The organism is Mangrovibacter phragmitis (genome assembly GCF_001655675.1).
In the GTDB taxonomy this organism is placed as follows: domain Bacteria; phylum Pseudomonadota; class Gammaproteobacteria; order Enterobacterales; family Enterobacteriaceae; genus Mangrovibacter; species Mangrovibacter phragmitis.
Map to the genome: position 1 here is coordinate 1 of NZ_LYRP01000008.1, position 57,522 is coordinate 57,522.

Genomic DNA, 57,522 nt, shown 5'->3' on the forward strand with positions numbered 1-57,522 from the left:
TACGAGAGGACCGGAGTGGACGCATCACTGGTGTTCGGGTTGTCATGCCAATGGCACTGCCCGGTAGCTACATGCGGAAGAGATAAGTGCTGAAAGCATCTAAGCACGAAACTTGCCCCGAGATGAGTTCTCCCTGACTCTTTAAGGGTCCTGAAGGAACGTTGAAGACGACGACGTTGATAGGCCGGGTGTGTAAGCGCAGCGATGCGTTGAGCTAACCGGTACTAATGAACCGTGAGGCTTAACCTTACAACGCCAAAGATGTTTTGGTGTGAGAGAGACGAAATTTTCAGCCTGTTRACGGATTAAGATTCATGGCCGTGAGGCGGTGAATGAAACAGAATCTGCCTGGCGGCAAGAGCGCGGTGGTCCCACCTGACCCCATGCCGAACTCAGAAGTGAAACGCCGTAGCGCCGATGGTAGTGTGGGGTCTCCCCATGCGAGAGTAGGGAACTGCCAGGCTTCAATTTAAGCATCTGCATCATGCGGGTGTGGAAAGAAAAAGTAATAAGCCATTGTAATGGCTGTTGCAGAAAAATTCGGTGGAGCGGTAGTTCAGTTGGTTAGAATACCTGCCTGTCACGCAGGGGGTCGCGGGTTCGAGTCCCGTCCGTTCCGCCACCCTATTTAGGGGCGTAGTTCAATTGGTAGAGCACCGGTCTCCAAAACCGGGTGTTGGGGGTTCGAGTCCCTCCGCCCCTGCCAGAAAACATCCTTAGCTCAGGCTAAGGATTTTTTTTGTCCAAAATTTGCCATCCCAGTCCTGTTTACTCGCCCATTTTGCTCAGACATACGATAATCGTCATCTGAGCAATTTCTGTAAGCAAATGACTCACATCTCTCATCCCTCCGGTCATTCATGGCCAGGAAAGGGATTTCTCAACAGATCATGTATTTGCTGCTGTTTATCGCTATTTTGCAACCAGATAGCATATAAAGGCCGTTGGATGGGCTTACTGTGAGCAACCACACTCAGATCTGGCATGGTTTGAGCCCATCGGACCGGTAGCCAGGTATAGCCATCCAGTGTTTTCAACAAAGAGCGGGTGATGTTAGCCGAAGTGGTGGTTAGCACTGGTGTACCTTCTACAGAAGCTTTTTCTGCATTGTGATGCTGGAAATCGGGCCCCCACTCCAGCCGTAAATAGTTCAGTTCACTGTGGTGTTTCGACGGCGTGGCGCAGAACAGGTTAAGATCAAAAGTCAGCAACTGCTGGCTGACAAACTCGTCCATTTTAGGCGGTTCTGTCGTTACCAGCAGATCGAGCTGCCGCTCATGTACTTGCTTAACCAGTGACTGACGCTGAGCGATTCTTGCTTCCAGTTGTATTCCGGGGTGTAAAGCATAAATACTGGCAAGCCAGGGGCCCAGCATACATTCCCAGAGTGCAGCGCTTGCGCCAATTGATATTTCATTATGATTAGAAGTATGGGCAACATCTTTTTTAGCCGCGAGCCAAGTGTTCATCAGATTCTCAGCATAGGGTAATAAACGCTCACCTGCACTGGTCAGACGAATATTATTGCGGTGCCGGGTAAACAGGTTTACGCCTAACTGATTTTCAAGTTGCCTGATGCGAAAACTCACAGCTGATTGAGTTAAATAGAGTGCTTCAGCCGCTCTGCCAAAATGTCTTGTTTTGCTCACTTCCAGAAATGTTTTCAGCAATTCTGTATCCACACTCACCTCGTAAAAAAATTTTTGTCGTTATGATTTAAATGTTTTGTTTTACACTCTGTCAAGCGTAACTAATACTCCGCGCCATAAATAGCCTGACAAAAGAATTAGGAGCGTGCAGGATGGCGGAAAGCTTTACGACGACTAATCGGTTTTTCGACAACAAATACTACCCACGTGGTTTTTCACGCCATGGTGATTTCACCATCAAGGAAGCGCAGATACTGGAACGTTTTGGTTATGCGTTTAATGAGCTGGATATCGGCAAGCGTGAGCCCGTTACGGAAGAAGAGAAACAGTTTGTTGCTGTGTGCCGTGGCGAACGTGCGCCAGCCACTGAAGCTGAACGTGTATGGGCTAAGTATGTCACACGGATTAAGCGTCCAAAGCGCTTCCACACTTTGTCCGGCGGCAAACCGCAGATGGATAGTGTGGAAGACTATTCAGACAGTGATGATTAATAAAAAGGAGCTTCGGCTCCTTTTTTGTACCCGTAGTGTTTGTACCCGTAGTGGGTTGGCCACCATTGTAAAGACGGTGTCTTTGCCCGGCCCAGTTGTTCTACTTCGCTGCTTGTATTGTTTAGCCTACCTGTCTTTGCAAACGTAACAGCAGTCTGTCCATTGCCCGATAACTCAATGCCTCCAACAGATGCGTGCGGCCAATATCCGTAGCCTGCTCAAGATCAGCAATTGTTCTCGCAACTTTAATCAGTCGTTGCCATGCACGAATGGATAACCCCAGTTTATGCAGTGTCTCCTCAAGCCAGACAGCATCCTGAGGTTGTAACGGACAATATTGGCGGATCTCCTGATTAGATAAATGCGCATTAATTTTTTGCTGGCGTGAATGCTGGCGTTGTCTGGCATGCAGGACCCTTTCTCGCACCTGGTCTGTTGTTTCTGTGCCTCTTTCTGGTTTACTCAATGAACCGGGGGGAAGCAGCGGGATCTCCAGCGTTAAATCAAAGCGGTCGATAAATGGGCCAGATAACCGGCTGAGATATTTAAGTACCTGATCCGGAGTGCTGCGGTTATGCCTGCCTTCATAGTGGCCTGTCGGGCTTGGGTTCATAGCGGCAATAAGTTGAAAACGTGCCGGGTAGGTTAATTTTGCTCGTGTGCGCGATATGTGAATTTCCCCTGATTCAATAGGTTCCCGTAGCGCATCCAGTACCCGCCTTTCAAACTCGGGCAATTCATCCAGAAACAAGACACCATTGTGCGCAAGGGAGACCTCTCCGGGCAGGGGAATACTGCCTCCTCCCACCATTGATGTGAGAGATGCGCTGTGATGAGGCGCCCTGAATGGCCTTTGACGCCATTTCCTTTGTAGCATGAGAGGAGAAACCAGGCTGGTAATTGCAGCACTTTCAAGTGCCTCTGAATCGCTTAATGGCGGTAACAGGCCATTAAGCCGTGATGCCAGCATAGTTTTTCCGGTGCCGGGAGGGCCAAGTAATAATAAATTGTGTCCGCCAGCAGCCGTTATCTCAAGTGCTCTTTTGCCTTGCTGCTGACCAATAATATCGGCCAAATCGCATGTAATCTCAGGAGGGATTTCGGTGAGAATGGGGGGTGAGTCCAGCGTTTGTTGTTTTTCCAGAAATGCGCAAACCTGCTGCAAATGATCGGCGATCAGGCTACTTTCAGGATCAATCAATCCGACTTCTTCTGCATTATCTCGGGCCACAATGAGTTGCCTGCCACACTGCTGTGCTTCTCGTGCGCAGGAAATTGCACCAGGTACACCTCTCAGGTTCCCGGTAAGAGCCAGTTCACCAACAAATTCGAATTCTGGCAGACGACTGGCTGAAAGTTGGCCTGATGCGGCCAGCAAAGCAACAGCAATAGGCAGGTCATATCGCCCACCTTCTTTGGGTAAATCCGCTGGAGCTAAATTAATTGTCACCTTGCGGGCAGGAAACGTATATCCGCTATTGATTAATGCTGAACGAACCCGGTCGCGGGCTTCTTTAACCGTTGTTTCTGGTAGCCCGACGATAGTTAATCCTGGTAACCCGGCGCTGATATGTACTTCCACTGTTATCAACGGCGCGGTGATACCCAGAGCTGCACGAGTGAAGACAATGGATAGTGACATGATTTTCTCCTTGCCGGGTATTGTGCCTGCCTACTGGTGGGCACACGATAGCAATTAACCATTACTGCGACAGACTCTGAAAACTATTCAGGGGAGGATGCTATCGTTGCAAAAATTTTCAGCGTGGTACGCAGGAATCATTTTTTATTACCATGTGCTGTCTCAGTCATTTTTAGTGAAATAATTTCAGTGATTATTTTTTTCATTGAAAACAAGATGTTTGTTAAGAATTTGCCATCTGCTTCAAAAATTAAATATAAAAAAATCTTGTCACAGATAAGCTATCTATGGTAACTCTTTAGGTATTACTTCGAGCGAGATACAAGATCGAACATAAAATGACAGCCCTTCTACGAGTGATTAGCCTTGTCGTGATTAGCGTGGTGGTGATTATTATTCCACCGTGCGGGGCTGCACATCGGCGAAGAATGGCTTAAAAATCAAGCCTGAATCTCGAAAACCCCCGCACCGAAAGGTCCGGGGGTTTTTTATTAACTGATGCAATGACAAAAAGGAACAGAAAATGCGTAGCAGCATAAAATCCTGTTTCTGTAATAGTGAGACGGGGAACTAACTATGAATGGCGCACATTGGGTAGTACATGCTTTGCGGACACAGGGGGTTAACACCGTTTTCGGTTACCCTGGCGGGGCAATCATGCCGGTATACGATGCATTGTATGACGGCGGCGTGGAACACCTCTTGTGCCGGCATGAGCAAGGTGCTGCGATGGCTGCGATTGGATATGCCCGTGCAACGGGGAAAACCGGAGTCTGTATTGCCACTTCCGGGCCCGGTGCCACTAATCTGATAACTGGCCTGGCTGATGCGTTACTGGACTCCGTTCCAGTCGTAGCAATCACTGGCCAGGTGGCAGCGCCGTTAATTGGTACCGATGCCTTTCAGGAAGTGGATGTCCTGGGTTTATCTCTGGCCTGCACCAAACACAGCTTCCTTGTTGAATCCCTGGAAGAGTTACCTCGTGTAATTGCTGAAGCATTTGAGGTGGCCAATAGCGGCCGGCCGGGCCCTGTGCTTGTGGATATCCCCAAAGATATTCAGTTAGCGGTAGGGGAACCAGAGCCCTGGCTGGCAAGTGTTGAAGAACCTGTGGCCGACTACAGTGAGGCGGATATCGCCCAGGCGCGTGATATGATGCTGTCTTCTCACAAACCAATGTTGTATGTCGGTGGCGGCGTTGGCATGGCGCAGGCAGTGCCAACTTTACGGGAGTTTATGGCAAGCACCGGGATTCCTGCTGTCGTCACGTTAAAAGGTTTGGGCGCAGTGGACCCGGCAGATCCACTTTATCTCGGTATGCTGGGCATGCACGGAACCAAAGCAGCAAATCTTGCTGTGCAGGAGTGTGATTTGTTGATTGCGGTTGGCGCCCGTTTTGATGATCGTGTCACAGGGAAATTAAACACTTTTGCTCCCCATGCCAGTGTGATTCATTTAGATATCGATCCGGCAGAGATGAACAAATTGCGCCAGGCGCATGTTTCTTTGTGTGGCGACCTGAACCAGGTTTTACCTGCTTTACAGCAAGCTCTCGAAATCCATGACTGGCAGCACCAGGTGCGTGTATTGCGTGATACTCATCCATGGCGATATGACCATCCAGGCGAGGCTATTTATGCCCCGTTGTTGCTCAAACAATTATCTGAACGCAAACCGACTAACAGCGTGGTGACAACTGATGTAGGTCAGCACCAGATGTGGGCGGCGCAACACATGGGATTCACCCGGCCTGAAAACTTCATCACATCAAGTGGGCTGGGTACCATGGGGTTTGGTTTACCGGCGGCGGTGGGCGCGCAGGTCGCCCGCCCCGATGATACCGTTATCTGTATCTCAGGTGATGGGTCTTTCATGATGAATGTTCAGGAACTGGGTACAGTAAAACGAAAACAGTTACCTTTGAAAATCGTTTTGCTGGATAACCAGCGATTAGGTATGGTTCGGCAATGGCAGCAATTATTCTTCTCTGAACGTTATAGCGAAACCACTCTCACCGATAACCCCGATTTCCTCACGCTGGCCAGCGCCTTTGGCATTCCAGGCCAGAAAATTACCCGTAAAGACCAGGTCGAAGCAGCCTTAGACGCGCTACTGAACAGTGACGGGCCTTACCTGCTTCACGTTTCCATCGATGAATACGAAAACGTCTGGCCTCTGGTACCACCTGGTGCCAGCAACTCACAAATGCTGGAGAAATTGTCATGATGCAACATCAGTTAGCTGTACAGGCCCGTTTTCGTCCGGAAACGCTGGAGCGTGTCTTACGCGTTGTCCGTCACCGTGGTTTTCAGGTGTGTGCGATGAATATGGCATCATCTGCCAACCCGGATGAAATTAATATCGAATTGACCGTTGCCAGCCCACGGCCAGTCGAATTACTGTTTAGTCAATTAAGCAAGCTGGTTGATGTCGCTTATGTCGCTTACCAGCAGCCAACATCACAACAAATACGCGCATGAGCGTAAAAGGAAGAACAATGACGACGAAAAAAGCTGACTACATTTGGTTCAATGGCGAGATGGTTCCCTGGGGTGAAGCGAAAGTGCATGTGATGTCTCACGCACTCCACTACGGTACTTCTGTATTTGAAGGTATCCGTTGCTACGATTCTCACAAAGGGCCGGTAGTGTTCCGTCATCGTGAACACATGCAACGTTTGCATGATTCAGCAAAAATCTATCGTTTCCCGGTTTCCCAGAGTATTGATGAACTGATGGAAGCCTGCCGCCAGGTGCTGCGTAAAAACAACCTGACCAGCGCCTATATTCGTCCGCTGATTTTTGTCGGTGATGTTGGTATGGGCGTGAATCCGCCAGATGGCTATTCTACCGACGTCATCATTGCAGCGTTTCCATGGGGGGCTTACCTGGGTGCGGAAGCGCTTGATCAGGGTATTGATGCGATGGTTTCCTCATGGAACCGTGCTGCTGCAAATACCATCCCTACAGCGGCTAAAGCTGGTGGTAACTACCTTTCTTCTCTGTTGGTTGGCAGCGAAGCACGCCGTCACGGTTACCAGGAAGGGATTGCACTGGATGTAAATGGTTATCTGTCAGAAGGTGCGGGTGAAAACTTGTTTGAAGTCAAAGAGGGCATTCTGTTCACTCCGCCATTCACTTCGTCTGCACTGCCAGGCATTACGCGTGATGCCATTATTAAACTGGCGAAAGAGCTGGGTATTGAAGTCCGTGAGCAGGTACTTTCCCGCGAATCCCTGTACCTTGCTGACGAAGTCTTTATGTCGGGTACCGCTGCTGAAATTACCCCTGTGCGTAGTGTTGATGGTATCCAGGTTGGTGCAGGCCGTTGCGGCCCGGTCACCAAACGTATTCAGCAGGCATTTTTTGGCCTGTTTACGGGTGAAACCGAAGATAAATGGGGCTGGTTGGATCCCGTTAACCCGTAATTGCACAACACAACAAAAGATGTCCCGGCCAGCCGTTCCCCGGCCGGGAAAATATACAGACTGGAGTGAATAAAGCATGCCTAAGTATCGTTCTGCCACCACAACTCATGGCCGTAATATGGCTGGAGCCCGCGCACTGTGGCGCGCAACCGGAATGACCGACTCAGATTTCGGCAAACCGATTATTGCGGTGGTGAACTCTTTTACTCAATTTGTGCCTGGCCACGTTCATTTGCGCGACCTGGGTAAACTGGTTGCTGAGCAAATCGAAGCGGCTGGTGGTGTGGCAAAAGAATTCAACACCATTGCCGTGGATGACGGTATCGCCATGGGGCACGGGGGCATGCTTTATTCTCTGCCATCGCGCGAACTTATCGCGGATTCTGTCGAATACATGGTGAATGCACACTGTGCCGATGCCATGGTGTGTATCTCTAACTGCGATAAAATCACCCCGGGGATGTTAATGGCATCCTTGCGCCTGAATATTCCTGTTATTTTCGTTTCTGGTGGCCCCATGGAAGCCGGGAAAACCAAACTGTCTGATCAAATCATCAAGCTGGACTTGATTGATGCCATGATCCAGGGCGGTAACCCGAATGTGAGCGATGAACAAAGCGAGCAGGTTGAACGCTCTGCCTGCCCGACCTGTGGCTCCTGTTCTGGCATGTTTACTGCCAACTCAATGAACTGCCTGACCGAAGCGCTGGGGTTATCTCAGCCAGGTAATGGCTCATTGCTGGCTACCCACTCTGATCGTAAAGAGCTGTTTGTTAATGCCGGTAAACGTATTGTTGCGCTGACGAAGCGTTACTACGAACAGGACGACGAAAGCGCGCTGCCGCGTAACATTGCCAGCAAAGCGGCTTTTGAGAACGCAATGACGCTGGATATTGCGATGGGGGGTTCTACTAACACCGTATTGCACTTATTGGCGGCGGCGCAGGAAGCGGAAGTTGATTTCACCATGGAAGATATCGACCGGTTATCCCGCAAAGTACCTCAACTGTGCAAAGTGGCACCCAGTACGCAGAAATATCATATGGAAGATGTACACCGCGCAGGTGGTGTAATGGGTATTTTGGGTGAGCTGGACAGAGCTGGCCTACTGCACACTGGTGTGAATAACATTCTTGGTGGCACACTGAGCGACGCGCTGGCTGCTTATGATGTGATGGCGACACAAGATGATGCTGTAAAATCAATGTATACCGCAGGCCCTGCAGGTATTCGTACCACGCAGGCATTTTCACAGTCCTGCCGCTGGGACAGCCTGGATACCGACCGTGAAAATGGCTGCATTCGCTCCCGCGAACATGCCTATAGCCAGGATGGCGGGTTAGCCGTGCTGTATGGCAATTTCGCTGAAAATGGCTGCATTGTGAAAACGGCGGGTGTGGATGAAGGAAGTCTGGTATTCCGTGGCCCGGCTAAAGTGTACGAAAGCCAGGACGATGCCGTAGAAGCGATTCTTGGCGGTAAAGTTGTGGCGGGTGACGTTGTGGTTATCCGTTATGAAGGGCCTAAAGGTGGCCCGGGGATGCAGGAAATGTTGTATCCCACCAGTTTCCTGAAATCGATGGGGCTGGGTAAAGCCTGTGCGCTGATCACTGATGGGCGTTTTTCTGGCGGCACTTCTGGTCTGTCAATTGGGCACGTTTCTCCGGAAGCTGCGAATGGCGGGAACATTGGGTTGATTGAAGATGGCGATATGATTGCTATCGATATCCCCCAGCGTAGTATCCAACTGGATGTCACTGACCAGGTGCTGGCTACCCGCCGTGAAGCACAGGAAGCGCGTGGCTCACAGGCGTGGACACCGCGATCCCGTGACCGCCAGGTGTCCTTCGCGTTACGAGCATATGCCAGCCTGGCCACCAGTGCCGACAAAGGCGCTGTTCGTGATAAAAGCAAACTGGGGGGCTGATCATGTCTGAATCGCAGCCCCTGTCAGCAAATCCTGGGGGAGCAGAATATCTGCGCGCAGTACTGCGAGCACCTGTGTATGAAGTGGCTCAGGTCACTCCATTACAGAAAATGGATAAAATCTCCGCCCGGCTGGATAACGTGGTTCTGGTTAAGCGTGAAGACCGGCAACCCGTGCACAGCTTTAAGCTGCGTGGCGCTTACACCATGATCGCCAGCCTGACGGAAGAGCAGAAGTCCCATGGTGTGATTACCGCCTCTGCGGGTAATCATGCGCAAGGGGTTGCGTTGTCCTCCACGCGTCTTGGGATCAAATCATTGATTGTGATGCCAGTGACGACGGCTGACATCAAAGTGGATGCAGTGCGCAGTTTTGGCGGCGAGGTGCTGTTGTTTGGTGCTAACTTTGATGAAGCGAAAGCAAAGGCCATTGCGCTTTCTGAACAGCAAGGCTTCACCTATGTGCCTCCGTTTGATCACCCGGCTGTAATTGCCGGGCAAGGTACTCTGGCAATGGAACTGCTGCAGCAGGATGCCCATATCGACCGGATATTTGTTCCGGTTGGCGGGGGCGGTCTGGCTGCTGGTGTTGCCGTGTTGATTAAACAACTGATGCCGCAAATTAAAGTGATTGCCGTTGAGTCCGAAGATTCAGCCTGCCTGAAAGCGGCGCTGGATGCGGGGCACCCGGTGGATTTACCCCGGGTAGGCTTGTTTGCTGAAGGTGTGGCAGTTAAGCGCATTGGCGATGAAACCTTCCGCCTGTGCCAGACTTATCTTGACGATATTGTCACTGTCGACAGCGATGCCATTTGCGCCGCAATGAAAGATTTGTTTGAAGACGTGCGTGCTGTGGCAGAACCCTCTGGTGCACTGGCGCTGGCAGGGATGAAGAAGTACGTGCAACAGCATGGTATCCGGGGGGAGCGCCTGGCACATATCCTTTCGGGGGCTAACGTCAACTTCCATGGGCTGCGTTATGTGTCTGAACGTTGTGAACTGGGTGAACAGCGTGAAGCATTGCTTGCTGTCACTATTCCGGAAGAGAAAGGCAGTTTCCTTAAATTTTGCCAGTTACTGGGAGGGCGTGCGGTAACTGAATTTAATTACCGTTACGCGGATGCCAAAGAAGCCTGTATTTTTGTTGGTGTCAGGCTCAGCCGGGGGCTGGAAGAACGCCAGGAGATAATTAACCTTCTGACACAGGGCGGTTATGGCGTAGTGGATTTGTCAGATGACGAAATGGCGAAACTCCATGTTCGTTATATGGTTGGTGGCCGCCCATCTCAGCCTTTACAGGAGCGCCTGTACAGTTTTGAATTTCCGGAATCACCTGGTGCATTGCTGAAATTCCTGCATACATTAGGCACGCACTGGAATATTTCCCTGTTCCACTACCGCAGCCACGGCACGGATTTTGGGCGTGTGCTGGCGGCGTTTGAACTGGGCAGCCATGAACCGGATTTTGAAAGCCGGTTACATGAACTGGGCTATGATTGCCATAACGAAACCAATAACCCGGCTTTTCGGTTTTTCCTGGCAGGTTAGTTGCCCGGCAGTATTTTCCAGAATGCTTCAACAAGCGGCTCATGCAGCCGCTTTTTTTGTACGCACACACCCAGTTCAAACGGGGTTTTTTCATCACTCCGGTCCAGAATCATCACCCGGTTGCGAACCGGTTCCGGGCTGTTATCCAGTACCACTTCCGGGATAAGAGCAACACCACAACCCAGAGCAACCATGGAGACCATCGCTTCATGCCCGCCAACCGTGGCATAAATAGCCGGGTTACTCACTTTCTGGCGGCGAAACCATAATTCAATACGGCGACGTACCGGTCCCTGGTCGGGCAGAATGAACGGTATTGTGCTCCAGTCAGGTTCTTCGGCACTCACCTGATTACGTACCGGACAAGGCAAAGCGGGTGCTATCAGCGCGACAGGAAGATGTTCCAGAATCGAAAATGCTACCGCCGCCGGGAGATGCTCCGGCTTGCCAGCAATAGCAAGGTCTGCCTCGCCAGATACCACTTTTTCTACTGCATCTGCGGCGTCGCCGGTCGTGAGTTTAATTTCAACGGAAGGGTGCTCAGCCCGAAAGCGGTCAAGTATGGGCGGTAAATGGCTGTATGCGGCAGTGACAGAGCAGAATAAATGCAACTCACCCGATAACGATGGCCCTTTCTGGTCAATGGCATGGCGCAACTGCTGGTATTGCAACAATGTTTGCTGAGCAAACTGACGCAGCTCTTCACCCGCTTCGGTTAATTGTACTGTGCGATTGTCACGGATAAACAGCGGCTGGCCTAAATCTTCTTCCAGGCGTTGGATCTGGCGTGACAATGTCGAGGGGCTGACATGCATCGCCCGGGCGCTACGGCCAAAATGGCGGCTTTCTGCCAGGTGTAAAAACGTTTTCAGATCGCGTAAATCCATACGCTTATCTCCCGGAAAGTTGATATTGCAGATAATGCAACGTGACGTTGTTAATATATCAATTTAAGCAACGCATTTCCTGACATATAGTGAGTGCATCATTCGCCATGCTTATAGCACACGCGAGCAGAATAAAACGCACAACACCACACCGATGGAGCAACACGATGGCTAATTATTTCAATACACTGAACCTGCGCCAGCAACTGGCACAACTGGGTAAATGCCGCTTTATGGGCCGCGATGAATTTGCTGATGAAGCCAGCTTCCTGAAAGGCAAAAAAATTGTGATCATCGGCTGTGGCGCTCAGGGTCTGAACCAGGGCCTGAACATGCGTGACTCCGGTCTGGATGTGTCTTATGCACTGCGTGCAGCAGCCATTGCTGAAAAACGTGCTTCATGGCGTAAAGCGACTGAAAACGGTTTTAAAGTTGGGACCTACGAAGATTTGATCCCGCAGGCTGATCTGGTGATTAACCTGACTCCGGACAAACAGCACTCTTCAGTTGTTCAGGCTGTGCAGCCGTTGATGAAACAAGGTGCTGCGCTCGGCTATTCTCATGGCTTCAACGTGGTGGAAGTGGGTGAGAAAATTCGCCAGGACATCACCGTAGTGATGGTTGCGCCGAAATGCCCGGGTACTGAAGTGCGTGAAGAATACAAACGTGGTTTTGGTGTTCCGACCCTGATAGCCGTTCACCCGGAAAACGACCCGAAAGGTGAAGGTATGGCAATCGCGAAAGCCTGGGCTGCAGGTACTGGCGGCCATCGCGCTGGTGTTCTGGAGTCTTCTTTTGTGGCTGAAGTGAAATCTGACCTGATGGGTGAGCAGACTATTCTGTGCGGTATGCTGCAGGCGGGTTCATTGCTGTGCTTTGACAAACTGGTTGCCGAAGGCACCGACCCGGCGTACGCAGAAAAACTGATTCAGTTCGGTTGGGAAACAGTGACAGAAGCGCTGAAGCAGGGTGGCATCACTCTGATGATGGACCGTTTGTCTAACCCTGCGAAACTGCGTGCGTTCGCACTGTCTGAGCAAATGAAAACCATCATGGCTCCGCTGTTCCAGAAACACATGGATGACATCATTTCTGGCGAGTTCTCTCGTGTGATGATGGCTGACTGGGCTAACGACGATAAAAATCTGCTGACCTGGCGTGAAGAAACCGGCCAAACTGCATTTGAAACTGCACCGCAGTTTGAAGGCAAAATCGCTGAACAAGAGTACTTCGACAATGGCGTGCTGATGATTGCCATGGTGAAAGCCGGGGTTGAACTGGCATTTGAAACCATGGTGTCTTCAGGCATTATCGAAGAGTCTGCTTACTATGAATCACTGCATGAACTGCCGCTGATTGCCAACACCATTGCACGTAAGCGCCTGTATGAAATGAACGTGGTAATTTCCGATACTGCTGAGTATGGTAACTACCTGTTTGCCAATGCTGCTGTTCCGTTGCTGAAAGAGTTTATGACGACTCTGCAACCGGGTGACCTGGGTAAAGCGATTGCGGCTGGTAGCGTTGACAACGCGCAACTGCGTGATGTTAACGAAGCAGTCCGCAACCACCCAATCGAAGTGGTTGGTAAGAAACTGCGTAGCTACATGACGGATATGAAACGTATCGCTGTTGCTGGCTAATTCAGTTGCGCCTGAGTAGCCTGTCACGCCCCGGCACCCGCCGGGGCGTTGTTATATTACCGGCGGTATAACACCTTAATAATATGGTAACCAAAGCGGGTTTTTACCGGGCCATAAGGCTTGAGCAGTGGGCAACTGAAGACTGCTTTATCAAACGGCCCAACCATGGCTCCTTTGGCAAATTCGCCCAGATTCCCGCCGTTGCGGCCAGAAGGGCAGGTTGAAAAACGTTTAGCCAGTTGGTCGAATTTTGCCCCTTTCTCCAGTTTTTCCATGATCTCCCGGGCTTTTGCCTCAGTCCTGACCAGAATGTGTAGTGCTGCCGCCGTGCGGGCCATATTTATTTCCCCGGTGAGTAAGATACTTAGGGCTACTTTACCATTATCCTTCCAGTTCGCGGTAAATCCTGCCGCTGCTTTCTGCTACAATCCTTTTCCCCATTAGCCAGGTGAGCTTCAGACATGCGTTTAAATTCCAGCCAACAACAAGCCGTCGAATTTGTTACAGGCCCCTGCCTGGTGTTGGCCGGTGCTGGTTCTGGTAAGACTCGTGTTATCACGAATAAAATTGCTCATCTGATCCGTGGCTGTGGTTACCAGGCCCGGCATATTGCGGCTGTCACCTTTACTAATAAAGCTGCCCGTGAAATGAAAGAACGTGTGGCACAAACATTGGGGCGTAAAGAAGCACGGGGTTTAATGATTTCAACGTTCCATACGCTTGGCCTTGAAATTATTAAGCGTGAGTATGCTGCGTTGGGCATGAAAGCGAACTTTTCGTTGTTTGACGATACTGACCAGACCGGGCTGTTAAAAGAGCTCACCCAGGGCCTGATTGAAGAAGATAAAACGGTTCTGCAGCAACTGATTGCCACTATCTCCAACTGGAAAAATGACCTGATGAGCCCGGCAGATGCACAGGCCCAGGCCCGGGGAGAGCGTGACCGCATTTTCGCGCACTGTTACAGCCTGTACGATACCCATTTGAAAGCCTGTAATGTACTTGATTTTGATGACCTGATTTTACTGCCAACACTGTTACTTAAACGCAATGAACAAGTGCGGGAACGCTGGCAAAACCGTATTCGTTATTTGCTGGTGGATGAATATCAGGATACCAACACCAGCCAGTATGAACTGGTCAAATTACTGGTGGGTAACCGTGCCCGTTTTACTGTTGTGGGCGATGATGACCAGTCGATTTACTCCTGGCGTGGTGCCCGCCCACAAAATCTGGTTCTGCTCAGCAAAGACTTTCCGGCACTTCAGGTTATTAAGCTGGAGCAAAATTACCGCTCTTCCGGGCGAATTCTGAAGGCAGCGAATATTCTCATTGCCAATAATCCACATGTTTTTGAAAAACGTCTGTTTTCAGAGCTGGGTTACGGCCCGGAGCTGAAGGTTATTACCGCTAATAACGAAGACCATGAGGCAGAACGAGTAGTGGGCGAGCTTATCGCTCACCATTTTATTAATAAGACCGGGTATAAAGACTACTCAATTTTATACCGTGGGAACCATCAGTCGCGGGTATTTGAAAAGCTACTGATGCAAAACCGTATTCCTTACAAAATTTCCGGTGGCACATCGTTTTTCTCACGCCCGGAAATTAAAGACTTGCTGGCATACTTGCGCGTACTAACCAACCCGGATGATGACAGCGCTTTTTTGCGCATTGTGAATACGCCACGGCGTGAAATTGGGCCGGCTACATTACAAAAGCTGGGTGAGTGGGCAACAGTTCGTAACAAGAGTCTTTTTGCGGCCAGTTTCGATCTCGGCCTGGAGCAAACCCTGTCAGGGCGTGGTCGTGAAGCACTGGGGCGTTTTACCCACTGGCTGGATGATGTGATGCGTAAGGTGGAGCGCGAACCGGTCGTGGCGGTACGTGACCTGATCCATGGTATGGATTACGAAAGCTGGCTATATGAAACCTCGCCCAGCCCAAAAGCTGCAGAAATGCGCATGAAAAACGTGAACCAGTTATTTACCTGGATGACGGAAATGCTCGAAGGCTCTGATATCGAAGAGCCAATGACATTGACCCAGGTGGTTACACGCTTCACCCTGCGTGACATGATGGAGCGTGGCGAAAGTGAAGATGAGCAGGATCAGGTTCAGCTTATGACACTACATGCGTCAAAAGGTCTTGAATTTCCTTATGTTTTTCTTGTTGGCATGGAAGAAGGATTATTACCTCACCAGAGCAGTATTGATGAAGATAATATCGATGAAGAACGCCGTCTGGCCTATGTCGGGATTACCCGTGCACAGAAAGAGCTGTTTTTTACGTTGTGCCGGGAGCGCAGGCAATTTGGGGAATTGATTCGTCCTGAGCCGAGCCGTTTTTTACTCGAACTGCCGCAGGATGATTTGCAATGGGAAACGGAGCGTAAGGTTGTCAGTGCTCAGGAGCGTATGCAAAAAGGCCAGGGTCACCTGGCCCACCTGAAAGCACAACTGGCAAAAGCGCGCGAAAAAGGCAATTAATTAAGCGTTAGTTGCCAGTGAACATAGCTTTGCCAGTGTTCTTCTTGCTCGAGTAATTCAGCGCACAGTGGGTGTGCTGCCAGCCACCCGTCTGGCAGGTGGATTGCCAGCGCATCCTGGTTTACGGCAAGCTGAATGCCTGAAAGGGATCCATCCTGCCGCCGCCCGGCGAAAATAATGGCCAGACGTAGCAGGCGGCATAGCCGTTCTGCATCACGCGGGGCGATGGCGTTTTGTTGGCTCAGTGTTGAAAGGTCAACTGGGTTTGTCTGGTTGAGCAGTAGTGTTGCCAGCAACGTTTTCTGTGCTGGCGTAAAGCCAGGCAAATCAAGGTTGCGAACCAGATATGCGCCATGCTGTGGTGCACGTTTGAAATCCACGCTTAAGCCAATTTCATGCAACAGGCAGGCGCTGTGCAATAAATCGCGATCTAAAGGGGTTAATGCCCAGTGCGCTGCGACCTGGTCGAAAAACTGCCCAGAGAGTGCCGCGACACGATCCGCCTGCTCTGAATCAATCATAAAGCGGCGTTGAATGTTGCGCAGTGTACGCTGGCGGATATCCTGATCAACGGTAAGGTGCAACATACCGTATACCAGGCCTTCACGTAGTGCGCCGCCAGCAAGCGTCATACAGTCTACGTCCAGGGCTTTAAATATGGCAATCAGGATGGCAAGGCCACTGGGGAAAACCAGTGCGCGTTCCAGCGTCAGCCCTTCAATCTCCAGTTCTTCAAGGCGGCCACACAAAATGGCGCGTTGCTTTAGCTGCTGGAGTTTGTTTAGCGTAATACGCTCATCCATGCCCTGCGCCATCATGATTTCCTGAAGAGCCTGAACCGTGCCTGAAGCCCCGACACAGGCTTTCCACCCATGACGCCGCAATTCACCAATAACGGGCTGGAGGACTTCGCTGGCTGCCTGCTCTGCAGCATCAAAGTTTTCCCTGGCAAGAACTCTGTCGGTGAAATACCGTTCCAGCCAGGTGACACAGCCCATCGACAAGCTGAATAATGATGTGGCCTGTGCACCGCTGCCAGTAACCAGTTCAGTACTGGCTCCACCAATATCTACAACCAGGCGTTGATCTGCGCCGCCTGTAGTATGTGCCACACCCTGGTAAATCAGCCGGGCTTCTTCTTCACCACTGATAACCTGAACCGGGCAACCCAGGATCTGTTCCGCCTGATGAATAAATTCACCGGCATTGGTTGCCAGCCGCAAGGTTGCGGTGGCTACAGCCCTGATTTGCGTACCTGGAATATCCTGCAGACGTTCAGCGAACAATTTCAGGCACTGCCATCCCCGTTCCATCGCTTCCTGAGAAAGCGCATTATTGCTGTTCAGGCCAGCAGCAAGACGGACTTTACGTTTGATGCGGGATAGCGTTTGAATGCTGCCAGCCACCTCGCGTATGACCAGCATATGGAAACTGTTAGAACCCAGATCAATAGCGGCATAGAGTGAGGTTGGGCTGCGCATAGTTTAACCCTGACGACGGCGGTTACGCGGCGCACCACCACGGCGTTGGCCGTTTGGACGCGGGCGGGTTAAACGTTTTGGTGGCGGCAATTCAGATAACAGTGCATCCGGGTTGTATTTGCTCACCGGAATTGAGTGACCAATGTACGTTTCAATTGCAGGCAGGTTCAGCGCGTACTCTTCACAGGCAAGACTGATGGAGTGCCCACTGGCGCCAGCACGCCCGGTACGGCCAATGCGATGCACATAGTCTTCGCAATCGTCCGGTAAGTCATAATTGAACACATGAGTAACCGCCGGGATGTGCAAACCGCGAGCGGCGACATCGGTGGCAACCAGGATGTCCAGATCACCACGCGTGAACTCGTCCAGAATGCGCAGGCGTTTTTTCTGTGCGACGTCGCCAGTCAGTAAACCGACACGGTGACCATCGGCGGCAAGATGCCCCCAGATTTCTTCGCAACGGTGTTTGGTGTTAGCGAAAATAATTGCGCGTTCCGGCCACTCTTCTTCAATCAGTGTCTGGAGCAGACGCATTTTTTCTTCATTGGACGGGTAGAACAGTTCTTCTTTAATGCGGTGACCGGTTTTCTGTTCCGGTTCCACTTCGACATATTCAGCATTGTTCATTTGCTCAAATGCCAGTTCACGCACCCGGTAAGATAAGGTTGCTGAGAACAACATATTGAGACGTTCCGTGGCAGCCGGCATACGGCGGAACAACCAGCGTATATCTTTGATAAAGCCAAGATCGTACATACGATCCGCTTCATCCAGCACCACCACCTGAATCGCACCCAGATTGATGTGATTCTGTTTGGCGTAGTCGATAAGACGACCGGTTGTGCCAATCAGAATATCAACACCCTGTTCCAGCACTTTGAGCTGTTTATCATAACCATCACCACCATAAGCCAGGCCCATTTTGAGGCCAGTTGCCGCAGCGAGTGGTTCCGCATCAGAGTGAATCTGCACCGCCAGTTCACGCGTTGGCGCCATAATTAATGCGCGCGGCTGGTTAGTCTGGCGACCTTCTGGTGCAGGATGAGAGAGTAAAAAATGAAACGTTGACGTTAAAAACGCCATCGTTTTGCCTGTACCGGTTTGCGCCTGCCCCGCAACATCCCGCCCGGCTAAAGTCAGCGGAAGTGCCAGTGCCTGAATAGGCGTGCAGTTATAGAACCCTTTTTTTTCAAGGGCTTCTACCACCTGAGGGTGCAGGGCGAAGTCGGAAAACTTCTGTTCGGTTAAATGTGTTTTGCTCATAAGGGTGATAGAATATCAGCTAACTATTGCTTTACGAAAGCGTATCCGGTGAAATAAAGTCAACCTTTGTGTTGGTTAATGCTACACCAACCACCCAGGCATAATCTTGTGGAGTAAAACATGAGCGATAAAATTATTCACCTGACCGACGACAGTTTCGACACGGATGTGCTAAAAGCTGATGGGTTAGTTCTGGTTGACTTTTGGGCAGAATGGTGTGGTCCTTGTAAAATGATCGCCCCGATTCTGGATGAAGTTGCAGATGAGTATCAGGGCAAGCTGACTGTTGCCAAACTGAACATCGATCAGAACCCAGGCACGGCTCCGAAATACGGTATCCGTGGTATTCCGACCCTGCTGTTGTTCAAAAACGGTGAAGTCGCTGCGACGAAAGTTGGCGCATTGTCTAAAGGTCAGCTGAAAGAATTTCTGGACGCAAACCTGGCATAATTTTGCCTTGCCGGCGCATCCAGTTTTCCATAAATGTTGTGGACTGCTGGACGCCCGGCATTTGTCGTGCTAAGTTATGGCTAACTTCTTTTGAACATGTCTTTCGTTTGAATCTTGTATTATCCCTAAAGCCTTGCAAATTCTGTATTAAGCGTTTTTTGTAAGCTAAGTAATTTATTCAGGGTTGTCCCCTTATTCCGTCTTATCGAATCAGTTCTGTGTTTTTCCTCAACCAGGCAGCGGTCAGACATAAGCGGCAACTGTTAACAGGCATGGATGAACCCTTCCATACCATTTCATGATACTAAGTTCGAGATTTACCCCGAGTTTAAGAACCCACCACTATGAATCTTACCGAATTAAAGAATACGCCGGTTTCTGAGCTGATTACTCTCGGCGAAAATATGGGGCTGGAAAACCTTGCCCGTATGCGCAAACAGGACATCATCTTCGCTATTCTCAAGCAACATGCGAAAAGTGGGGAAGATATCTTTGGTGACGGTGTACTGGAGATATTGCAGGATGGTTTCGGTTTCCTCCGTTCTGCAGACAGCTCCTACCTCGCCGGTCCTGATGACATCTACGTTTCTCCCAGCCAAATCCGCCGTTTCAACCTCCGTACCGGGGACACTATCTCAGGTAAGATTCGTCCGCCGAAAGAAGGTGAACGCTATTTCGCGCTGCTGAAAGTTAACGAAGTTAACTACGACAAGCCAGAAAACGCACGTAGCAAAATTCTGTTTGAAAACCTTACTCCACTGCACGCCAACTCACGTTTGCGTATGGAGCGCGGTAACGGTTCAACAGAAGACCTCACCGCTCGTGTGCTGGATCTGGCTTCCCCGATTGGCCGTGGCCAGCGTGGTTTGATTGTGGCTCCGCCAAAAGCGGGGAAAACAATGCTGCTGCAGAATATTGCTCAGAGCATTGCTTATAACCACCCTGATTGCGTGCTGATGGTTCTGCTGATTGACGAACGTCCGGAAGAAGTAACCGAAATGCAGCGTCTGGTAAAAGGCGAAGTGGTCGCGTCTACGTTTGACGAACCAGCCTCCCGCCACGTTCAGGTTGCTGAAATGGTGATTGAGAAAGCAAAACGCCTGGTTGAACATAAAAAAGACGTTATCATTCTTCTCGATTCCATTACCCGTCTGGCGCGTGCTTATAACACCGTGGTACCGGCTTCAGGTAAAGTCCTGACTGGTGGTGTGGATGCGAATGCATTGCATCGCCCGAAACGTTTCTTCGGTGCTGCGCGTAACGTTGAAGAAGGCGGCAGCCTGACAATTATCGCAACTGCGCTGATTGATACCGGGTCCAAAATGGACGAGGTTATCTACGAAGAATTTAAAGGCACCGGTAACATGGAACTGCACTTGTCCCGTAAGATTGCGGAAAAACGCGTCTTCCCGGCAATCGACTACAACCGTTCCGGTACCCGTAAAGAAGAGCTGTTGACCACTTCTGAAGAACTGCAGAAAATGTGGATCCTGCGTAAAATTATCCACCCGATGGGGGAAATTGACGCAATGGAGTTCCTGATTAACAAGCTGGCGATGACGAAGACCAATGACGAGTTCTTCGACATGATGAAGCGCTCATAATTTCAGGTTAACTCGGGGAACGCCACGCACTGACGTGGCGTTTTTCTTTATCTGCTATAATTCCATCGCCAGCATTGAGGCTGGTAACATCCGGGCAGTGGAAGCAAAAAGAAGTAAGAGGATTTCGGATACCTTCGACATTTTTTGCGTATTACAATAGTGCCCTTTGCTTGTGCATGTAGCGCAGAGAGTTATTTAACGTGAATCTACTCGGTATGAGTACGGACATCCTGTGTGTCTTTTTCTTCACTTTCGCTTTCCTCTTTTTTGCCAGAAAAATGGCAAAACGGATTGGTCTTGTAGACCGTCCTAACTACCGAAAACGGCACCAGGGGCTCGTCCCTTTAGTCGGTGGTATCTCTGTCTATGTCGGTATTTGTGCGGCGTTTCTTGTCGCCAGCATTAATTCACTTTACTACGTCCCCCATGCAAAGTTGTATCTGACCTGCTCGGGTGTTCTGGTTCTGGTCGGCGCACTTGATGACAGGTTTGATATCAGCGTGAAATTCCGCGCTTTTGTTCAGGCCGCTATTGCCATTGTCATAATGGTTATGGGCAATTTGTATCTGAGCAGCCTGGGTCATGTGTTTGGCGCATGGGAAATGGAGCTTGGCCCCTTCGGTTATTTTCTGACTTTGTTCGCAGTGTGGGCTGCTATCAACGCCTTTAACATGGTTGATGGTATTGATGGCCTGCTGGGCGGGCTTTCCAGTGTTTCTTTTGCCGCGTTGGGTATCATCCTGTGGTTTAACGGCCAGGTGAGCCTGGCAATGTGGTGCTTTGCCATGATTGCCGCCATTATGCCTTACATTCTGCTCAACCTGGGTGTACTGGGGCGTCGCTATAAAGTTTTCATGGGCGATGCGGGCAGTACCCTGATTGGTTTTACCATTATCTGGATATTACTGGAAACCACACAGGGGGAGAACCCACCGATTAATCCGGTCACCGCGTTGTGGGTAATTGCCATTCCGCTGATGGATATGGTTGCCATTATGTACCGTCGGCTCCGGAAAGGCATGAGCCCCTTTTCACCTGATCGGCAGCATATTCATCACCTGATAATGCGGGCCGGTTTTTCATCCCGTCAGGCATTTGTCCTGATTACCCTGGCGGCAGCCTTGTTAGCCACTTTTGGCGTGCTGTGCGAGTATTTCCAACTGATGCCAGAATGGGGCATGTTGATGTGCTTTTTGCCTGCCTTTCTGCTGTACGGCTACTGTATAAAACGAGCATGGAAAGTTGTGCGTTTCATCAAACGTGTCAAACGGCGTATTCGTCGTAGCTCTCACCGTAATCCAACGTTAACCAAATAATTTTCGGGAAAACAATGAGACAAGAGTCAACTGATGAGCAATATGGGGTGGATAACCAGCTGGATATCCGTGAACTGTTTCGCACACTGTGGGCAGGAAAAGCATGGATTGCCGGTGTTGCCGTGCTGTTTGGGTTGCTGGCGCTTGTCTATAGCTTTCTTGCCAAACAAGAGTGGAGTGCTACCGCAATTACGGACCAGCCAACAGTCAATATGCTGAACAGCTTCTACTCTCAGCAGCAGTTTTTGCAAAACCTGGATATCAAATCATCACTGATTTCGCCCGACCAGCCTTCGCCAATGGCTGAGGCCTATAAAGAATTCGTGATGCAGTTGTCTTCCTGGGATACCCGGCGGGCATTTTGGTTGCAGACAGATTATTACAAACAGCGCCAGACCAGTAACAGTCATAATAATGCGGTATTGCTGGATGAGCTGATTAATAATATCCAGTTTATCCCTGCAGACCCGGCACATAACACTAACGACAGTACCCGCCTCGAGGCAGAAAATGCGCCATCAGCGAATAACCTGTTACGGCAGTACATCGCTTTCGCCAGCCAGCGTGCTGCTCATCATCTTAATGGTGAGCTGAGAGGTGCATGGGCGGCGCGTACCGTACAGATGCAGGCACAAATTAAACGCCAGGATGCAGTGGCGAAAGCGGTGTATCAGCGCAAGCTGCATAACATTCAGGCTGCGCTGGCGATAGCGGAGCAGCAAAATATTACTCATAACCAGCTTACCTCACCGGCTGAGGAACTGCCGCCTTCTGAATTGTTTATGTTGGGGCGCCCCCTGTTGAAAGCGCAACTGGAAAACCTGGAAGCAACCGGGCCTGATTACAATATGGATTACGAGCAAAATCGCGCCATGCTGGCTACGCTGGCGGTGGGGCCAGTACTTGATAATAACTTTCAAACATACCGCTATCTGAGAACACCGGAAGAACCGGTTAAACGGGACAGTCCGCGGCGTGTTTTCTTATTAGTAATGTGGGGCTTTATTGGTGCGTTGGTTGGGGCCGGAGTGGCTCTGGCACGCCGCAAGGCATAGCGAACTACCATTATAAAGTCTCCCAAAGAAAGAGAATAAACGTGAAAGTTTTAACCGTTTTTGGCACAAGACCTGAAGCTATCAAAATGGCTCCTTTGGTCCATGCTCTGGGAAATGACCCTTTTTTTGAGTCAAAAGTTTGTGTCACCGCCCAGCATCGGGAGATGCTGGATCAGGTGCTGCATCTTTTCTCAATCACTCCGGATTATGATTTAAATATCATGCAACCGGGTCAGGGGTTAACTGAAATCACTTGTCGAATCCTGGAAGGGTTAAAGCCCATCCTGATATCGTATCAGCCTGATGTGGTTCTGGTTCATGGTGACACCACCACTACCATGGCTACCAGCCTGGCGGCATTTTACCAGCGAATCCCCGTAGGGCATGTTGAGGCCGGGTTACGTACCGGGGATCTCTACTCACCCTGGCCGGAAGAAGCAAACCGGACATTAACTGGCCGGCTGGCACATTATCACTTTGCCCCCACAGATAACGCCCGCCAAAACCTGCTGCATGAAAATGTGGCAGACAGGCATATCTTTGTAACGGGGAATACCGTGATAGACGCGTTGCTGTCAGTCAGTGATCGCGCTTTGCAGGACAGCGCTTTGCGCCAACGAATGGAAAAGCACTACCCCTTCCTCAATAACGACAAGAAAACCATCCTGGTAACCGGGCATCGTCGGGAAAGCTTTGGCCGTGGGTTTGAGCAGATTTGCCATGCACTGGCGGAAATTGCTGCCAACTGGCCTGATGTGCAAATTGTCTATCCTGTGCATTTGAACCCTAACGTCAGTGAACCCGTTACCCGAATTCTGGGGCATGTTGAAAACGTGGCGCTGATTGAACCTCAGGATTATTTGCCTTTCGTATGGCTGATGAACCACGCCTGGCTCATCCTGACTGATTCAGGGGGGATTCAGGAGGAGGCACCTTCACTGGGTAAACCGGTCTTAGTGATGCGCGATACCACTGAGCGCCCTGAAGCGATTGATGCCGGAACAGTGAGGTTAGTGGGAACGAATAAAAGCAATATCGTTGCTGCTGTTACACAGTTGCTGACACAGGATGCTATTTACCAGCAAATGAGCAAAGCGCATAACCCTTATGGGGATGGCATGGCATGCCAGCGTATTTTAACCGCGTTAAAAAACAACCAGGTAACATTATGAATTTTTCTACCATATCCGTGATTGGTCTTGGCTATATTGGGTTACCCACGGCGGCGGCATTTGCCTCACGGCAGAAACAGGTTATTGGCGTGGATATCAATGCGCATGCTGTTGACACCATCAATCGTGGGGAAATTCATATTGTCGAACCCGAACTGGATCTCGTAGTAAAACAGGCCGTTCAGGAGGGTTATTTACGGGCATCAGAGGTACCGGTTGAAGCGGATGCTTACCTGATTGCGGTTCCCACACCATTTCAGGATGCTCATGCACCGGATATGCGCTTTGTCAGAGCGGCAACTGAATCCATTGCGCCGGTATTGAAAAAAGGCGCGCTGGTTATTCTGGAATCGACCTCCCCGGTAGGCAGTACCGAGCAAATGGCACAATGGCTGGCAGCACTGCGCCCTGATCTCACTTTCCCACAACAGGCAGGTGATAAGGCGGATGTGAATATCGCCTATTGCCCGGAACGCGTGTTACCCGGCCAGGTCATGGTGGAACTGATAAAAAATGACCGCGTAATTGGTGGGATGACACCAACATGCTCCACCCGCGCCAGCGCACTATATAACATTTTCCTGGAAGGGGAGTGTGTGGTAACGAATGCCCGCACTGCCGAGATGTGCAAACTGACTGAGAACAGTTTCCGTGATGTTAATATCGCGTTTGCGAACGAACTGTCACTGATTTGTGCCGAACAGGACATCAATGTATGGGAACTGATTCGCCTGGCTAACCGTCACCCACGCGTGAACATCTTGCAGCCCGGCCCTGGTGTCGGTGGGCACTGCATTGCGGTGGATCCCTGGTTTATTGTTTCACAAAATCCCCAGCAGGCACGCCTGATTCGCACAGCACGCGAAGTGAACGACTACAAACCACACTGGGTCATTGAACGGGTGAAAGCGACGCTGGCCGATTGCCTGGTAGAGAGTGGCCGCAAAGCCAGTGAACTCACCATTGCCTGTTTTGGCCTGGCATTTAAACCTAATATCGACGATTTGCGGGAAAGCCCGGCCATGGAAATCACCCGGTTAATTGCTGAGTGGCACAGTGGAACAACCCTGGTGGTAGAGCCTAACATTCACCAGTTACCGGCCAGTTTGGCTCATTGCCAACTGACAGAGACTCAGGATGCACTAAAACATGCCGATATTCTGGTTATGTTAGTGGATCACGCCCCATTCTGCGCGATTGCTCCGGAGGCAATTAAACAGCGTTGGGTGGTGGATACAAAAGGAGTCTGGCGATGAAAAAAGTGTTGGTGACAGGAGGGGCAGGTTTTATTGGCTCTGCCGTGGTGCGTTATATTCTTGAACAAACCCGTGATTCCGTGGTGGTGGTGGATAAACTGACTTATGCGGGTAACCTGTCATCCCTGGCGCCGGTTGCATCATTACCGGGGTTTGCATTTGAACAGGCTGATATTGGCGACGGACCTGAGATGGCGCGTATTCTGGATTCGTACCAGCCAGATGTCGTGATGCACCTTGCTGCAGAAAGCCATGTGGATCGTTCTATTGATGGTCCTGCTGCGTTTATCGATACCAATATTGTTGGCACTTATACCTTGCTGGAAGCGGCACGCCATTACTGGCAAACTCTGGAGCCGGTTAAAAAGCAGGCATTCCGTTTCCACCATATTTCTACCGATGAAGTCTATGGTGATCTGCACGGCAGCAACGGCTTCTTCACCGAACAAACACCTTATGCACCCAGCAGCCCCTACAGTGCGTCCAAAGCCGCCAGCGATCATCTGGTGCGTGCATGGTCCCGTACTTATGGCCTGCCTGTCATAGTGACTAACTGTTCTAACAACTACGGCCCATATCATTTCCCGGAAAAACTCATACCGCTGACCATTCTTAATGGCCTGGCTGGAAAACCGCTGCCAGTGTATGGCGATGGGCAACAGATTCGCGACTGGTTGTATGTTGATGACCATGCCAGGGCACTTTACCTGGTGGCAACCACGGGTAAAACCGGTGAAACCTGGAATATTGGTGGTCATAATGAGCGCACGAATCTGGAAGTGGTCGAAACGGTTTGTGCTCTTCTGGAAGAGTTGGTGCCAGAGAAACCAACTGGTGTCAGCCATTATCGTGACTTAATCACATTTGTTGCTGACAGACCAGGGCACGATGTGCGTTATGCCATTGATGCAGCCAAAATTGCCCGGGAACTGGGTTGGCTTCCGCAGGAATCATTTGAAAGTGGGATGCGCAAAACGGTTATCTGGTATTTGTCGCATAAAACGTGGTGGCAGCAGGTGCTGGATGGTTCTTATCAGGGCCAACGTTTGGGGCTGCCAGGTAAAGAGAAGGAGTAACGCATGAAGGGAATTATTCTTGCAGGGGGAACGGGGACACGTCTTCACCCCATTACGCGTGGTGTCTCCAAGCAGTTATTACCTGTGTACGACAAACCCATGATTTACTACCCGCTGTCTGTGCTGATGTTGGCGAAAATTCGCGATATTCTCATCATTACGACGCCGGAAGATAAACCTTATTTTCAACGTTTGCTTGGCTCCGGTGACGAGTTTGGCGTACACCTGAGTTACGCTGAACAGCCAAGCCCCGATGGGCTGGCACAGGCTTTTCTGATTGGTGAAACCTTTCTTGATGGTGATGCCTCCTGCCTGGTTCTTGGCGACAATATCTTTTTTGGTCAGGGGTTCAGCCCTAAACTGCATCATGCAGCCTCACGTAAGCAAGGCGCTACAGTCTTTGGCTACCAGGTGATGGACCCTGAGCGTTTTGGCGTCGTGGATTTTGATGATAATTTCCGGGCGCTGTCTATTGAAGAAAAACCGCAAAAACCAAAATCCAACTGGGCAGTAACCGGGTTGTATTTTTATGACAACAAGGTAGTGGACTATGCTCGCCAGGTGAAGCCGTCACCGCGCGGCGAACTGGAAATCACTTCAATTAACCAAATATATCTGGAGCAAGGTGAGTTGTCGGTAGAAAAACTGGGCCGTGGTTTTGCCTGGCTGGATACTGGTACTCACGATAGCCTGCTGGAAGCCAGCTCTTTTGTGCAAACAGTAGAAAAGCGCCAGGGCTTCAAAATTGCCTGCCTTGAAGAGATAGCCTGGCGTAACGGTTGGCTGGATGACGACGATGTCCGCCGTGCAGCACAGGCTCTGGCGAAGACTGGGTACGGCCAGTACCTGCAGGAGTTGTTACGTGGTTATTCACGCAAGCGTTGAACCCCTTGAATGGGAAAGCACCTTTTTCAACATTCATTCGGGAATTATCCATTTTTCCGATTCTGCTGCGCCACTCACTGTGGCGCAATTGACTTGTTGGTCACGGGTACAGGCAAAAATTGACGCCGCCGATACCGCCCGGCTGTCGGCTTTGCAGACACTGGGGTTTCAGGTGGTGGAAGCAGAAATGGATTTTGTGTTGAGTGTAGATCTCCCTCCTGGCGGGCAGTCTGAACCACTTCCCATTGCCAGGGAACATGATATTCCTGCGTTGCGTACCTTAGCTGAAACATTGTTCACTCACAGCCGTTTTGGTACGCCATGGTATGCGCCTGGCGAAAGCGGGCGTTTTTATGGTCAGTGGGTGGAAAATGCAGTACGGGGGACTTTTGATGATGTTTGCCTGCTGGCTTATGATGCCACAGGTCTGATCTCAGGGTTTGTTACCCTACGGCGGTTACCCGGCAACCAGGCAAGAGTCGGGCTGTTGGGCGGTAAGGGTGCTGGGGCAGTATTAATGGCACTGGCACAAGGCTGGTGCCGGCAGCAAAAAATAGCGGGCTTACATGTCGCAACGCAGTTTGGCAATTTGCCAGCGTTGCGCCGCTATGTTTTAAGTGGTGCACAGCCAGTTGGCACAGCGTACTGGCTCTACAGGTGAGAAAAGATGATTCCTTTTAATGCCCCACCCATAGTGGGAACTGAACTTGAATATATGCAATCTGCGATGGAAAGCGGGAAGTTATGTGGTGATGGCGGGTTTACTCGCCGCTGCCAGCAATGGATGGAGCATCGCTTTTCCTGTAAGAAAGTCCTGTTAACGCCATCCTGCACCGCTTCTCTGGAAATGGCCGCCATGCTGATTGATATTCAGCCGGGCGATGAAGTGATAATGCCTTCATTTACTTTCGTCTCTACAGCGAATGCCTTTGTGCTGCGCGGGGCAAAAATCGTGTTTGTTGATATTCGCCCGGATACGATGAACATTGATGAAACGAAAATTGAAGCTGCCATTACCGAAAAAACCCGTGCGATTGTGCCGGTTCATTACGCCGGTGTTGCCTGTGAGATGGGTACCATCATGCGTCTTGCAGAACAGTATAATCTCTATGTGATTGAAGATGCGGCTCAAGGGGTGATGTCGACCTGGCAAGGTCGGGCACTGGGGACTATTGGCCATATTGGCTGCTTTAGTTTTCATGAAACCAAAAACTACACAGCCGGTGGAGAAGGTGGTGCAACGCTGATTAACGAGGCATCGCTGATCGAACGGGCTGAAATCATTCGTGAAAAAGGCACTAACCGCAGCCAGTTCTTTCGTGGGCAAGTGGATAAATACACCTGGCGTGATCTTGGCTCAAGCTACCTGATGGCAGACTTACAGGCGGCTTACCTGTGGGCACAACTGGAAGTGGCTGATCGGGTAAATGAGCAGCGTGTTGCTCTGTGGAACAACTATTTCCGTGCTCTGGAACCTCTGGCGCGGGCAGGGCGCATTGAGTTACCCACCATCCCGGCAAACTGCCGCCACAATGCGCATATGTTCTATATCAAATTGCGTGATATGGATGATCGCAATGCGCTGATTGCGTTTTTGAAAGAAGCGGAGATCCTGGCTGTTTTCCATTATATTCCGTTGCATTCCAGCCCGGCAGGTCTGAGTTTTGGCGAATTTCATGGAGAAGACCACTTCACTACGGCAGAAAGTGAACGCCTGCTGCGGTTGCCTTTATTCTATAATCTGGCACCAGTTAATCAGCGCACGGTTATCACTACGCTATTGAGTTACTTCTCCTGATGTCATTAGCCAGAGCAAGTGTGTGGACCGCCGCGTCCACACTGGTCAAGATAGCTGCAGGTTTATTAGTCGTTAAATTACTGGCGGTTTCATTCGGTCCTTCCGGTGTTGGTCTGGCTGGAAACTTCCGCCAGTTGGTTACTGTATTAGGTGTCATGGCGGGGGCAGGGATTTTTAATGGCGTGACACGAAGTATTGCGCAGCATCATCACGACAACTCGGCATTACAACGAGTGGTAGGTAGTGCATCGGCTATTGTCCTGGGTTTTTCGGCTTTGCTCGCGGTTTTCTTTGTGCTGGCAGCCCGGCCCGTCAGTATTGCTTTGTTTGGTTCCAGTGATTATCAGGGGCTGATTTGCCTGGTGGCTCTGGTACAAATGGGCATAGCCTGGGCAAACCTGGTCCTGGCTGTACTCAAAGGTTTTCGGGATGCCGCCGGGAATGCACTGGCATTGATGACCGGGAGTGTTGTTGGTGTTGTAGCTTACTATATTTGCTACCGGCTGGGCGGTTACCATGGTGCGTTATTGGGGATTGCCTTAGTGCCGGCGCTGATTGCTTTGCCTGCGTCCTGGGTGCTATGGCGCAGGGGGAGAATCCCGCTGACCTGGTTCCGCCCCCGTTGGGATAATGCGCAGAGCCGCCTGTATGTACGTTTTACCATCATGGCTCTGATGACGACTGTCACGTTGCCTGTCGCCTGGGTAATGATGCGTAACTTGCTGGCAGCGCATTACTCCTGGGAAGCCGTGGGTATCTGGCAAGGGGTAACCAGTATTTCAGACGCCTACCTGCAGTTTATTACCGCGTCATTTAGTGTCTATTTACTTCCGACCTTGTCGCGTCTGACGGAAAAAAAAGATATTTCCCGTGAATTAGGCAAAGCTTTCCGGTTTGTGATCCCGGCGGTGATGGCCGCCAGTTTTATGGTCTGGTTGCTGCGGGATTTTGCTATCTGGTTACTGTTTTCCCACCAGTTTGCTGCAATGCGTGACTTGTTTGCCTGGCAACTGACCGGGGACGTATTCAAAGTCAGTGCTTATGTCTTTGGTTACCTGGTGATTGCAAAAGCCTCACTGCGTTGTTATTTGCTGACAGAAGTCAGCCAGTTTGTCTTACTGACAGGCTTTTCTCACTGGCTTATTCCGGCACATGGTGCACTGGGTGCCGCGCAGGCCTATATGGCGACTTATCTTGTTTATTTTGCGCTTTGTTTTAGCGTATTTTTTATCTGGCGCAGACAATGACTACTCTGATTCATGTGTTAGGTTCGGATATCCCGCACCATAACCAAACTGTTCTCACTTTTTTCAGCGAACACCTTGCTACAGAAACGTCCGCGAGCCGCACTTTTTTCGTCGTCTCATCTGATTCTGGCATTGTAGCGCAGTACCCAGCGCTGGATATCACCTGCTTTCCCTCAAAAAAAACCTTGTGTGAAGCAGTCAAACAACAGGCAAAGCAGCGGCGTGAGCTGCGTTTCTTTTTCCACGGGCAATTTAATCCGGGAATCTGGCTGGCATTGCTTTCCGGTGCTATTAAGCGACATCAGGCCTGGTGGCATATTTGGGGGGGTGACCTGTATGAAACATCACACAGCCTTCGTTACCGGCTGTTTTACCTGTTACGCCGTCTGGCACAACGCCGGGTAGGTCGGGTATTTGCAACACGAGGTGATCTGGATTATTTCCGGACTCGTGCGCCACGGGTACCTGGCGAGTTGCTCTATTTCCCAACGCGTATGGACCCGGCTTTGAATTCGCTTGAGGCAGTGAAGAAAACCGGGCCACTGACTGTGCTGGTGGGTAACTCTGGCGACCCGACCAATGCCCACGTTGCTGCGCTAAAGGCGGTGCATAAGCAATTTGGTGATACTGTTCAGGTGGTGGTGCCGATGGGTTATCCACCCAATAATCAGGCTTATATTGATACCGTCACTCAGGTGGGGCAGTCGATGTTTTCTGCCGGAAATATTACTATTTTGCGAGATAAGCTGGCGTTTGATGACTATCTCACGCTGTTACGCCAGTGCGACCTCGGTTATTTCATTTTTGAACGTCAGCAAGGGATTGGTACACTATGCTTGTTAATTCAGGCGGGCATACCCTGCGTGCTAAGCCGCAAGAATCCTTTCTGGCGGGACATGGCAGAACAACATGTGCCCGTTTTGTTCAGTGATGATACGCTGACTGAGGCACTGATTCATGAAGCGCAGCGCGAGCTCTCGTTGGTAGATAAGAACACTATCGCATTTTTTAATCCTGCCTATATTGCGGGCTGGAAACACGTTATTCACCTTGCCTCGGGAGATTTGGCATGAGTCTGGTTGAGTTTGGTGGCCTGTTTATTGTCTGGCTGCTATCCATCCTGTTTATTGGCACGCTGACGTTACAGGAGTTTCGTCGGGTGCGCTTCAGTTTTAATGTCTTTTTTTCGTTGTTGTTTTTGCTGACGTTTTATTTCGGCTTCCCGCTTACCTGTACGCTCTATTTTCGCTTTAATACCGATGTCGCGCCGCCGGGTATTCTGTTGCAGGCGTTACTGTCCGCCACCAGTTTTTATGCCATTTATTATGTGGTTTATAAAACCCGGCTGAGGAAAACGTCTGCTCCTGTTCAGCTTTTTTTCCGCATGAACCGCGTAGAAACCCAGCTTACTTGTGGGCTGCTGATGGTGATTTCTCTGGTGACGTTGGGTATTTTCTTTGCCCACAATGGATTCCTGTTGTTTCGTTTGCACTCATACAGCCAAATCTTCTCAAGCGAAGTGTCGGGTGTGGCGCTTAAGCGTTTCTTTTATTTCTTTATTCCGGCCATGCTTGTAGTTTATTCCCTTTACCAAACCAAACGTGCCTGGCTGTTTTTTCTGGTCAGTACGGTTGGTTTTGGCTTGCTGACGTATGTGATTGTAGGTGGGACCCGGGCAAATATTATTATCGCGTTTGCTATTTTCCTGTTTATTGGGCTGATTCGTGGCTGGATAACGCTGTGGATGCTGGCATGCGCAGGGGTTCTGGGTATCGTTGGTATGTTCTGGCTGGCTCTGAAGCGTTATGGGCTGGATGTCCGCGGCGCTGAGGCATTCTATACCTTCCTGTATTTAACACGAGATACCTTCTCTCCCTGGGAGAATCTGGCGTTGTTGATACAGCACTATGGTGAGATTCATTTCCAGGGAGTGGCGCCGTTATGGCGTGATTTTTATGTTTTTATCCCTTCATGGTTGTGGCCGGAGCGCCCACATCTGGTGCTGAATACCGCAAATTATTTCACCTGGGATGTGTTGAATAACCATTCCGGGCTGGCAATATCACCGACCCTGATTGGTTCGTTATTGGTGATGGGCGGCGTGGGTTTTATTCCCCTTGGGGCAGTTGCTGTAGGGGGGATAATTAAATGGTTTGACTGGCTGTACGCGTTGGGGCAAAACAGCGAAAACCGCTATGTTACTGCGATACTGCACAGCTTTTGCTTTGGCGCTATTTTTAACATGATTGTGCTCGCGCGCGAAGGGCTGGATGCCTTTGGCTCACGAGTGGTGTTCTTTATGGTTATCTTTGGTGCCTGCCTGGTAGCCGCTAAGCTGCTTTATTGGCTATTTGACGTGAGTGGGTTGGTGAAAACACCACTCCGTCCTGAGGCTCAGGTTTCCACCACTTCAAACTCCTGACAAATACATCATGAAAACAACATTAATGGTGCCTGAATACCGTATCCGGCATCTGAATATTCTCGGCTGGCGTAATATGGCTCACGCTTTGGAAGCTTTATGGCCTGACGGTGTGTTATGTAAGGGCACATTAATTGCTATCAACGCAGAGAAAGTGTTGGTCACCGAAGATGATACGGCGATTCGTGAACTGGTTGACCGGGCGGAATATAAATATGCTGACGGCATCAGTGTTGTACGGGCTATTCGTAAAAAATACCCACAGGCTCAGGTATCTCGTGTCGCGGGCGCAGATCTGTGGGAAGCCATGATGGAAAAGGCCGGAAGTACCGGAGCAGCGGTGTTCTTATTAGGAGGAAAGCCTGAGGTATTGCAGGAAACGGCTAATAAATTAAAGGCCTGCTGGAATGTGAATATTGTCGGTATGCAGGATGGCTATTTTAAGCCAGAGATGCAACAAGCAGTGTTTGAGCGAATCAAACACAGTGGTGCAGAATTTGTTACGGTTGCTATGGGGTCGCCCAGGCAGGAAAAGGTCATGCGAGACTGCCAAAGGGTTCACCCTGATGCGTTATATATGGGGGTCGGTGGCACCTATGATGTTTTTACCGGCCATGTTAAGCGCGCACCTCGATTTTGGCAGAACCTGGGGCTTGAGTGGCTCTATCGCTTGCTGTCACAGCCCAGCCGCCTTGGCCGTCAGTTGCGTTTAGTGCGTTTTTTACGCTGGTATTATTCAGGGCAACTTTAATTCTTGTTCTGTGTCGCTGGCAGCCTGTCTGCTGCCAATGACTTATCCCGTCGCTTTTTCCTTCCTGTGGCTTTATCTGACACTACGGTTGTCCCGTTATTCAATTTGCTATTTCCGCAAAATTCATCAAGTATTGCCCACTTTTAAACTTCCCGGCACGCAAGTGTAGCGGGAAACACAAGAACCGGCATAACCGGGCAGCTTTCGAAGTACAGGAACGTTTCTATGGCAACACAACCAAACACTCTGCAGCGTGGCTTACAGGCGCGGCACATCGAACTTATTGCATTAGGGGGCACAATCGGGGTTGGGCTGTTTATGGGGGCATCCAGCACCCTTAAATGGGCAGGGCCTTCTGTTATGCTTGCATACCTGCTGGCTGGGGTATTTGTCTTTCTCATTATGCGCTCAATGGGGGAGATGCTCTTCCTTGAACCTGTAGCAGGCTCATTTGCGGTATATGCTCACCGTTATCTCGGCCCGTACTGGGGGTATTTAACTGCCTGGTCATACTGGTTCATGTGGATGGCTGTAGGTATATCGGAAGTCACTGCGGTAGGGGTTTATACCCAGTTCTGGTTCCCTGAGTTGCCACAATGGATCCCGGCGCTGACTGCCGTTGCTCTGGTGGCTGTGGCTAATCTGGCTGCTGTACGTTTGTATGGCGAAATCGAATTCTGGTTTGCGATGATTAAGGTAACCACCATTATTGTGATGATAGTGGTTGGTCTGGCGGTGATTTTCTTTGGTTTTGGGCACCATGGGCAACCGGTCGGGCTGCATAATCTCACCGCTCATGGCGGGTTCTTTGCCGGGGGCTGGAAAGGCTTTTTAACCGCGCTGTGTATTGTAGTGGCGTCTTACCAGGGTGTGGAGCTGGTGGGGATTACAGCTGGAGAAGCACAAAACCCGCAGGTGACCTTGCGCCGGGCTATCAGTAAAATCTTTTGGCGTATCCTGATTTTTTATGTTGGCGCTATTTTCATTATTGTCTCGCTGTTTTCCTGGCAGGATGTAGGTGGTAGTGGCAGCCCCTTTGTGCTGACCTTTGCGCGTATTGGCATTACTTCCGCCGCTGCGATTATTAATGTCGTGGTGCTGACGGCCGCGCTCTCAGGCTGTAATAGTGGTATGTATAGCTGCGGACGCATGTTGTATGCCCTGGCTAAAAATGGCCAGCTACCCGCTAAGCTGGCCCATGTATCACGCCATGGCGTGCCTGTTGTCGCTGTTGCAGTTTCGGTGGTCATCCTGCTGCTTGGGTCCGGTTTGAATTACGTTATTCCATCGCCACAGCGTGTCTTTGTTTATGTATACAGTGCCAGTGTGTTACCGGGTATGTTGCCCTGGTTTGTTATCCTGGTGAGCCAGTTGCGTTTCAGGGCGGTTCACCAGCACGCAATGGCATCGCATCCGTTCCGGTCAATGCTGTTCCCGTGGGCAAACTACCTGACGCTGGCTTTCCTGGCTTGTGTACTGGTAGGTATGGGGTTAAACCCAGAAACGCGTGTCTCACTGATTGTGGGCGTCGCTTTCCTCGGGGGGATTTCACTGATTTGGTGTGTATTACGAAATAAGCGGGTTAAAAATGTGCAGGAACCAGCTAAATAAGCGACAGGTTGCACAGAACATAACCAAACGCGCTTTTTATTTAAAAAAAGCACTAGACAGGTGGGCACTAAGTCCGTAATATCCGCCTCCGCAACGGCGCTACGCGCCCGTAGCTCAGCTGGATAGAGCGCTGCCCTCCGGAGGCAGAGGTCTCAGGTTCGAATCCTGTCGGGCGCGCCATTTAGTGAGGCGCTTTGAGCTGCGGTGGTAGAATGACCGCGAAAGATTTACAGTGGTGGCTATAGCTCAGTTGGTAGAGCCCTGGATTGTGATTCCAGTTGTCGTGGGTTCGAGTCCCATTAGCCACCCCATTATTTAGTGGAATGCGAAGGTGGCGGAATTGGTAGACGCGCTAGCTTCAGGTGTTAGTGTCCTTACGGACGTGAGGGTTCAAGTCCCTCCCCTCGCACCACAACTTAGGTTTTAAAAAAGTAAAATAGCAGTATTTCGGCGAGTAGCGCAGCCTGGTAGCGCAACTGGTTTGGGACCAGTGGGTCGGAGGTTCGAATCCTCTCTCGCCGACCATTTTAGAACCCCGCTTCGGCGGGGTTTTTTTGTATCTGAAATAATGGTTATTCAGCATAAATCGTTACTTACCTCCCTTTGTTGCGATTTAGCAACTCGCTCCTCAGAAATTGTCTCCAGTCAGTAACATTTAACATTATGATTTTAAAGGCTTGTTGTTCGAGTGGTTTTTGCCTGTCGTTAATGCCCGACATTCAGTGTTTACCAGAGGAATATGGCATGTTCAGATGTGGTGAGAAAGCCCGCCATCCGTGGCCTGAGGCCTGAATAATCTGACTGTAACTTTGGCATCATTTGTGCAAGAATAGACGGGTAGATGCTCATTCCACCTGTTATGTTCGCTTTATGCCTCATAATGCCAGGAATGATGCAGAGCCCTTTGCGGTGCTTATCGTCCAAAGACAGATGTCGGTTTCACCCTCATCAAACACCATGGACATAACGTTGAGTGAAGCACCAAGCTTGTTGTTATATGACCTGATTTAACACCTGCCCAGTGGGCAGGTGTTTTTTTATGGGAAGAAGGGGCTGTTAGCTTTTTGGCTTATCACTGGGGGTAACACTCAACAACAGGCCTTCCCGGCGCATGGTTGCTGCTTCAGCGGGCTCTTTCAGACGGTCGAGAGTATCTGCCAGTAAGGCATAATCTTCGGCGTCCGGGCGCTGTTTCAGTGCGGCACGAAACGCCAGACTGGCTTCCTGCCATTCTGCGTGTTGCATTAGTAACTGCCCTAACGTGCGCCATAATAACGGACGGTCACCCTGTAGTTTGATTTGCTGACGCAATGCTTTTTCCAGCACAGACGGATCGCCTGACTTGAGCTGTGGCATCAGTGTCACCAGCCGGTCATCGTACTGGCGTTTTAAACCGGCCAGAATAATTTTCTCTGCACTGGTGTGATCGTTACACTCAATCAGACGTTTTGCCATCGCTACTTGCAATATGGTTTGCTGGCGGGTTTTGCGTGGCTGATTCTTCCACCAGTTATTCAACCCTTCGCTACCTTGCTCGGCCATAGCCTGGTTAATCAATCCCAGCCATGCCTGTTCTTGCAGCGCTTCGCGATGCGCATCATCTGCAACTCCGGCTTTTGCCATAGAAGGGAGAATATCAAGCAAGGCATTCCATGCCCCCGTACGAATGTAAGCCTGTTCAGCAAGACGCAATACTTCCGGGTGACGTGGCGCAATATCCAGAAGCTTGTCCACACCATGTCGGGCCGCGTGATCTTCATTGCGGGCCAGTTGCAAACGTACCCGGGTAATATCTACCGGGATCTGGTCGTTGTCGGCCAGCTCAGCGGCTCGTTCCAGATGCTGATTAGCGCGCGTTTCATCGCCTCGCTGCTGAGCCGCTTCAGCTGCCAGTAAGTAGTTCACCAGAGGTTGCTCTGCATGATCGGCATTTTTAGCCATCAGTTTCTCGACTTGCTGGTAATCCCCTTCGGCGAGTTTTAGCAAGGCCTGCCGGGTTTGCTTACGTGCGCGTGTGCGTTTGCGGCCCACAAACCAGCCATGGGTACGTGCACCGGTTCTGAATACTTTACGCAGCAGCAATTCAACCGCGAACAGCACCAGCATCAGCAGGACCAGCATGATAACCAACCCGGTTACACTGGTTTCAATGTTGTAATTATCTGTCTGAATCAGTACGTACCCTTGATGCCCTGCCAGCATTGGGCCAAGCACGATGCCTGCAATCAATAATAAAAACAGCAACAAGACTTTCAGCATGATTACTCTCCCTGTGCCGGCTGTGCAGTTATGTTGCCGGAGCCTGCGCTAACGCCTGGTTGGGACAATAAGTTGCGCACGCGTGTTTGCATTAATTTTTCCAGAATTGGCTGGCTTTGCAGTGAATCCGGGACATCCATGCTGATATCTTGCTGACTCAGCGAATCCAGGCTTTGCAGAAAGGCTTTAGTCGCTGCGTCGTTGGTATCGTAATAAGCGCGTACCCAGGTCGAGACATTTTCCAGCGCCTGTTTATATACTTCGTTTTGATGGCGCGGAACCGCCTGGGCGGCCACTAATAAGCGTGAGCGCAGGTTTTCGCGCAGGTAAACATCCTGGTTTGGTGCCAGTAACGGGACTGCCGTCTCATCCCTGCGGCGTATGGTGATAAAACTGTCCATAAAGTTGTGCCAGCTCTTCGTCAGGTTTTCACGCCACTGGCTAAAGGAACCAGACAGCTCACTGCTGTCATCATCCATTGGCGTGTCATCAGTGGTGTTATCTGCAAGACGAAGGTTATCAATCTGGTTGGTAAGCTGATTAAGCTGCAGAATAATACCGTCATAATCAACTTGTGTCAGGGAAGACAATGTGGATAAATCTTGCGTGATTGCTCGGCGGGCAGGGAGCAAACTGGGGTCATTCATGTCAGCCAGACTGGCATCGGCACTTTTCAGTAACGCCGCTGCCGTAGTGACATCCTGGTCGCTCCATAACTTCCTGGCGGCCAGTTTTACCAGAAAGTCCGCCTGTGACAGCATCCATGTTTTTGCATCTGAACCAGAAATGGTCGCCACTTTTTGTTCCAGCTCAGAGAGTTGCGTTGCCTGGGCCAGTTGCTGTTTATGTGCCTGCGCGAGCGCACTGGCCTGTGCTTCAACGGTTTTTTGCAACGCGGCATTCTGCTGCGTTTGCTGATGCTGCAAAGCGGTTAACTGATCAATTATGGTATCGCTGGTCGATGTTTGTGTTGCCAGTTGATGTTTAGTCCAGGTCCACATCCCGGCACCACAAGCCAGCGCAATGGCGATTGCAACCACGCCTAACGCGATTCCTGCCTTTCCACTATGCTTTTTCTTGTCTTCCGCATGACGTATTGTGCCGGTGTTTTGTGATACTGGAGTTTCTTCCACCCGAGTTTCGTCAGTTGCGGCGGAGTCGCTATGTTGTTCCGTCATTATGGCATCCCATTAATAAAGTGATTGCAGGGTGCGCAAAAGCGCATCGTTATCAGCATGTTCGGCGACAGTGATTTCTTCCCAGCCCAATTCCCGGGCAACCTGTGCCAGCCGTTCGCTGACGACTACAAGCCGGCAGCGGAATAACCAGTTAGTTCGATATAATTCGGGAATCGTGTTCGTCAGTTGCGTGAGCATCTCGCCACTTGTCACCACCAGTATGCGGATCCCACGATTTTGCCAGCGCCAGGCCTCTTCAAGGCCATCATACTGGCAGGGTTGGCGTTGGTAACATTCGCAGATTGTCACAGCCGCACCTCGTTCACTCAGCGTGTCAGAGAGCAATTCCCGCCCACCATTGCCACGCAAAATAAGCGCACGTTTCCCGGCAACATTCTGTAATTCAGGTAATTGTAGCAAGGTTTCGCTGGTTTCCCGATCCCGTGGGTAGCTAATTGGCAGCCCGCTCACGGTATGCAGTGCCAGAGCAGTAGTGCGCCCAACGGCAAATGCCCGGATATGACCTGGCCAGGTTGACCGGGTTGCTGTAAGCTCGCTCTGGGCAAATTGCACCGCGTTCCGGGAAACAGCAAACAGTAAGTCGCCCTGCACAAGCTCGCCCAGTAACGCCGGGAGTTGGCTTAATGCATTCCCCCGGGCGAATTCAATCAAAGGAAAGTGCCAGGCCTCTCGCCCGAGAGCCCTGAGACGGCTAACCAGCGCTTCCCCATCAGGCGATGGGCGAGTGACCAAAATACTCATTGCGGTTTTTCACCTTGATAAACGTCGTGAAGAATTTGGCTCGCACCGCGTGCCAATAGTTCTTCAGCGAGACTAATACCCATTGTTTCAGCCTGGTCCGGTTCACCACGGCGCTCACCTGCGATGATTTGTGAACCATCCGGTGCGCCAACCAGTGCCCGTAACCATAACTGGCCATTTTCCAACACTGCAAAACTACCAATTGGTACCTGGCAACCACCTTCCAGACGTGTATTCATTGCCCGCTCGGCAATTACCCGAATAGCCGTATCGGTATCATGCAGTGGCGCGAGTAATTCACGAGTCCATGTATCAGTGAGGCGGCATTCAACACCCACCGCACCTTGCCCAACGGCTGGCAGGCTTACCTCTGGTGCCAGCGCTTCACGAACCCGTTCTTCCAGTCCAAGGCGTTTTAAGCCAGCCACAGCCAGAATAATGGCATCATATTCACCGCTATCCAGTTTACCCAGCCGGGTACCGACATTGCCGCGTAATGAGCGAATTTGCAGGTCAGGGCGGCGTGCCGCAATTTGGCACTGGCGACGCAGGCTGGATGTTCCTACTACTGCACCTTGTGGAAGTGAGTCAAGGCTGGTGTAGTGGTTGGATACAAACGCATCGCGTGGATCTTCCCGCTGGCAAATGGTGACCAGCCCCAGGCCTTCGGGAAAGGCAACTGGTACATCTTTCATTGAGTGAACGGCGATATCAGCCCGATTCTCCAGCATCGCCAGTTCGAGTTCTTTGACAAACAAGCCCTTACCACCCACTTTTGCGAGGGGAGTGTCAAGCAAGACATCACCACGAGTGACCATCGGAACCAGTTCAACCTGCAAACCCGGGTGGTATGCCTGCAAACGTTGTTTGACATATTGTGCTTGCCACAGCGCAAGCGGGCTTTGCCGGGTGGCAATTCGTAATACTTTGTCTACCATGCTAGTTACCGTAAAAAACGCTTGAATATCATCCTACCATTGTTAGAGGAAGCGTGTCAGTTTCAACGGGGTTTATCCTGAAAGTGTCAGTTTAAGTGTATTAAGATGCGCCCGAATGCTAGACTTACTTAGCGCATCTTTCTTTACGGTCAATGCTCGTGGTGTTAAATTGATCACGTTTTCACCAATTGCCAGCCTGTTCATTCTATAATCATTAAAGGCAGCATGCGGATTACGTTTTTGAAATACTGTAACCAATCAGGCGATACGTCTTGTACCTCTATATTGAGACTCTTAAACAGAGACTGGATGCCATAAACCAACTGCGCGTGGATCGCGCCCTGGCTGCAATGGGACCCGCTTTTCAGCAGGTTTACAGTCTGCTGCCTACATTATTGCATTGCCATCATCCGCAAATGCCGGGGTACCTTGATGGCAACGTTCCCCATGGAATTTGTCTGTACACGCCTGATGATACACAACGCCATTATCTGGACAGCCTTGAGCTGAAATATGGCGCTTTCCCGCAAGAAGAAAACACCAGTGAATTACCCATTACTGGTGTGTACTCCATGGGGAGCACTTCATCGGTTGGGCAAAGTTGTTCGTCTGATTTGGATATTTGGGTGTGTCATCAGGCGTGGCTGGACAATGAAGAACGCCGTTTGCTCCAGCGCAAGTGTGCGTTACTGGAGGGCTGGGCTGCGTCGTTAGGCGTGGAAGTCAGTTTCTTCCTGATCGATGAAAACCGTTTTCGTCATAACGAGAGCGGGAGTCTGGGTGGCGAAGATTGCGGTTCTACACAGCATATTTTACTGCTGGACGAATTTTACCGCACCGCAGTGCGCCTGGCCGGGAAACGTATTCTGTGGAATATGGTGCCCTGTGACCAGGAAGAGAGCTATGACGACTATGTTATGAAACTCTATGCGCAAGGCGTGCTGACCCCTAACGAATGGTTGGATCTGGGTGGGCTGAGCTCATTGTCTGCGGAAGAATACTTCGGCGCCAGTTTATGGCAGTTGTATAAAAGTATTGATTCCCCGTATAAAGCCGTGCTGAAAACGCTGTTGCTGGAAGCGTATTCCTGGGAATATCCCAATACCAGTCTGTTAGCCAAAGACATCAAACAACACCTGCATAACGGTGAAATTGTCTCGTTCGGGCTCGATGCGTACTGCATGATGCTGGAACGGGTTACCCAGTATTTAACTGCAATAGAAGATACCACTCGCCTTGACCTGGTTCGCCGCTGTTTTTATCTGAAAGTATGCGAAAAACTCAGTCGGGAGCGTGCCTGTGTTGGTTGGCGGCGTGAGGTTATCGGGCAGTTAGTGAAAAGCTGGGGCTGGGATGAACAACGCCTGGCTATGCTGGATAACCGGGCTAACTGGAAAATTGACGAAGTCCGCAATGCTCATAATGAATTGCTGGATGCGATGATGCAAAGCTATCGCAACCTGATTCGTTTTGCCCGTCGCAACAATCTGAGTGTCAGTGCCAGCCCACAAGATATCGGGGTTCTGACGCGTAAGCTCTATGCCGCCTTTGAAGCTCTGCCGGGGAAAGTCACCCTGGTTAACCCACAAATATCGCCAGACCTGTCTGAACCGAATCTGACCTTTATTCATGTACCGCCAGGCCGGGCAAATCGTTCGGGGTGGTATCTGTATAACCGTGCACCGCATATGGACACGATTATCAGCCATCAGCCACTGGAATATAACCGTTATCTGAACAAACTGGTGGCCTGGGCCTACTTCAATGGTTTATTAACACCGCGTACCCGCCTGTTCATTAAAGGCAATGGTATCTGTGACCTGGCAAAATTGCAGGAAATGGTGTCGGATGTATCCCATCATTTCCCTATCAGGCTGCCAGCGCCAACACCTAAGGCATTGTACAGCCCATGCGAAATTCGCCATCTCGCGATTATTGTCAACCTGGAATATGACCCGACGACGGCGTTTCGTAACCAGGTGGTGCATTTTGATTTCCGTAAGCTGGATGTCTTTAGTTTCGGTGAAGAACAAAAATGCCTGATTGGCAGTATTGATTTGCTGTATCGCAACTCATGGAATGAAGTGCGTACTCTGCATTTCAATGGCGAGCAGGCCATGATTGAAGCGTTAAAAACGATTTTGGGTAAAATGCACCAGGATGCAGCGCCACCAGACAACGTTGAGGTATTTTGCTACAGCCAGCATTTGCGTGGGTTAATTCGTACCCGTGTTCTGCAACTGGTTTCTGAATGTATTGAGTTACGCTTGTCGAGCACACGTCTTGAACCCGGGCGTTTTAAAGCGTTGCGTGTTGCCGGGCAAACCTGGGGACTGTTCTTTGAACGGTTGAATGTGTCTGTGCAGAAACTGGAAAACGCCATTGAGTTTTATGGGGCGATTTCTCATAACAAACTGCATGGGTTGTCGGTTCAGGTTGAAACCAACCATGTCCAGCTCCCTTCGGTTGTTGACGGGTTTGCCAGTGAAGGGATTATTCAGTTTTTCTTTGAAGAAACCAACAGTGACAAAGGGTTCAACATCTATATTCTGGATGAAGGTAACCGCGCTGAAGTTTACCATCACTGTGAAGGGAGTATTGAAGAGCTGGTTCGGGATGTCAGCCGGTTCTACTCCTCATCCCATGATCGCTTCACTTATGGTTCCAGCTTTGTGAACTTCAACCTGCCACAGTTCTACCAGATTGTGACTGGGGAAGGGCGCGCCCAGGTCATTCCGTACCGTGCTCAGTCTGTTACCGCAGCCGCAGCGCTGGCATCAGATGGCAACGCTGCGACACTACTGCAACAATATCAGCAGTAATTACTGGAAGCTGACTGGTTCACCAGCTTGCTGAGAGCAGGCTTCTTCCAGTAAGGCCCAGAAAGTTTTTCCGCTACGGTCGCACACCCAGGTATCTTCTTTCAGGTTGAAGTGGTAGCCACCACTTTTGGTTGCCAGCCAGACCTGGTGCAGTGGCTCCTGGCGGTTAATAATGATTTTGCTGCCATTTTCAAAACTCAGTGTCAGTACACCACCATTGATCTCGCAGTCGATATCGCTGTCGCCATCCCAGTTATCAAAATATTCTTCAATGGCCATCCACAGTTCGTCGGCCAGTCTGTGGAATTCAGAATCGTTCATGTTTCGCTTCCCGTTATAAGGCTGTGCAGGCAGTATAAAAGCACAGCGCGGGAAATTAAAATACCGCTCACAGACTCGTGAGTAAGCAAGTGTTTTTGGCGGGAATTATCTGTTCCTCAGACTCTGGCTATTGCTTTTCAGGGTTCACCTGCGATGATAGATAACAATAACGATATACAGGCACTGCAGAATGAAGAAACTCGTTTATCCGCTGGCCATGGCGCTGGCAATGTTTAGCCTCAGTGGATGTGGTTTAAAAGGCCCACTCTATTTCCCTCCGGCAGACAACAAAACACCCGAACATGTTGAAAAACCAGCATCGTCGACGCAATCAGCCGCACCTGATCAAAACGATCGCGGGTATGGCGACGACCCGACGCAGGTTGTCACCCAGTAGCACCCCAGTGCATGACCTGGGGAAGGGAGTTCTAAATGCAGTTTTCCAAAATGCATGGGCTTGGCAATGATTTCATGGTGGTTGACGCGGTAACACAAAACGTCTTCTTCTCTCCGGATATGATCCGCCGCCTGGCTGACAGGCATTTGGGAGTGGGGTTTGATCAGTTACTGATTGTGGAACCACCTTATGATCCTGAGCTGGATTTTCACTACCGTATTTTTAATGCGGATGGTAGTGAAGTTGCACAGTGTGGCAATGGCGCGCGTTGTTTTGCCCGCTTTGTGCGTCTGAAGGGCCTGACCAACAAGAAAGATATTTTTGTCAGTACCGCCAATGGGCGTATGGTTCTGACAGTGACGGACGATGATTTAGTACGGGTGAATATGGGCGAACCGGACTTCGAACCTGGCCGTATTCCTTTCCGCGCTAATAAAATGGAAAAAACCTATATTATGCGCGTCGCAGAACAAACGGTTCTTTGTGGCGCAGTATCAATGGGTAATCCCCATTGTGTGATTCAGGTTGAAAGTGTTGCGACAGCTGAAGTGGCATTGCTGGGGCCGTTGGTAGAAAGCCATGACCGCTTTCCTGAACGGGTGAATGTTGGTTTTATGGAAGTGGTTAACCCTGAGCATATCCGTCTGCGGGTTTATGAACGCGGCGCAGGTGAAACCCAGGCCTGTGGAAGTGGGGCCTGTGGTGCAGTGGCTGTCGGTATACAACAAGGTTTACTGGCTGAACAAGTGCGGGTTGACCTGCCTGGTGGCCGGTTAGATATTGCCTGGAAAGGTCCTGGGCATCCTTTGTATATGACCGGGCCTGCCACTCATGTCTATGATGGGTTTATACATCTATGAAGAACGTCGGAGAACAGCAAGATATTTTGCCTGAGCTGACAGACGAGATGGTCGGAGACTATCTGCGTCGTCACCCTGATTTTTTTATTCGTAACGCACAACTGGTTGAGCAACTCTGTGTACCGCACCCGGTACGGGGAGCGGTGTCACTGGTTGAATGGCATATGGCCAGGTCGCGGAACCGGATTGATAACCTGGAAACCAATATGGGTTTGCTGGTTGAACAGGCAATGGCAAATGAAGGGCTGTTTTACCGACTACTGAAACTACAAAGTCGGCTGGCGTCAGCCCCGGATTTTCAGTCTTTTCTTGAACGCCTGGCTCGTTGGGCAAAGGAGATGAAACTATCCAGTGCTACGTTACGGCTCTTTCCGGATAAATGGCGTATTGGCGCACCTTCCTGTTTTACTCACCTGGCGTTGAGCCGGCAACTGTTTGAGCCATTGCGCGTACAACGTTTTGGCGACCAGTCGCATTATCTTGGCGGCCTCAATGGTAATGAATTGCTGGTGATGTTGCCGCAGGAAAAAGCAGTAGGCTCAGTAGCAATGTCATTACTGGGGGAACAAGGGGATTTAGGTGTACTGGTATTCTCCAGCCGTGACCCTCAGCACTATTGTGCAGGCCAGGGAACTCAGTTCTTGCAGGAACTGAGTACATTATTACCCGGGTTACTGGAACGTTGGGTGGAGCGGTTATGAGCGGTTTGCAGGCGAGTGTTGACCAATATTTGCGTTACCTGAAAGTGGAGCGCCAGCTAAGCCCACTGACTTTGCTCAACTATGGCCGCCAGTTGCAGGTTATTATCAGTATGGCGGCGGATATTGGGATACAACACTGGGCTCAGTGCGACAGCAACAAAGTGAAACGCTTTGCAGTATTAAGCCGCAAGCATGGTCTGCAACCTGCCAGCATGGCATTACGCCTTTCTGCCCTGCGCAGTTTTTTCGATTGGCTGGTTGCTCAGGGTGAGTTGGATGCAAACCCGGCAAAAGGTGTCGCCAGCCCCAAAGCGCCACGCCATTTGCCCAAGAATATTGATGTGGATGACATCAACCGGTTACTGGATATCGATATTAATGACCCACTCGCTGTGCGTGACCGGGCGATGCTGGAAATCATGTATGGTGCCGGGTTGCGTTTATCGGAACTGGTTAATATTGATTGCCGCCATCTGGACCTCGCCAGTGGTGAGGTATGGGTGATGGGGAAAGGGAGTAAAGAGCGCAGGTTGCCTGTTGGTCGTAGTGCGGTGCAATGGGTTGAGCACTGGCTGGAACTGCGTTTGCTGTTTGGACCCGATGATGACGCACTTTTTTTATCCCGCCAGGGTAAACGTATTTCAGCGCGTAACGTGCAAAAACGCTTTGCTGAATGGGGAGTGCGCCAGGGGCTTAACAGCCATGTCCATCCTCATAAATTACGCCACTCATTTGCCACACATATGCTGGAATCCAGTGGTGATTTGCGAGCGGTACAGGAATTGCTGGGGCACGCCAATTTATCGACTACCCAAATCTATACCCACCTCGACTTTCAACATTTAGCCTCGGTGTATGATGCAGCGCATCCTCGCGCCAGGCGGGGGAAATCGTAATGCATTTTTACCGTCCACTGAGCCGGATTGCCGCTCTGACATTTGATCTGGACGATACGCTGTATGACAACTATCCAGTAATTCAAAAAACTACTCAGGCATCGCTTCAGTTTCTTCAACAATACCACCCGTCACTGGCTCAACTGACAGCCAGTGATTTTATTGGTGTGCGTGACGCATTAAGGGCAGAAGAACCGGAGATTTACCATGATGTGTCCCAGTGGCGCTGGCGGGCAATAGAACGCACGATGCAACTCGCCGGGATACCAGATAGCCAGGCGCGTGAAGGCGCGGATGCGGTGATGGCCGAGTTTGCTCACTGGCGTAACCGTATAGAAGTACCACAGGAAACTCATGCCATACTGGCAAAACTGGCGGGAAAATGGCCATTAGCCGCTATTACTAATGGTAATGCGGATCCCTCTCGTTTCGGGCTTGAGTCGTATTTTCAGTTTGTGTTGCGTGCCGGACCGGATGGCCGCTCAAAACCGTTTGGCGATATGTACTGGCTCGCGGCACGAAAACTGGGTCTTCAGCCCGGTGAGTTGCTCCATGTAGGCGATGACCTCACCACTGATGTGTCAGGCGCGGTACAAAGTGGCGTTCAGGCATGCTGGATTAACCTGAAACAGGCCAGCCTGATGACGGCCAAAGACAGCCGGTTGCTACCTCATGTAGAAATTTCGCGGTTGGCATCACTCACTGCGCTGATATAATGCTGTAAAAATTTCCAGGGGTACGATCCCCCCTTTCCCCAATTTGGCGGTGCTGATGGACGTTTCTTACCTGCTCGACAGTCTTAATGATAAACAGCGTGAAGCCGTTGCGGCACCACGCAGTAATTTGCTGGTTCTGGCAGGTGCGGGAAGCGGGAAAACACGAGTACTGGTGCATCGTATCGCCTGGCTGATGTCGGTTGAGAATAGCTCGCCTTACTCCATTATGGCTGTCACCTTTACCAATAAAGCGGCCGCAGAAATGCGCCAGCGTATTGGTCAATTGATGGGAAGCGTGCAAAATGGCATGTGGGTTGGCACTTTCCACGGCCTGGCACACCGCCTGTTGCGCGCGCATCACCTTGATGCTGGCTTGCCACAGGATTTTCAAATTCTGGATAGCGAAGACCAGCTACGCCTGCTCAAACGCCTGATCAAAGCCATGAACCTTGATGAAAAGCAGTGGCCTGCCCGCCAGGCCATGTGGTACATCAACGGCAAAAAAGACGAAGGCCTGCGCCCACAACATGTAGAAAGCTATGGCAACCCGGTTGAGCAAACCTGGTTGAAGGTTTACCAGGCTTATCAGGAAGCCTGCGACAGAGCCGGGCTGGTGGATTTTGCTGAATTACTGCTGCGCGCCCATGAGCTTTGGCTTAATAAGCCCCATATTCTCCAACACTATCGTGATCGCTTTACACACATTTTGGTGGACGAATTTCAGGATACCAACAACATTCAGTATGCCTGGATTCGCCTGCTGGCGGGTGATACCAGCCATGTAATGATCGTTGGGGATGATGACCAGTCAATTTATGGCTGGCGTGGTGCTCAGGTGGAAAATATTCAGCGCTTTCTGCGGGATTTCCCGGGGGCGCAAACCATTCGCCTTGAGCAAAACTACCGTTCAACCAGCAATATTCTGAACGCGGCTAACGCCCTGATTGATAACAACACAGGGCGCCTTGGGAAAAACTTGTGGACTGACGGCAGCGAAGGTGAGCCCATTTCGCTGTACTGCGCCTTCAATGAACTGGATGAAGCCCGGTTTGTTGTCAACCGTATCAAAACCTGGCAGGACAATGGCGGTGCACTGGAACAGTGTGCCATCTTATATCGCAGCAACGCCCAGTCGCGCGTGCTCGAAGAGGCTTTATTGCAGGGCAGCATGCCGTACCGGATTTATGGCGGTATGCGCTTCTTTGAACGCCAGGAAATTAAAGATGCGCTGGCGTACTTGCGCCTGATGAGTAACCGTAATGATGACGCGGCATTTGAGCGTGTGGTTAATACCCCCACCCGGGGAATAGGCGACCGCACTCTGGATGTTGTGCGCCAGACATCCAGAGAAAACCAGCTCACGCTATGGCAGGCTTCACGCCAGCTCTTACAGGATAAAGCCCTGGCCGGGCGCGCTGCGTCTGCCCTGCAGCGTTTTATGGAACTAATTGATGCACTGGCTCACGATACCGCAGAAATGCCCCTGCATGTCCAGACTGACCGGGTGATTAAAGATTCTGGTTTGTGGATGATGTATGAGCAGGAAAAAGGCGAAAAAGGGCAGACGCGTATTGAAAACCTTGAGGAACTGGTGACAGCCACACGCCAGTTCAGCTACCAGGACGAAGACGAAGATTTAATGCCGTTACAGGCCTTCTTGTCTCATGCTGCACTGGAGGCAGGAGAAGGGCAGGCAGATACCTGGCAGGACGCAGTACAACTGATGACACTGCATTCAGCGAAAGGTCTGGAGTTCCCGCAAGTGTTTATTGTCGGGATGGAAGAAGGGATGTTCCCCAGCCAGATGTCGCTGGATGAAGGCGGTCGCCTGGAAGAAGAACGCCGCCTGGCTTATGTTGGTGTCACGCGGGCCATGCAAAAGCTTACGCTGACTTATGCAGAATCGCGCCGACTGTACGGGAAAGAGGTGTATCACCGCCCTTCCCGGTTCATTGGCGAACTACCGGAAAACTGTGTGGAGGAAGTGCGTTTACGTGCGACGGTTTCCCGCCCGGTTAATCACCAACGGCTGGGTACGCCCATTGAGCAAAACGATAGTGGCTATAAGCTGGGCCAGCGGGTACGCCATCCCAAATTTGGTGAGGGAACTATTGTGAACCTGGAAGGTAGTGGTGAGCACAGCCGCTTGCAGGTGGCATTCCAGGGCCAGGGCATTAAGTGGCTGGTCGCCGCTTACGCCAGGCTCGAAACGGTGTAACTCTGTGTGGGAAAATAAATTTTCTGCGCTGTCTGCTAACCTTAACAAATAACAGATATTAATTAATTGCGAGTGTTCTGTTGTTTGTTGACGCTGCTTTTTCGCTGGCGTAACATGCGCGCACGATTACGCTAAGAGGACATTCGCCTTGGACACACCCAGTAGATACTGGCTCTTTCACCTGTTTTCGGGGTGCAACTCCTAAGGCTATCCTCATTGCTGATAGCCTTAGCGGTTGTCAGCGACATCTTTTCCCGTCGCGTTGAGCCAGTCTATTTCTTGGTTTGAAACCCCCGTTTCTGTGTGCCCACTGAACTGTCCGATATTTTTGCATTGGGAGTCCCGGTCATGTTGAGCGCATTTCAACTGGAAAATAATCGGTTGTCCCGTCTCGAAGTGGAAGAGGCTGAAAACCTGAGCAACGCGATATGGGTTGACCTGGTTGAGCCAGACGAAGACGAGCGACAACGCGTACAAACGGAACTTGACCAGAGCCTGGCGACCCGGCCAGAGCTTGAAGACATTGAGGCATCTGCCCGTTTTTTTGAAGACGAAGATGGCTTACATATCCACTCATTTTTCTTCTACGAAGATGCGGACGATCACGCGGGCAACTCAACCGTGGCTTTTACCATTCGTAATGGTCGCCTGTTTACCTTGCGTGAACGTGAGTTACCGGCATTTCGTCTCTACCGCATGCGCGCCCGTACACAGTTGATGGTTGACGGTAATGCGTTTGAATTGTTACTCGATTTGTTTGAAACCAAAATTGAACAGCTGGCTGATGAAATCGAAAACATTTACAGCGACCTGGAAAAGCTCAGCCGGGTGATTATGGAAGGGCAACAGGGTGATGAGTACGACGAAGCGCTCTCCACTCTGGCAGAGCTGGAAGATACCGGCTGGAAAGTTCGCCTGTGTTTGATGGATACCCAGCGGGCACTGAATTTCCTGGTACGTAAAGCTCGCTTACCGGGTGAGCAGCTTGAACAGGCGCGCGAAGTATTACGCGATATTGAATCCCTGCTGCCACACAACGAATCCTTGTTCCAGAAAGTTAACTTCCTGATGCAGGCGGCGATGGGGTTTATCAATATCGAACAGAACCGGATAATTAAAATCTTCTCCGTGGTATCTGTTGTATTCCTGCCGCCCACGCTGGTTGCTTCCAGTTATGGGATGAACTTTGAGTTCATGCCGGAATTACACTGGAGCTTTGGTTACCCAGGTGCCATCGTCTTTATGATGCTCGCGGGCCTGGCACCTTACCTGTACTTTAAGCGGAAAAACTGGTTGTAGCGGTTAATGCTCAGAGGCAAGAAAAAGCGCTGTGAAAACAGCGCTTTTTTTATGGTTATATACCCCAGGTTTGTTTGTTTTTTACTTTGTAATCGTAATACCAACCAATAGTCTGGCATGCCACATAAATATTGAAACAGAAAGATAAAAACCTGAAGTGAATCAGAGTACCAATAATGGCAACAACCAGGCTCACAAGAATGCAGACTATGGCTTTTTTCCACAGTCCTAAAATCAGCAGGTAAAGGGGGCCAAAAAAGAATGCCAGATAGCTTATCTGAACTTTTTGGCGGTCCCAAAAGGATAACTTACGTAATGCTTCGCGATTTTCTTTTGGTATAAAAAATGGGTTGCTGTAGCCGCCCATTTTTTCAATGAAAGCAAAGCGAAATTTCCATTTATCTTTTACTTTAGGATCCTGCTGGTAGTCGTAATTTTCTTCAGGCAATGTTGTGTTAGTCATCGTGTTACCTTTTATCCCTTGCCAAATGGCGGTTAATTGTCTGGTTAATTATTTCGTTATCTTGCCTGGGGTAAGAGCCAGAAAGAATGCAGTCAAAATATTCATAGTCGCAGTAAAACGGGTACCCGGAGAGTCACAATCTGCTCCCCAAATACGAATCATAATTTGCCCGATCACTACTATGCTCATCCAGAGAATCACGAAGTAGCGGCCTTTTATACCAATATCCCGGCAGCGCATAGCACCCGCATTACAATAAATCCATAGCAGTAATATCACCGTAAAAATAAGGGTGAATTTCCCCATATTAAACATCAGCGGGGCGCCCTGAAGAACGAAATACAAAACACTGATGATTAAAAAGGGTATGCGCCGAATAGTTGCGCTATGTGACGGTTTGAATAAATTAATAATGAAAGACATAGTTGTTTTCTTACCGGGAAAGCTAACCCTAACCCGGCACAGCGCATGTGAGTTCAGTTCATGGAGATTATAGAAACAGTATTGCCTGATAGTAAGGTGGTGGTTGTACTAAAAAAGGTAGGTGAGGGAATTGGATTGCTGGTGTATAGCTGGCGTAATACATAAATAAGAATACTACGCCAGTATTCTGTTTTATAAGGATTATCTGACTTTTCTCTGGGTGTATAATGCATCCAGAACAAAGACAAACAGGGCTATCCAGATAAATCCGAAAGTGACCATTTTATCTTTCCCGGGCACTTCGCCATAGAACGTTACGGCTAATAAAAACATGAGTGTTGGGCCAATATATTGAAAAAAGCCGAGGGTGGATAATCTCAGGCGGGTGGCCGCACCGGTGAAGCATAATAACGGCACCGTGGTGACAATACCGGCGGCCATCAGCAACAAATTCAGTGACCAGGGGTTGTTGGCAAGATGGCTGGTGGGTGTGTCTGTAATGCCAAACAACCAGATAGCAGCAGCAGGTAACAGCCATAATGTTTCTATCAGCATGCCAGTCTGTGCATCAACGGCAATTTTCTTACGCACCAGGCCATACAGCGCAAAACTGAACGCCAGTGCCAGCGCAATGATGGGCAACGACCCGAAAGTCCAGAGTTGAACCAGTACACCGCAGGCTGCCAGTAACACGGCCACCCACTGCATCAGACGAAAACGTTCACCGAGAAAGATCATTCCCAGCAAAATATTCACCAGCGGATTAATAAAATAGCCCAGGCTGGCTTCCAGCATATGGTTATTATTGACCGCCCAAATAAAGAGCAGCCAGTTGCCACCCACTAATACAGCTGAGACGGCAAGGCCAAAAATCTTCTTTGGCGTGGCGATAATTTTTCGCACCTGGCGCCACTGACGGCTCAGCGAAATCAACGCTACCATGAAGAAAAAAGACCAGATGATACGGTGGGTCAGTATTTCATTGGCGGGGACAAACTGAATAAGTTTGAAATAAGCGGGGGCTATCCCCCAAATAAAATAGGCGATCAGGGCGAGGATAACCCCTAAGCGTACTTGCCTGCTGTCCATTTGAGTGTGTATGTGCGTTGGAAAAGTGTACAGGCAGTTTACCAGAAAAAGCGGCTACCCGACCATGTAAGTCGCTGTTGCACTGGCAATATAGGTTTTTTGTTCGTTATGTAATTCAACCCTGGCAACAGCCACTTTATTACCTGCACGCAGTAGTGAGCTGCTGGCGGTAAAATGAGTGCCACGCCCCGGGCGCAGATAGTCCACACGTAAGTCAATGGTGCCCATTTTTCCCAGTCGCTGGCGTAGCTCTTCCTCGCTGATGGTTTCATGGCGCGTGAGCGTGCTGCCGACACACACCAGCCCGGCGGCAACGTCCAGCGCAGAGGCAATCACGCCACCATGTAAAATATTTTGTGCCCAGTTCCCCACCATCATAGGCTGGTGTTGAAAACTAAGTTCAGCATAATCAGGAACGTACTTGACCAGTTCCAGCCCCAGAGCCCGGTTAAATGGCATATGGTATACAAAAATATCACCCACCAACTTCAATGCTTCTTCAGCGGTAAGAATAACGCCAGACATAGTGATACTCACCATTAGTTAATGAGGTGTTTATTTTATGTATCGTTTATGTTTTAAACCAGTTTAAGAGCAGAAGAGTGCGTATCGGACAATGAAATATGTAGAATGGGTCACACCAATAATAATTGCTTCAGGAGAATGAGGCTGATGCGCAAGAATTTTTCTGCTTTGATAATGATGTGCGTGCTCCCGGTCACGGCCTGGGCACAGGAAGCAACGGTGAAAGAGGTGCATGATGCACCGGCTGTTCGCGGTAGTATTATTGCTAATCTGCTGCAGGAACATGATAACCCATTTACTCTGTATCCTTACGATACCAACTATGTGCTCTACACAGAAAGTAGCGATATTAATAAAGAAGCGATAAAAAGCTACGACTGGGCTGACCACGCCCGCAAAGATGAAGTGAAATTTCAGTTGAGCCTCGCGTTCCCTTTGTGGCGTGGGATTTTGGGTGATAACTCTGTGCTGGGTGCATCGTATACGCAGAAATCCTGGTGGCAGCTTTCCAATAAGTCCCAATCTTCACCGTTCCGTGAAACGAATTATGAACCGCAACTGTTCCTGGGTTTTGCCACGGACTATCAATTTGCTGGCTGGACATTGCGTGATGTTGAGATGGGTTTTAACCATGACTCTAACGGCCGCTCAGACCCCACATCCCGTAGTTGGAACCGCGTTTATTCTCGCCTGATGGCGCAGAATGGTGACTGGATGGTTGAAGTGAAACCCTGGTATGTGGTGGGGAATCTTGATGATAATCCGGATATTGCCAAATATATGGGTTACTACCAGGCGCGTGTGGCGTATAGCTGGGGTGATGCCGTCCTGAGTGTGAAAGGGCAATATAACTGGAATACCGGTTACGGCGGCGCTGAATTCGGCGTGAGTTACCCAATTACCCGCCATGTCCGGGCTTACGCTCAGGTGTGGAGTGGTTACGGTGAATCCCTGATAGACTACAACTTCAACCAGACACGCGTTGGTTTGGGCGTTATGCTCAATGATCTGTTTTAAAGCATTGCAGTTTCTCACTCAGGCGCTGAAAATAGCGCCTGTTTTATTTTAAGCGGATGGAGTGAGTGTGGCGCAGGCGGAAATGATGAATCGGGAGTCACTGGCACAACAAGTGTTACAGGAGACCTTTGGCTACCAACAGTTTCGTCCGGGCCAGCAAACCATTATTAATACGGCACTTCAGGGCCGTGACTGTCTGGTCGTTATGCCGACCGGCGGGGGAAAATCCCTCTGTTACCAAATTCCTGCGCTGGTGCTTGGCGGGTTGACGCTGGTTGTCTCTCCGCTTATCTCTTTGATGAAAGATCAGGTGGATCAACTGTGCGCCAACGGGGTTGCCGCTGCCTGCCTGAATTCCTCATTAAGCCGTGAAGACCAACAACAGGTTATCGATGGGTGCAGAAACGGGCAAATACGCCTGCTGTATATCGCCCCAGAACGCCTGATGATGGATAACTTCCTCGACCACCTGGCTCGCTGGAACCCAGTCATGCTGGCAGTTGATGAAGCCCACTGTATTTCCCAATGGGGGCACGATTTCCGCCCGGAATATGCAGCCCTTGGGCAACTGCGCCAGCGTCTTCCTGGTGTGCCGTTTATGGCGTTGACGGCCACGGCAGACGATACCACCCGGCTTGATATTGCGCGTTTATTGGGGCTGGATGACCCGCTTATCCAGGTGAGCAGTTTTGACCGGCCGAATATTCGCTACATGTTAATGGAGAAGTTCAAGCCGCTTGACCAACTGCTGCGGTATGTTCAGGAGCAACGTGGAAAATCCGGCATTATTTACTGCAACAGCCGGGCAAAAGTGGAAGACACAGCAGCCCGCCTGCAAAGCCGTGGAATAAGCGCGCGTGCCTACCATGCCGGGCTGGAAAATAGTGTGCGTGCAGAGGTACAGGAGAAGTTCCAGCGCGATGATGTGCAAATTGTGGTGGCTACCGTAGCCTTCGGTATGGGGATTAATAAACCCAATGTGCGCTTTGTTGTCCATTTCGACATTCCACGCAATATCGAGTCGTATTACCAGGAAACCGGGCGCGCCGGGCGGGATGGGCTGCCTGCGGAAGCGATGCTGTTTTACGACCCTGCAGATATGGCCTGGCTACGCCGTTGTCTGGATGAGAAACCAGCAGGGCAGTTGCAGGATATTGAACGCCATAAACTGAACGCTATGGGGGCCTTTGCCGAGGCACAAACCTGCCGCCGCCTGGTTCTGTTGAATTATTTTGGTGAAGGTCGCCAGGAAGCATGCGGCAACTGTGATATTTGCCTGGATCCTCCACGCCGTTATGATGGCCTGGTGGATGCGCAAAAAGCGTTATCCTGTATTTATCGTGTTAATCAGCGTTTTGGGATGGGTTATGTGGTGGAGGTATTGCGAGGCGCCAACAATCAGCGTATTCGTGATATGCAACACGATAAACTGCCTGTGTATGGCATTGGGCGTGAGCATAGCCACGAACACTGGGTAAGCGTAATTCGCCAGCTCATCCATATGGGGTTTATTACCCAAAACATTGCCAACCATTCTGCTCTGCAACTGACTGAAGCGGCCCGGCCTGTATTGCGTGGTGAGGTGCCATTAATGCTGGCTGTGCCTCGTATTACTGTTCTGAAACCGCGTGCTCACCAAAAAACCTTTGGCGGTAATTATGACCGCAAGTTGTTTGCCAAATTACGCAAGCTGCGTAAAGCCATTGCCGATGAAGAAAACATTCCACCGTATGTCGTCTTTAACGATGCAACGTTGATAGAAATGGCGGAGCAGTTACCCGTTTCACCAGGGGAAATGTTGAGCGTAAATGGCGTGGGAATGCGTAAACTCGAGCGGTTTGGGCAACCCTTTATGACCCTGATTCGTGAACATCTGGACGAACGGGAAACCTGGTAGCGGGCAGCAGAGAAACGTGCCAGGATAATACCTCCTGCGATTATTCTCCTGCGAGCAAATTATGTTAATGCTTTTTCTGTCCGTGGCACTGGTGCATTTCTTAGCGCTGATAAGCCCTGGCCCGGATTTCTTTTTTGTATCTCAAACGGCTATCAGCCGCTCTCGCCGTGAAGCCATTATGGGCGTACTGGGCATCACCTGTGGCGTAATGGTCTGGTCAGGTGTGGCGCTGCTTGGCCTGCATCTTATTCTGGAAAAAATGGCCTGGCTGCACACCATTATTATGGTGGGTGGTGGTTTGTATTTATGCTGGATGGGTTTCCAGATGCTGCGGGGTGTACTTAAAAAACCAGTGGCGCATGAGCCAACACAGCAAGTTGAGCTGGCTCAGGCGGGTCGTAGCTTCCTGAAAGGGCTGCTAACCAACCTGGCTAACCCCAAAGCCATTATCTATTTCGGGAGTGTTTTCTCACTGTTTCTTGGTGACAGTGTTGGCGCACCAGAACGCGTTGGGCTGTTTTGCCTGATTGCGTTAGAAACCTTTGCCTGGTTTGCTGTGGTCGCCAGCCTGTTTGCGTTACCTAAAATGCGGCAAGGCTACCAGCGGCTGGCTAAATGGATTGACGGGATGGCAGGTGCCTTGTTTACCGGGTTCGGTATCCATCTGATTATTTCCCGTTAATCAGCACCTGCTTTTTAACATGCAATTATGCCTGGCGCGCACTGGCAAGCAGTGCGCCCACCAGCATAAAGAGTGAACCAAACACTCTGTTCAGCGCCTTCATCTGGTGTGGCCCTTTAATCCAGCCCGCAATACGTTGTGCCAGTGTGGCATAACCAATCATCACCACAATATCCACTGCAACGGTAGTTACGCCCAACACCACATACTGCATGACCTGCGGCTGGTGCGGCACAATAAATTGTGGAAACAGAGCAGCCAGGAAGACAATGCTTTTGGGGTTGGTCAGATTGACAAACGTCGCACGCTGGAACAATTTGCGCCGGGGTTGTTGTTGCGCCAGGGCTTTCAGATCAAGCGCACCTGCAGCGCGCCATTGCTGAATACCCAGCCACACCAGGTAAGCGGCACCAGCCCATTTGAGAATTTCGAACGCCAGTAGAGAGTGAGAGAACAGCGTCCCTAAACCCACGCCGACCAGAACAATATGAATCGCCAGCCCGGTTTGCAGGCCGGCAATCGATGCGGCAGCCCCCCGGTAACCGTGACTCATGGCGGTACTCATGGTATTAATTGCGCCAGACCCTGGCGATAAACTTAAAATTATCGTTGTAATAAAATAGGTAAACCACCACTCGAGATTCATCCTGCATTCCTGATCAGCACACTTTTATGTCACAATACGCCATTGTCAGGTGTTGCGCTACGGCTCACAAAAAAAGTGCTATTCCACTATTGAAAGGTGCTGATGCTTGCTATGAAAAAGCACAAAAATGAGTGGACCGAAAGGGAAAAAGCCTTTGCTGCTTTTGCTGTGGGTCCACTAAATGATTTCTGGCAGCAGCGTGAAGAATGCGAGCTCGCAGGGGTTGAAGGTGTTCCCATTCGCTATGTCCGCTTCCGCAGTAAAAAACATCATCAGGTGGTGGTTATCTGCCCCGGGCGAATTGAAAGCTATGTGAAATAC

52 protein-coding genes, 6 tRNA genes and 2 rRNA genes (1 of these 60 only partly in view) are annotated in these 57,522 nt (G+C 50.4%); 44 read left to right on the plus strand and 16 right to left on the minus strand.

All coding sequences use genetic code 11. The annotated features are described in order from the left end of the window. The 4 genes from A9B99_RS09135 to A9B99_RS09150 all read left to right on the plus strand — a co-directional run. Positions 1-249, plus strand: a 23S ribosomal RNA gene (locus A9B99_RS09135); the annotation flags it as partial. 98 nt (positions 250-347) lie between these two features. Further along, positions 348-463: ribosomal RNA gene (gene rrf, locus A9B99_RS09140) — 5S ribosomal RNA — on the plus strand. Between the two features lie 82 nt (positions 464-545). After that, positions 546-622: transfer RNA gene (locus tag A9B99_RS09145), tRNA-Asp, on the plus strand. A gap of 8 nt (positions 623-630) precedes the next feature. After that, positions 631-706, plus strand: a tRNA-Trp gene (locus tag A9B99_RS09150). A 148-nt stretch (positions 707-854) separates the two neighbouring features. On the opposite strand, the gene hdfR is transcribed toward A9B99_RS09150, so the two are convergent. Further along, positions 855-1,682, minus strand: a complete 828-nt coding sequence (gene hdfR, locus A9B99_RS09155; RefSeq protein ID WP_064596831.1) for an HTH-type transcriptional regulator HdfR — start codon at positions 1,680-1,682, stop codon at positions 855-857. Positions 1,683-1,801: 119 nt separating this feature from the next. Between hdfR and A9B99_RS09160 the strand changes: the two genes are divergently transcribed. Continuing rightward, a complete protein-coding gene (locus tag A9B99_RS09160) occupies positions 1,802-2,140 on the plus strand; it encodes a MaoP family protein (protein ID WP_064596833.1) in 339 nt (112 codons plus the stop codon). Between the two features lie 121 nt (positions 2,141-2,261). Here A9B99_RS09160 and A9B99_RS09165 read toward each other — a convergent pair whose 3' ends face one another. After that, entirely contained in the window at positions 2,262-3,782 is a 1,521-nt protein-coding gene (locus A9B99_RS09165) for a YifB family Mg chelatase-like AAA ATPase (protein WP_064596835.1), read from the minus strand. 338 nt (positions 3,783-4,120) lie between these two features. Here A9B99_RS09165 and ilvL point away from each other — a divergent pair, with 338 nt between their 5' ends. The 6 genes from ilvL to ilvA all read left to right on the plus strand — a co-directional run bounded on the left by ilvL (position 4,121) and on the right by ilvA (position 10,683). Then, positions 4,121-4,219 (plus strand): ilv operon leader peptide, encoded by a 99-nt coding sequence (gene ilvL, locus A9B99_RS23165; protein WP_074388785.1) that lies wholly within the window; start codon positions 4,121-4,123, stop codon positions 4,217-4,219. 139 nt (positions 4,220-4,358) lie between these two features. Then, positions 4,359-6,008, plus strand: a complete 1,650-nt coding sequence (gene ilvG, locus A9B99_RS09170; RefSeq protein ID WP_064596837.1) for an acetolactate synthase 2 catalytic subunit — start codon at positions 4,359-4,361, stop codon at positions 6,006-6,008. Next, on the plus strand, positions 6,005-6,262 hold the full coding sequence (gene ilvM, locus A9B99_RS09175) for an acetolactate synthase 2 small subunit (protein ID WP_064596839.1): 258 nt from the start codon (positions 6,005-6,007) through the stop codon (positions 6,260-6,262). Before ilvG ends, ilvM begins: the two co-directional genes overlap by 4 nt. Before the next feature lie 17 nt (positions 6,263-6,279). Further along, on the plus strand, positions 6,280-7,209 hold the full coding sequence (gene ilvE, locus A9B99_RS09180; protein WP_064596841.1) for a branched-chain-amino-acid transaminase: 930 nt from the start codon (positions 6,280-6,282) through the stop codon (positions 7,207-7,209). 76 nt (positions 7,210-7,285) lie between these two features. Beyond that, positions 7,286-9,136 carry a dihydroxy-acid dehydratase gene (ilvD, locus tag A9B99_RS09185; RefSeq protein ID WP_064596843.1) on the plus strand — a complete coding sequence of 617 codons (1,851 nt, stop codon included), beginning with the start codon at positions 7,286-7,288 and terminating at the stop codon, positions 9,134-9,136. 2 nt (positions 9,137-9,138) lie between these two features. Then, a complete protein-coding gene (gene ilvA / locus A9B99_RS09190; RefSeq protein ID WP_064596845.1) occupies positions 9,139-10,683 on the plus strand; it encodes a threonine ammonia-lyase, biosynthetic in 1,545 nt (514 codons plus the stop codon). Here the strand turns inward: ilvA and ilvY are convergent. Next, positions 10,680-11,570: an HTH-type transcriptional activator IlvY gene (gene ilvY, locus A9B99_RS09195; protein WP_036115389.1), complete on the minus strand. Its 891-nt coding sequence runs from the start codon at positions 11,568-11,570 to the stop codon at positions 10,680-10,682. The two genes, ilvA and ilvY, sit on opposite strands and share 4 nt — an antisense overlap. A gap of 167 nt (positions 11,571-11,737) precedes the next feature. On the opposite strand from ilvY, the gene ilvC reads away from it, so the two are divergent. Then, the gene (ilvC, locus tag A9B99_RS09200) at positions 11,738-13,213 is read left to right on the plus strand and encodes a ketol-acid reductoisomerase (RefSeq protein WP_064596847.1); all 1,476 of its coding nucleotides are present in this window, start codon (positions 11,738-11,740) and stop codon (positions 13,211-13,213) included. Positions 13,214-13,269: 56 nt separating this feature from the next. Here ilvC and ppiC read toward each other — a convergent pair whose 3' ends face one another. Beyond that, positions 13,270-13,551 (minus strand): peptidylprolyl isomerase PpiC, encoded by a 282-nt coding sequence (gene ppiC / locus A9B99_RS09205; RefSeq protein WP_064596849.1) that lies wholly within the window; start codon positions 13,549-13,551, stop codon positions 13,270-13,272. Between the two features lie 123 nt (positions 13,552-13,674). On the opposite strand from ppiC, the gene rep reads away from it, so the two are divergent. Continuing rightward, positions 13,675-15,702, plus strand: a complete 2,028-nt coding sequence (gene rep, locus A9B99_RS09210) for a DNA helicase Rep (RefSeq protein WP_064596851.1) — start codon at positions 13,675-13,677, stop codon at positions 15,700-15,702. On the opposite strand, the gene gppA is transcribed toward rep, so the two are convergent. Beyond that, positions 15,699-17,183 (minus strand): guanosine-5'-triphosphate,3'-diphosphate diphosphatase, encoded by a 1,485-nt coding sequence (gppA, locus tag A9B99_RS09215; RefSeq protein ID WP_064596854.1) that lies wholly within the window; start codon positions 17,181-17,183, stop codon positions 15,699-15,701. The genes rep and gppA overlap by 4 nt on opposite strands. A gap of 3 nt (positions 17,184-17,186) precedes the next feature. Beyond that, positions 17,187-18,449: an ATP-dependent RNA helicase RhlB gene (gene rhlB, locus A9B99_RS09220; RefSeq protein ID WP_064596856.1), complete on the minus strand. Its 1,263-nt coding sequence runs from the start codon at positions 18,447-18,449 to the stop codon at positions 17,187-17,189. Between the two features lie 120 nt (positions 18,450-18,569). Between rhlB and trxA the strand changes: the two genes are divergently transcribed. The 19 genes from trxA (at position 18,570) to A9B99_RS09315 (ending at position 35,617) form a co-directional block, all read left to right on the plus strand. Beyond that, positions 18,570-18,899, plus strand: a complete 330-nt coding sequence (trxA, locus tag A9B99_RS09225; protein WP_036115406.1) for a thioredoxin TrxA — start codon at positions 18,570-18,572, stop codon at positions 18,897-18,899. Between the two features lie 344 nt (positions 18,900-19,243). Continuing rightward, positions 19,244-20,503, plus strand: a complete 1,260-nt coding sequence (rho, locus tag A9B99_RS09230) for a transcription termination factor Rho (RefSeq protein WP_012886501.1) — start codon at positions 19,244-19,246, stop codon at positions 20,501-20,503. A 200-nt stretch (positions 20,504-20,703) separates the two neighbouring features. Next, positions 20,704-21,819, plus strand: a complete 1,116-nt coding sequence (gene wecA / locus A9B99_RS09235; RefSeq protein ID WP_064596858.1) for a UDP-N-acetylglucosamine--undecaprenyl-phosphate N-acetylglucosaminephosphotransferase — start codon at positions 20,704-20,706, stop codon at positions 21,817-21,819. A gap of 14 nt (positions 21,820-21,833) precedes the next feature. Next, the gene (gene wzzE / locus A9B99_RS09240) at positions 21,834-22,874 is read left to right on the plus strand and encodes an ECA polysaccharide chain length modulation protein (RefSeq protein WP_064596859.1); all 1,041 of its coding nucleotides are present in this window, start codon (positions 21,834-21,836) and stop codon (positions 22,872-22,874) included. Positions 22,875-22,915: 41 nt separating this feature from the next. Further along, positions 22,916-24,046 carry a non-hydrolyzing UDP-N-acetylglucosamine 2-epimerase gene (gene wecB / locus A9B99_RS09245; protein WP_074388786.1) on the plus strand — a complete coding sequence of 377 codons (1,131 nt, stop codon included), beginning with the start codon at positions 22,916-22,918 and terminating at the stop codon, positions 24,044-24,046. Next, the gene (gene wecC, locus A9B99_RS09250; protein ID WP_064596863.1) at positions 24,043-25,302 is read left to right on the plus strand and encodes a UDP-N-acetyl-D-mannosamine dehydrogenase; all 1,260 of its coding nucleotides are present in this window, start codon (positions 24,043-24,045) and stop codon (positions 25,300-25,302) included. The genes wecB and wecC overlap by 4 nt, the downstream gene beginning before the upstream one ends. Further along, the gene (gene rffG / locus A9B99_RS09255; protein ID WP_064596864.1) at positions 25,299-26,378 is read left to right on the plus strand and encodes a dTDP-glucose 4,6-dehydratase; all 1,080 of its coding nucleotides are present in this window, start codon (positions 25,299-25,301) and stop codon (positions 26,376-26,378) included. The genes wecC and rffG overlap by 4 nt, the downstream gene beginning before the upstream one ends. Before the next feature lie 3 nt (positions 26,379-26,381). Next, positions 26,382-27,263, plus strand: coding sequence for a glucose-1-phosphate thymidylyltransferase RfbA (rfbA, locus tag A9B99_RS09260; RefSeq protein ID WP_064596866.1), 882 nt, complete (start codon positions 26,382-26,384; stop codon positions 27,261-27,263). Continuing rightward, positions 27,241-27,924: a dTDP-4-amino-4,6-dideoxy-D-galactose acyltransferase gene (rffC, locus tag A9B99_RS09265; RefSeq protein WP_064596868.1), complete on the plus strand. Its 684-nt coding sequence runs from the start codon at positions 27,241-27,243 to the stop codon at positions 27,922-27,924. The genes rfbA and rffC overlap by 23 nt, the downstream gene beginning before the upstream one ends. Before the next feature lie 6 nt (positions 27,925-27,930). Beyond that, the gene (rffA, locus tag A9B99_RS09270; protein WP_064596870.1) at positions 27,931-29,061 is read left to right on the plus strand and encodes a dTDP-4-amino-4,6-dideoxygalactose transaminase; all 1,131 of its coding nucleotides are present in this window, start codon (positions 27,931-27,933) and stop codon (positions 29,059-29,061) included. After that, positions 29,061-30,308 carry a lipid III flippase WzxE gene (wzxE, locus tag A9B99_RS09275; protein WP_064596872.1) on the plus strand — a complete coding sequence of 416 codons (1,248 nt, stop codon included), beginning with the start codon at positions 29,061-29,063 and terminating at the stop codon, positions 30,306-30,308. Before rffA ends, wzxE begins: the two co-directional genes overlap by 1 nt. After that, the gene (gene wecF / locus A9B99_RS09280; protein WP_064596874.1) at positions 30,305-31,381 is read left to right on the plus strand and encodes a TDP-N-acetylfucosamine:lipid II N-acetylfucosaminyltransferase; all 1,077 of its coding nucleotides are present in this window, start codon (positions 30,305-30,307) and stop codon (positions 31,379-31,381) included. Before wzxE ends, wecF begins: the two co-directional genes overlap by 4 nt. Then, positions 31,378-32,730 carry an ECA oligosaccharide polymerase gene (gene wzyE / locus A9B99_RS09285; protein ID WP_064596876.1) on the plus strand — a complete coding sequence of 451 codons (1,353 nt, stop codon included), beginning with the start codon at positions 31,378-31,380 and terminating at the stop codon, positions 32,728-32,730. The genes wecF and wzyE overlap by 4 nt, the downstream gene beginning before the upstream one ends. A gap of 10 nt (positions 32,731-32,740) precedes the next feature. Continuing rightward, the gene (gene wecG, locus A9B99_RS09290; RefSeq protein WP_064596878.1) at positions 32,741-33,481 is read left to right on the plus strand and encodes a lipopolysaccharide N-acetylmannosaminouronosyltransferase; all 741 of its coding nucleotides are present in this window, start codon (positions 32,741-32,743) and stop codon (positions 33,479-33,481) included. 225 nt (positions 33,482-33,706) lie between these two features. Beyond that, entirely contained in the window at positions 33,707-35,092 is a 1,386-nt protein-coding gene (gene thrP / locus A9B99_RS09295) for a bifunctional threonine/serine APC transporter ThrP (protein ID WP_064596880.1), read from the plus strand. Positions 35,093-35,195: 103 nt separating this feature from the next. Continuing rightward, positions 35,196-35,272 (plus strand) — tRNA-Arg (locus A9B99_RS09300). A gap of 55 nt (positions 35,273-35,327) precedes the next feature. Next, positions 35,328-35,403 (plus strand) — tRNA-His (locus A9B99_RS09305). Between the two features lie 14 nt (positions 35,404-35,417). Continuing rightward, positions 35,418-35,504 (plus strand) — tRNA-Leu (locus tag A9B99_RS09310). A 36-nt stretch (positions 35,505-35,540) separates the two neighbouring features. Further along, positions 35,541-35,617 (plus strand) — tRNA-Pro (locus A9B99_RS09315). Positions 35,618-36,148: 531 nt separating this feature from the next. Here A9B99_RS09315 and hemY read toward each other — a convergent pair. The 4 genes from hemY to hemC are packed head-to-tail and all read right to left on the minus strand — an operon-like array spanning position 36,149 to position 40,229. Beyond that, positions 36,149-37,351: a protoheme IX biogenesis protein HemY gene (gene hemY, locus A9B99_RS09320; protein WP_064596882.1), complete on the minus strand. Its 1,203-nt coding sequence runs from the start codon at positions 37,349-37,351 to the stop codon at positions 36,149-36,151. A gap of 2 nt (positions 37,352-37,353) precedes the next feature. Next, positions 37,354-38,529, minus strand: a complete 1,176-nt coding sequence (gene hemX, locus A9B99_RS09325; protein WP_064596884.1) for a uroporphyrinogen-III C-methyltransferase — start codon at positions 38,527-38,529, stop codon at positions 37,354-37,356. Positions 38,530-38,541: 12 nt separating this feature from the next. After that, a complete protein-coding gene (hemD, locus tag A9B99_RS09330; protein ID WP_064596886.1) occupies positions 38,542-39,291 on the minus strand; it encodes a uroporphyrinogen-III synthase in 750 nt (249 codons plus the stop codon). Next, a complete protein-coding gene (gene hemC, locus A9B99_RS09335; RefSeq protein ID WP_064596888.1) occupies positions 39,288-40,229 on the minus strand; it encodes a hydroxymethylbilane synthase in 942 nt (313 codons plus the stop codon). Before hemC ends, hemD begins: the two co-directional genes overlap by 4 nt. Positions 40,230-40,501: 272 nt before the next feature. On the opposite strand from hemC, the gene cyaA reads away from it, so the two are divergent. Continuing rightward, positions 40,502-43,051, plus strand: coding sequence for a class I adenylate cyclase (gene cyaA, locus A9B99_RS09340; protein ID WP_064596889.1), 2,550 nt, complete (start codon positions 40,502-40,504; stop codon positions 43,049-43,051). Here the strand turns inward: cyaA and cyaY are convergent, their stop codons facing one another. After that, a complete protein-coding gene (gene cyaY / locus A9B99_RS09345; protein ID WP_064596891.1) occupies positions 43,052-43,372 on the minus strand; it encodes an iron donor protein CyaY in 321 nt (106 codons plus the stop codon). Between the two features lie 190 nt (positions 43,373-43,562). On the opposite strand from cyaY, the gene lptM reads away from it, so the two are divergent. The 7 genes from lptM to corA all read left to right on the plus strand — a co-directional run bounded on the left by lptM (position 43,563) and on the right by corA (position 50,459). Beyond that, positions 43,563-43,769, plus strand: coding sequence for an LPS translocon maturation chaperone LptM (gene lptM / locus A9B99_RS09350; protein ID WP_064596893.1), 207 nt, complete (start codon positions 43,563-43,565; stop codon positions 43,767-43,769). Positions 43,770-43,804: 35 nt separating this feature from the next. Then, positions 43,805-44,629 carry a diaminopimelate epimerase gene (gene dapF / locus A9B99_RS09355; protein ID WP_064596895.1) on the plus strand — a complete coding sequence of 275 codons (825 nt, stop codon included), beginning with the start codon at positions 43,805-43,807 and terminating at the stop codon, positions 44,627-44,629. Continuing rightward, entirely contained in the window at positions 44,626-45,330 is a 705-nt protein-coding gene (locus A9B99_RS09360; protein ID WP_064596898.1) for a DUF484 domain-containing protein, read from the plus strand. The genes dapF and A9B99_RS09360 overlap by 4 nt, the downstream gene beginning before the upstream one ends. Further along, positions 45,327-46,226 carry a tyrosine recombinase XerC gene (gene xerC, locus A9B99_RS09365; protein WP_064596900.1) on the plus strand — a complete coding sequence of 300 codons (900 nt, stop codon included), beginning with the start codon at positions 45,327-45,329 and terminating at the stop codon, positions 46,224-46,226. Before A9B99_RS09360 ends, xerC begins: the two co-directional genes overlap by 4 nt. Continuing rightward, positions 46,226-46,942, plus strand: coding sequence for a 5-amino-6-(5-phospho-D-ribitylamino)uracil phosphatase YigB (gene yigB, locus A9B99_RS09370; RefSeq protein ID WP_064596902.1), 717 nt, complete (start codon positions 46,226-46,228; stop codon positions 46,940-46,942). The genes xerC and yigB overlap by 1 nt, the downstream gene beginning before the upstream one ends. Positions 46,943-46,997: 55 nt before the next feature. Further along, positions 46,998-49,160 carry a DNA helicase II gene (gene uvrD / locus A9B99_RS09375; protein WP_036115471.1) on the plus strand — a complete coding sequence of 721 codons (2,163 nt, stop codon included), beginning with the start codon at positions 46,998-47,000 and terminating at the stop codon, positions 49,158-49,160. A gap of 348 nt (positions 49,161-49,508) precedes the next feature. Continuing rightward, positions 49,509-50,459, plus strand: coding sequence for a magnesium/cobalt transporter CorA (corA, locus tag A9B99_RS09380; RefSeq protein ID WP_064596958.1), 951 nt, complete (start codon positions 49,509-49,511; stop codon positions 50,457-50,459). 55 nt (positions 50,460-50,514) lie between these two features. On the opposite strand, the gene A9B99_RS09385 is transcribed toward corA, so the two are convergent. The 4 genes from A9B99_RS09385 to A9B99_RS09400 form a co-directional block, all read right to left on the minus strand. Next, a complete protein-coding gene (locus A9B99_RS09385; protein WP_064596904.1) occupies positions 50,515-50,922 on the minus strand; it encodes a DUF2628 domain-containing protein in 408 nt (135 codons plus the stop codon). Positions 50,923-50,970: 48 nt separating this feature from the next. Continuing rightward, complete coding sequence (locus A9B99_RS09390; protein WP_064596906.1) at positions 50,971-51,345, minus strand: hypothetical protein; 375 nt, start codon at positions 51,343-51,345, stop codon at positions 50,971-50,973. A 201-nt stretch (positions 51,346-51,546) separates the two neighbouring features. Further along, complete coding sequence (gene rarD / locus A9B99_RS09395; RefSeq protein ID WP_064596908.1) at positions 51,547-52,434, minus strand: EamA family transporter RarD; 888 nt, start codon at positions 52,432-52,434, stop codon at positions 51,547-51,549. A gap of 54 nt (positions 52,435-52,488) precedes the next feature. Further along, positions 52,489-52,959 (minus strand): thioesterase family protein, encoded by a 471-nt coding sequence (locus tag A9B99_RS09400; protein ID WP_064596910.1) that lies wholly within the window; start codon positions 52,957-52,959, stop codon positions 52,489-52,491. A gap of 147 nt (positions 52,960-53,106) precedes the next feature. On the opposite strand from A9B99_RS09400, the gene pldA reads away from it, so the two are divergent. The 3 genes from pldA (at position 53,107) to rhtC (ending at position 56,555) form a co-directional block, all read left to right on the plus strand. Next, the gene (gene pldA / locus A9B99_RS09405) at positions 53,107-53,976 is read left to right on the plus strand and encodes a phospholipase A (RefSeq protein WP_064596912.1); all 870 of its coding nucleotides are present in this window, start codon (positions 53,107-53,109) and stop codon (positions 53,974-53,976) included. 67 nt (positions 53,977-54,043) lie between these two features. Continuing rightward, positions 54,044-55,873, plus strand: a complete 1,830-nt coding sequence (gene recQ / locus A9B99_RS09410) for an ATP-dependent DNA helicase RecQ (RefSeq protein WP_064596914.1) — start codon at positions 54,044-54,046, stop codon at positions 55,871-55,873. Positions 55,874-55,934: 61 nt separating this feature from the next. Further along, a complete protein-coding gene (gene rhtC, locus A9B99_RS09415) occupies positions 55,935-56,555 on the plus strand; it encodes a threonine export protein RhtC (RefSeq protein ID WP_064596916.1) in 621 nt (206 codons plus the stop codon). Positions 56,556-56,580: 25 nt separating this feature from the next. Here rhtC and rhtB read toward each other — a convergent pair whose 3' ends face one another. Further along, entirely contained in the window at positions 56,581-57,201 is a 621-nt protein-coding gene (gene rhtB, locus A9B99_RS09420; RefSeq protein WP_064596918.1) for a homoserine/homoserine lactone efflux protein, read from the minus strand. Positions 57,202-57,312: 111 nt separating this feature from the next. Here rhtB and pldB point away from each other — a divergent pair, with 111 nt between their 5' ends. Continuing rightward, positions 57,313-57,522, plus strand: partial view of a lysophospholipase L2 gene (pldB, locus tag A9B99_RS09425; RefSeq protein ID WP_064596960.1) — the start only. It continues 786 nt past the right edge of the window; the window shows 210 of its 996 coding nt (coding positions 1-210); its start codon is at positions 57,313-57,315; its stop codon lies off the right edge, out of view.

What these genes read in the sequence shown, in the direction of transcription:
- gppA (WP_064596854.1), bottom strand. Translation starts at nt 17,183, where the DNA reads ATGCGCAGCCCAACCTCACTCTATGCCGCTATTGATCTGGGTTCTAAC.
- rhlB (WP_064596856.1), bottom strand. Translation starts at nt 18,449, where the DNA reads ATGAGCAAAACACATTTAACCGAACAGAAGTTTTCCGACTTCGCCCTG.
- ppiC (WP_064596849.1), bottom strand. Translation starts at nt 13,551, where the DNA reads ATGGCCCGCACGGCGGCAGCACTACACATTCTGGTCAGGACTGAGGCA.
- hemX (WP_064596884.1), bottom strand. Translation starts at nt 38,529, where the DNA reads ATGACGGAACAACATAGCGACTCCGCCGCAACTGACGAAACTCGGGTG.
- ilvM (WP_064596839.1), top strand. Translation starts at nt 6,005, where the DNA reads ATGATGCAACATCAGTTAGCTGTACAGGCCCGTTTTCGTCCGGAAACG.
- hemC (WP_064596888.1), bottom strand. Translation starts at nt 40,229, where the DNA reads ATGGTAGACAAAGTATTACGAATTGCCACCCGGCAAAGCCCGCTTGCG.
- wecG (WP_064596878.1), top strand. Translation starts at nt 32,741, where the DNA reads ATGAAAACAACATTAATGGTGCCTGAATACCGTATCCGGCATCTGAAT.
- cyaY (WP_064596891.1), bottom strand. Translation starts at nt 43,372, where the DNA reads ATGAACGATTCTGAATTCCACAGACTGGCCGACGAACTGTGGATGGCC.
- ilvE (WP_064596841.1), top strand. Translation starts at nt 6,280, where the DNA reads ATGACGACGAAAAAAGCTGACTACATTTGGTTCAATGGCGAGATGGTT.
- rfbA (WP_064596866.1), top strand. Translation starts at nt 26,382, where the DNA reads ATGAAGGGAATTATTCTTGCAGGGGGAACGGGGACACGTCTTCACCCC.
- dapF (WP_064596895.1), top strand. Translation starts at nt 43,805, where the DNA reads ATGCAGTTTTCCAAAATGCATGGGCTTGGCAATGATTTCATGGTGGTT.
- ilvA (WP_064596845.1), top strand. Translation starts at nt 9,139, where the DNA reads ATGTCTGAATCGCAGCCCCTGTCAGCAAATCCTGGGGGAGCAGAATAT.
- rarD (WP_064596908.1), bottom strand. Translation starts at nt 52,434, where the DNA reads ATGGACAGCAGGCAAGTACGCTTAGGGGTTATCCTCGCCCTGATCGCC.
- A9B99_RS09165 (WP_064596835.1), bottom strand. Translation starts at nt 3,782, where the DNA reads ATGTCACTATCCATTGTCTTCACTCGTGCAGCTCTGGGTATCACCGCG.
- A9B99_RS09160 (WP_064596833.1), top strand. Translation starts at nt 1,802, where the DNA reads ATGGCGGAAAGCTTTACGACGACTAATCGGTTTTTCGACAACAAATAC.
- yigB (WP_064596902.1), top strand. Translation starts at nt 46,226, where the DNA reads ATGCATTTTTACCGTCCACTGAGCCGGATTGCCGCTCTGACATTTGAT.
- rffG (WP_064596864.1), top strand. Translation starts at nt 25,299, where the DNA reads ATGAAAAAAGTGTTGGTGACAGGAGGGGCAGGTTTTATTGGCTCTGCC.
- xerC (WP_064596900.1), top strand. Translation starts at nt 45,327, where the DNA reads ATGAGCGGTTTGCAGGCGAGTGTTGACCAATATTTGCGTTACCTGAAA.
- A9B99_RS09385 (WP_064596904.1), bottom strand. Translation starts at nt 50,922, where the DNA reads ATGACTAACACAACATTGCCTGAAGAAAATTACGACTACCAGCAGGAT.
- ilvD (WP_064596843.1), top strand. Translation starts at nt 7,286, where the DNA reads ATGCCTAAGTATCGTTCTGCCACCACAACTCATGGCCGTAATATGGCT.
- wzxE (WP_064596872.1), top strand. Translation starts at nt 29,061, where the DNA reads ATGTCATTAGCCAGAGCAAGTGTGTGGACCGCCGCGTCCACACTGGTC.
- ilvG (WP_064596837.1), top strand. Translation starts at nt 4,359, where the DNA reads ATGAATGGCGCACATTGGGTAGTACATGCTTTGCGGACACAGGGGGTT.
- wzzE (WP_064596859.1), top strand. Translation starts at nt 21,834, where the DNA reads ATGAGACAAGAGTCAACTGATGAGCAATATGGGGTGGATAACCAGCTG.
- wecF (WP_064596874.1), top strand. Translation starts at nt 30,305, where the DNA reads ATGACTACTCTGATTCATGTGTTAGGTTCGGATATCCCGCACCATAAC.
- wecC (WP_064596863.1), top strand. Translation starts at nt 24,043, where the DNA reads ATGAATTTTTCTACCATATCCGTGATTGGTCTTGGCTATATTGGGTTA.
- rhtC (WP_064596916.1), top strand. Translation starts at nt 55,935, where the DNA reads ATGTTAATGCTTTTTCTGTCCGTGGCACTGGTGCATTTCTTAGCGCTG.
- rho (WP_012886501.1), top strand. Translation starts at nt 19,244, where the DNA reads ATGAATCTTACCGAATTAAAGAATACGCCGGTTTCTGAGCTGATTACT.
- rhtB (WP_064596918.1), bottom strand. Translation starts at nt 57,201, where the DNA reads ATGAATCTCGAGTGGTGGTTTACCTATTTTATTACAACGATAATTTTA.
- hemD (WP_064596886.1), bottom strand. Translation starts at nt 39,291, where the DNA reads ATGAGTATTTTGGTCACTCGCCCATCGCCTGATGGGGAAGCGCTGGTT.
- trxA (WP_036115406.1), top strand. Translation starts at nt 18,570, where the DNA reads ATGAGCGATAAAATTATTCACCTGACCGACGACAGTTTCGACACGGAT.
- pldA (WP_064596912.1), top strand. Translation starts at nt 53,107, where the DNA reads ATGCGCAAGAATTTTTCTGCTTTGATAATGATGTGCGTGCTCCCGGTC.
- A9B99_RS09390 (WP_064596906.1), bottom strand. Translation starts at nt 51,345, where the DNA reads ATGTCTTTCATTATTAATTTATTCAAACCGTCACATAGCGCAACTATT.
- ilvL (WP_074388785.1), top strand. Translation starts at nt 4,121, where the DNA reads ATGACAGCCCTTCTACGAGTGATTAGCCTTGTCGTGATTAGCGTGGTG.
- thrP (WP_064596880.1), top strand. Translation starts at nt 33,707, where the DNA reads ATGGCAACACAACCAAACACTCTGCAGCGTGGCTTACAGGCGCGGCAC.
- corA (WP_064596958.1), top strand. Translation starts at nt 49,509, where the DNA reads ATGTTGAGCGCATTTCAACTGGAAAATAATCGGTTGTCCCGTCTCGAA.
- uvrD (WP_036115471.1), top strand. Translation starts at nt 46,998, where the DNA reads ATGGACGTTTCTTACCTGCTCGACAGTCTTAATGATAAACAGCGTGAA.
- rep (WP_064596851.1), top strand. Translation starts at nt 13,675, where the DNA reads ATGCGTTTAAATTCCAGCCAACAACAAGCCGTCGAATTTGTTACAGGC.
- wzyE (WP_064596876.1), top strand. Translation starts at nt 31,378, where the DNA reads ATGAGTCTGGTTGAGTTTGGTGGCCTGTTTATTGTCTGGCTGCTATCC.
- ilvC (WP_064596847.1), top strand. Translation starts at nt 11,738, where the DNA reads ATGGCTAATTATTTCAATACACTGAACCTGCGCCAGCAACTGGCACAA.
- ilvY (WP_036115389.1), bottom strand. Translation starts at nt 11,570, where the DNA reads ATGGATTTACGCGATCTGAAAACGTTTTTACACCTGGCAGAAAGCCGC.
- A9B99_RS09360 (WP_064596898.1), top strand. Translation starts at nt 44,626, where the DNA reads ATGAAGAACGTCGGAGAACAGCAAGATATTTTGCCTGAGCTGACAGAC.
- rffA (WP_064596870.1), top strand. Translation starts at nt 27,931, where the DNA reads ATGATTCCTTTTAATGCCCCACCCATAGTGGGAACTGAACTTGAATAT.
- A9B99_RS09400 (WP_064596910.1), bottom strand. Translation starts at nt 52,959, where the DNA reads ATGTCTGGCGTTATTCTTACCGCTGAAGAAGCATTGAAGTTGGTGGGT.
- hemY (WP_064596882.1), bottom strand. Translation starts at nt 37,351, where the DNA reads ATGCTGAAAGTCTTGTTGCTGTTTTTATTATTGATTGCAGGCATCGTG.
- lptM (WP_064596893.1), top strand. Translation starts at nt 43,563, where the DNA reads ATGAAGAAACTCGTTTATCCGCTGGCCATGGCGCTGGCAATGTTTAGC.